Below are 49,121 nucleotides of genomic sequence, written 5' to 3'. Positions count from 1 at the left end.
CCTGGCCGTTCGCGCTGCGCGCGCCGGCAGCGCCCGGCTGCGTCGCATAGACGCCGCCGGCCGGGTACGCCTGCGCGACGGGCGCGTCGGGCCGCGTGTAATGCGGCGCCAGCGTGCAGCCCGTGACGAACAGCGCGAACGCCGCAGCGGCCGCCATGCGAAATCCATTCATGTTGCCCTCGTTGCGTCCCGTCGCGGCACGCGTTTCAGATTGCACTTTCATACGGTCTCCAGCACGCGGGCGCGCTCGCTTTCCGCCGCCTCGCGATGGCGCTTCGCGATCAGCGTGTACACGGTCGGCAGCACGAACAGCGTGAACAGCGTACCGACCAGCATGCCGGTCGAGACCGTGATCCCGATCGCGAAGCGGCTGGCCGCGCCCGCGCCGCGCGCGAAAATCAGCGGGACGAGGCCGGCAACCATCGCGGCCGTCGTCATGAGAATAGGCCGCAGCCGTACCGAGGCCGCGTGCTCGATCGCCGCGCGCCGGTCGAGATGCTGCGTGCGTTGCAGCTCGTTCGCGAAGCTCACCATCAGGATCCCATGCTTGGAAATCAGGCCGATCAGCGTCACGAGCCCGATCTGCGTATAGATGTTCAGCGTCGCGAAGCCGAGGTACAGAGGCACCAACGCGCCGCACACCGACAGCGGCACCGACACGAGGATCACGAGCGGATCCCGCAGGCTCTCGAACTGCGCGGCGAGCACCAGAAAGATCACGACGAGCGCGAACACGAACGTGACCGTCAGCCGATTGCCTTCCTGCACGTATTGCCGCGATTCGCCGAGCCAGTCGATCTCGTAGCCGGCCGGCAGCGGCTGTTTCTGCAGAAACTCGACCGCTTGCCCCATCGTCACGCCCGGCGCGGCCACCGCCGACAGGGTCGCCGAGTTCAACTGGTTGAACTGCGTGAGCGCGTTCGCCTGGCTGCCGTTCGACACGCGCACGACGGTAGACAGCGCCACCATCTTGCCGCCGCGCGTCTTCACGTAGTAGCGGTTCAGCATGTCCGACGACAGGCGCTCCGCGCGCGCGACCTGAGGAATCACGTCGTACGAGCGGCCGTTGTGATCGAAGCGGTTCACGTAGTTCTCGCCCACGAGCACCGCGAGCGTATCTGCGATGTCCTTCATCGTCACGCCGAGCGCGTTCGCCTGGTTACGGTCGATCGTTATGCCGACCGCGCGGCTGTCGAAGGTCAGATCGCTGTCGACCACCGCGAACAGTCCGCTCTTCGATGCGGCGGCCTTCAATTTTTCCATCGTCGCGAAGATGCCGTTGAAATCGGCGGGCGCGCGCAGCACCATCTGGATCGGCAGGCCGCCGCTCGACGCGGGCAGCGACGGCAGCAGGAACGTGAACACCTGGTCGCCGCCGATCGCGTTCGCGCCCGCCTGCACCCGCGCCTGCAGGTCGGCCGCACTGCGCGTGCGCTTCGACCAGTCGACGAGGTTCACGCCGGCGAAACCGAGGTTCGCCCCGCCGACACCGTTCAACACGAAGCTGGTATCCGCTTCCGGCAGCGAGCGGAACACCTTCTCGATCTGCGGCGCGTAGCGTTCGAGGTAGTCCAGATTCGCGTACTGCGGCGCCTTCACCTGCAGCATGATCGAGCCCTGGTCCTCCTGCGGCGCCAGTTCGCGCTTCACGCCGCTGAACAGCAGGCCGATGCCCAGCAGAACGCCCGCTCCGAACACCAGCACCGCCGGCCGCGCGCCGAGGCTCGCGTGCAGCAGGCGCCGGTACCCGTGCGTGACGCGCGAGAGCGTGTGTTCGATGGCCCGCGCGACCCGGCCCTCCGACATCCGGCTGTCGAGCAGCAGCGAGCTCAGCATGGGCGACAGCGTCAAAGCGATGACGGCTGACACGCACACCGCCCCTGCGAGCGTGAACGCGAACTCGCGGAACAGCGAGCCGGTCAGCCCGCCCATCAGCCCGATCGGCGCATACACCGCAACGAGCGTGATGGTCATCACGATCACCGGCGACGCGATCTCGCGCGCGCCGAGCAGCGCCGCACGCGCGGGCGGCTCGCCGGATTCGATGTGCCGGTGAATGTTCTCGACGACGACGATCGCGTCGTCCACGACGAGCCCGATCGCCAGCACCATCGCGAGCAACGTGAGCAGGTTCAGCGAAAAGCCCGCGGCCAGCATCAGCGCGGCGGAACCGACGAGTGCGAGCGGAATCGTCACGACCGGGATCACGACCGCGCGGAACGAGCCGAGGAACAGGAAGATGACGACCACGACAATGGCGATCGCCTCGATGATCGTCTCGCGCACCTCGTCGATCGACGCATTGACGAAGCGCGCGACGTCGAACACGTCGCCGATCGTGATGCTGGCCGGTTTGCTGCGCTCCATCGTCGGCAGCAGCGCCTGTACGCCGCGCACGATGTCGAGCGGGTTGCCCGACGGCGTCGCGTTGATCGCGATGTTGACCGCGCGGCGCCCGTTCATCAGCGCGCTCGCGTTGTATTGCTGGCCGCCCAGCTCGATCGTCGCGACGTCGCGCAAGCGCACGAAACTGCCGTTCGCGTCCGATTTCACGACGAGGTTGCCGAACGCGCCGACATCGGTCAGGTCGGTGTTCGCGGAAATGTCGGCGACAGTCAGCGCGCCCTTCAACTGGCCCGGCGCAGCCTGTACGTTGTTCGCCTTCAGCGCGGCCGCGACATCGCCGGCCGACAGCCCGTGCGCGGCGAGCCGGGACGCATCGAGCCAGACGCGCATCGCGAGATTCTGCCCGCCGACGATCTCAGCGGACGCGACGCCCGGCACCGTGGTGACCAGCGGCTGCGCCACGCGCACCACGTAATCGGTGATCTCGGGGATCGACAACGTATCGCTCGAGAAGCCCAGATACATCACGGCCGTCGGCGCGTCGGTCAGCTTGGTGATCACGGAGTCGTACGCGCCTTCGGGCATCTTGTACTTGACCTCCTGCACCTTCGCCATGATTTCCGTCATCGCGCGATCGGCGTTCGCATTCAGGCGCAGCCGCGCCTTCACGACGCTCTTGCCCTGCGTGGACGTGGAGGTCAAATACTCGATGCCGTCCGCGGTCGCGATCGACTGTGCGATCGGCGTCGTCACGAAGCCCTGCATCAACGCCTGCGACGCACCGGGATAGGCCGTCTCGACGCTGATCGTCGCGCTCTCCAGCATCGGGTACTGGCGCACCGGCAGCGCACCGAGCGAGCGCAGGCCCACCAGCAGGATCAGCAGGCTGCAGACGATCGACAGCACCGGCCGCCGCACGAAGATGTCGGTGAAACGCGCGCCTTGCGTCGTCTGGCTCATCGTACCGTCTCCCGTTGTGTGCCTGCATCGGCCAGCGCCTGCACTTTCGCGCCAGGCGCGACGCGCAACTGGCCGGTCGTCACGACCACGTCGCCGGCGCGCAGCCCGTCTTCGATGACGATGCGGCCACGCTCGCGCGCGCCGGCACGCACCTGGCGCACGCGTGCAACGCCGACGCCGCGCCCGTCGCGCTGCTCGACCACCACCACGGTATCGCCCGCCTGGGAGGTCTGCACGGCGGTATCCGGCACGCTGATCACCGCGTCGCGGCCAGGCAGCGCCAGATGCGCGTCGATATACATGCCGGGGCGCAGCAACTGGCCGGTATTGGTCACCGTGGCCTGCACGGTGATGTTGCGGGTGTCGTCGCCAACCTGCGGCTCGATCGCCGTTACGTGGCCTTCGAAGGTCTGCCCCGGATACGCATCCGTCGTCACGCGCACCGTCTGGCCGAGCGATACGCGGCTCAACTCCTTCTGCGGCACCGTGAAGTTCGCGTACAACACACCGAGATCGGTCAGCGTCGCGATCGGGTCGCCCGGATTCAGGTACTGCCCGAGGTTCACGCGGCGCAAGCCGATCACGCCGGAAAACGGCGCGCGGATCAGCTTTTGCGTGATGACCGCTTGCGTCTCGCGGATGTCGGCGCGCGCGGCGTCGAATTCGTAGCGGCGTGCGTCGAATGTCGCCTTCGGCTCGGCGCCGTTCGGCACGAGCTGCACGGCGCGGTCGAACTGCCGGCGCGTATAGTCGGCCTTCGCCTGCAAGCCCGCGAGCTTCGCCTGCTCGGGTGCATCGTACAGTTGCACGAGCGTTTGCCCGGCGCTCACGCGCGAGCCCGCGACGAACCGGATGTCGACGACGCGGCCCGCGACCTCCGGCGCGATGGTCACCTGCCGTACCGCTTCGAGCGAGCCGACCGCCTCGAGCGTCGGCGCCTCGGCCTGCGCCTTCACGACGATGGTTTCGACCGGCAACGGCGCCGGTGGCGACGCGGGCCGATCGGCGGCCGATACACGTTCCGTGCGCCACAGGAACAATGTGCCGGACAGGACGACCAACGCGCCTGCGGCAAGGAACACAGAGCGTCTCACCGATATCTCCTCAATGAATCAGTCATGACATCAGTTTGGGTGGAACCGCCGCCCCCGGGACGTCAACTTTTCGAATCCCTGTTTAAATTTTTCGCATGCCCGACACAAAAAAAGCCGCTTGCCCCGACGAACGAGACAAGCGGCAAAGCAACGCCCGCCACCAGTTCAGATGGTGGTGGCAGGCGCTCGCGGCGCATGAAGGGTCCATGCGCGCGCATACGGGTGTGACACGGCCAACAGGACGGCGCCGAACAGCAACAACGGATTGGTGCCGACCGCCCCGCACATGAGGAACAGCACCGACATCGCCGCCGCGCCTGCAATACCCCACGCGATCGCGATGCCGAGCAGGATCGACAGCCCCGCAGCCAGTTCGAGCCAGGGCACGAACAGGTTCACCGCGACGACGTGCGGAAGCGCGACGTGCACGATCGCGCTGGTCAGCGCGAGCCGCACGGCTTCGGGCGCTGCCGCGGATCGCGAGACAGCAGCCGTCAGAAAGGGGCCTGCGTCGAAGTGCCCGACGATCTTCGTCAAGCCCGCCCAGCTCCAGAACGCGCCGAGTACGAGCCGCAGCGCGAGCGCGACGGCGGCCTTCATCGCGCCACCTGCGGATGCCGGCGATGCAGGTGCCGGAAGCCGATCATGGTCACGCCCAGCAGACATGCGAACATGATCGCAATCGTCGCGTTCGTCTCCATGGGCAGCGCGCTGACGACCCCCGACACGATGGAGCCGAGCGCCAGCATCAGGCACCCTTGCAGACTGGCTGCGGCACCGGCGCGGCCCGGGAACAGCGCCATCGAGCGCGCCATCGCGTTGGAGAAGATGAAGCCCTGCGCAAACGCGATCAGCATGATTCCGCCGAGGGCGGTCACCAGGTTCAGCTCGACGCCGCTCGACGCCACGCAGGCCACCCCGAGCGCAAAGGTCGCGATGCCGCCGCGCATGAGCTGCTCGCCGCTGTAGCGGCGGATCAGGCTCCGGTTCAGCGTCGTGCCGCCGAGGTAGCACAAGCCGACGCCGAGCGCGGTCGAGCCGAAGTAGGCCGCGGAATGCCCGAGGCGGATTTGCACGATGTACGGCCCGATCACGTTCCACATCAGGAACGCCGAGAAGCTCATCCCGAGCATCGCGACAGCCGACTGGAAGTGCGGATCAGACAGGATCTCGCGATAGCCCGCAATGGTTTGCCGCGGCGTGCGGCGCAACTCCGGCCGCAGCGTCTCGCGCAGGCCCGCGAACGCAAACGACAGCACGACGAGCCCGTAGCCGCAATACACGACGAAGTTCCAGCGCCAGCCGGCCCACTCCTGCACGTGTCCGCCCACATACGGCGCGATCACGGGGCCCAGCCCGAACGCCAGGCTGAGGTAGACGATCGCGACGCGGAAGCGGTCGCCCTTCAGCCGGTCGACCAGCACGGCGCGCGCGACGACCTGGCATGAGCCGATCGCGAAGCCCTGAATCGCGCGTCCCGCCATCAGCACCTCGAACGAAGGCGCGACGACCGCCAGCGCACTGCCGGCGATGAACAGCACGAGGCCGAAGAGTATCGACGGGCGTCTGCCCCACCAATCGGCCAGTATGCCGAACCCGAGCTGGCCGATCGCATAGAACACGAGCGTGATCGTGATCGTGTTCTGCATCATGCTCGGCATGACGTCGAGTTCGCGACCGATGGCCGGGATGCTCGGCGCATAGAGATCGATCGCGATCCCGCCGACGCTATTGATCAGCGGCGCCAGGAACACGAGGAAGTTTTCATATCTGTTTGAGTTGGACATGGGGACGTTCCTGAAATGACGGGACAGGCCGACGCGAGTGCGTGCGGCCTGTCGGGATCAATGACCGTTGGCGGTGCATTCGACCTGCCTCGGCGGCATGCGGGCCGAGGGCGGATCGGCGAGCGGGCTCCACATCGGCAAATCGTTGCGTCTAGCCATGTCGTCGATCCTCACCATGATGACGCGCGGCGAGTTGTCGTAGTACGTGCCCCAGTCGACATGCCGGTCACGCACCCGGCTCACGCACGCGCGGCCCAGATCGTCATAGGCGATTTGCAACGACTGCACGATGTAGCGCACCCGCTCCGTCGCGGTCATCAGCACGTACCGATAGTGGTGCTGCGCCAGTGTGCGGAACACGCTCGCCATCAGGTAGCGCCCGGCGCCCTTCTGGCCGAACGACGAGAACTGCCCGAGCTCGATCAGCTCCGCACGCGACAGCCCATACAGGCTCGTCAGCGATTCGTCGAGGTAATGCTCCGAGAACAGCCGCGCGCTGTCGCCCCAGCTGAGCCCCAGGCACGCGTATCCGGGCAAGGTTCTGTTGCGGTCGGTCAGACACCAGAACTGGTCCGGGCGAGGCTCCGGACGCGCGCCGTGCGCCTGATAGTAGTGCTGCGAGACCGCGAGCTGAATCTCGCGATAGGCGTCCTGGCCCGGGTGAAAGGTCCGTACGATCTGCACGTTCGGCTCCCCGGTCAGTAAAGCGACGCCGCGTGGTCACGCTCGATCAGCTGGCGGCGCGGCCGCCCGGTGACCGTGTAGTAATCCGTACGGAAGCGCTCGATGTCGGTCACGACCCGGACGCGCCGCACCCGCGCGAAATCCGCGAGCCGCGGTTCGAGCCGCGCCATCTCGTCGCGCACCGCCGCTTCGTCGTGCGTGGACAGCACGATCGCCGCCGGCTCTTCGCGCCCTTCGCCGAACACCACGATGTCGTCGATCAGCGCGCTTTCCTTGTAAACCGTCTCCACCCACTCCGGCGAGATGTTGCGCGCCGTCGACAGGATGATCACGTGCTTCTTGCGGCCGGTGATGTACAGGAAGCCATCGACGATCTCGGCGAGGTCGCCGGTATGCAGGTAGCCGTCGGTGAGCTCGCACGACGTATCGTCCGAGTTGTAGTAGCCCGCGCAGAGCGTCGGTGTGCGCACGCGCAGCTCGCCGTCGACGATCACCGGCTCGATCCCGTCGAGGAACGTCCCGGCGGAACCGATGCGGCGCTGCCCCGGATAGTTCAGCGAGATGATCGAGCTGTTCTCGCTGAGACCGTACGCTTCGTACACCTGCACGCCGCGCTTGTCCAACGATTCGAGCACGGTGGCCGGAATCTTCGCGCCGCCCGTGATGATATGCGGATTGCGGCGGCCGAACAGTTGCGTCGTACCGATCGACCCCAGCAGGGTATCGGCCTCCTCGAGCAGCTTCGGCGGCAAGTACAGGAAGTTCGGATCGACGCGGGCGATCAGGTCCAGGTATTCGCGCGCATTGCCGCTGCGTGCGCCGTACTCCGCGTAGTGCGCGGGCATCAGCGTCAGCGAGCCGCCCGACAGCACCGGCAGGAACACGCCGAGGACCTGTTCGATCAGCAGGCTCATCGGCACGATCGACAGGTAATCGAGCGGGCCGGCCGGCACGCGCTTCAGCACGTTCGTCACGAGCAGCCCGACCGCCTCGTCGCGGATCTTCACGCCCTTCGGCTTCGACGTCGTACCGGACGTATGGATGATCCCGCAGATGCCCGGCTCGATCCGCTCCCCGGTGGGCCCGCCCGCTGCGGGCCATTCGTCGCTCGCGGCGTTGATGCACGAGATGCCCGGCAGGATCGAACCGATACGTGCGGCCGTTTGCGCATCCTGCGCGAAGATCGCGGTGGCCTTGTGCAGCAGGCTGCCGATCTGCTCGTCGGAAAACTCGATCGGCACCGGCAGCAGCACCGCCTTCACGCGCAAGATCGCGAGCATCGTCGCCACCCACGTGTAGCTGGAGCGTGCGGCAATACCGAACACGAGACCGCTGCAATCGCCGTACACCTCCTCCAGCTTGCCGCCGATCCGCGCGACGTCGGCGCGCAGTTGGTCGAGCGAGTATTCACGGCCGTCCATCTCCCGCACGACGATGCGGTTCGGCGCTTCGGCGAAATGACGTTCGACAAGTGCGCTGATCATGCGATGGCTCCCTTGCGATAGCTTTGCGCACCGAAGATGCGGCGTCCCGTGTCCGCGAGGCGGCGGCGGCCGTGCATCACGCGACTGTTGTCGATCACGACGATGTCGCCCTTGTTCCAGAACAGGTCGTACGTATAGCGGGCGGTCACGTCCTTGATCTCGTCCCACACCTCGAAATCGATGTCGCTACCGTCGGCCCACGTGATCAGCGGCGGCTCGTAGTTCACGCTCGGCCCGAGCAGCGAGTTGCAGAACGCGCGACGGCCGGAGAAGCAGCTGACGGTGATCGCATCGGTCACACGTTCGGACGACACGAGAAACTCGTCGAGCCGGCGATAGTGCTGGCCGCGAACGCGCTGGTTGACGACCTCGAGATGCGAGTCGTTCACTTCGTGCAACGGCAGCTGGAGTTCGACGCTCAGGAAGCGTTGCACGTTCGGCCAGGGAATGCGGCGCGAATACTTGATCTGGCGTTGCTCGAACAGACGGCGCACGGCCGGCGTCAGTTCCTGCAGCACGCGCTGCCCGTCGCAGATCGTCGTTTCGGAGCCGACGCGAGCCGGCTCGAGGCAGTAGAACCATTGCAGGTCAGGCGTGAACGGCAGGTTGCCGTTTTCACGGTGCAGGCCCATTTCGAGCTCGCCGGCATCGATTTCGGCGGTGTTTTCCGTCGAGGTCTTGCGCGCCGGATCGAACGTGACGCGCGCCGAATGCTGGCTGACGAAGCGGTTGAAATCGTCGAGCGTATCGGCGAAATTGCGAAAGATCACGACACCCGAATGGGCGAGTTGCTGGTACAACTGATCGGTATCGACCAGGTCGATCGCCTTTTGACCGGCCTCGAGGCTTTCGATCAACTCGAAGCCGAAACGCGGTAACGGTTTGTGTTGAACCCTCGCAGCGACTACATCAACAACATCCATCATGGTTGCCTCTCAGTATGGTTAGTTTTGTGTTCGAATCACGGCCTCGTCGAACACTGACTAATCTACCGACACGGCAGGGCGCACCGTTTTAAAAATTAAATGGTGGATGTGAATTTGTTCAGGCGACTGAAAGGAAGCCCGGCTTTGGTTCCGCACTGGCAATAAACCGCACCGATCGCCGGACGGTGCGGCTCGATCGCGGCTACGCGCGCGGCAATTCCGCCGGCTCGAACGCGTTGGCGCTCGCGAGATCCTTGAAGAGGCTGCGCATGGTGCGGATGTCGGGATTCTTTTCCATCGGCGTCGACCAGATCACGTCCAGCGTGAAGGTCGGGAAGCCGAGCGGCACTTCGCAGATCTGTACGTTCGCCGGAATCGACAGATGCTGGATCAGGCGCCGCGGCAGCGTCAGCGCGACCGGCAGCCGCGCGACGATGTTCAGGCAGGCCTGATACGTGTTGGCGCGCGCGACGATACTGCGCGAGCGGCCGAGCTTTTCGAGCCAGCCGTCGATCATGTTGCGCTCGGATACCCACGGCGTCGGGAACACGTGCTCCATGTCGCAGAATTCGTCGAGCGAGACGCGCGTCGACTGTGCGAGCTTGCGCGACGCGGTCAGACACACGAAGGTGTCGGAGAGCACCGACTCCCATTGCAGGTCGGGATGCAGCCGATGGTAGCCGGGCCCGAAGCCGATCGCGAAATCGAGTTCTCCGGCAAGCAGCCGTTCTACCGGCAGCTCGCGGCCGAGGCGATCGACGATCAGCGAGGTTTCACGGCCGCGCTTCATGAACGACTCGAGCACTCCCGGCAACAGCAGCAGCTCGAAGTACTCCGGCGCGCATACGCGCATCACGCGGCGCGACGTGGCGGCCACCTGGTCGTCATCCATGTCGGCGCAGTGGTTCACCGCGTCGATCACGTTTCGCAAATACGGCTCGATAGCCTCGGCCTTGGCCGTCGCGACGAGGCTGCCGCGATCGACGTCGAAGAGCACGTCGTGAAAGCAATTGCGCAAGCGTTTCAGGCAATAGCTGACTGTCGGCTGGCTGATGCTCAGGACTTCGGCGGTGCGGCGCGCACTTTTATGTTCGTACAGACACAGAAATACCATCACGTCCTGAAGATCGAGTTGGCGCAATACATTACTGTTAAGCACGATATTTCCTTATCGTTATTGTTGTCGCCGGCATCATTTTTTCGGTCTTTATCTTAAACTCATCGACCTTCGGTATGTCACACCCGCTCCCCGCGCTCCCTCCCTGCGCCGTCAGGCACGAGCGCTTCGCCCGGTAGCGCGAGAAGCGCACGCTTCAGGAGCGACGCAAGTGTCGTGCGGTCGTCCCGATTCAGCCCGCCGAGCAACAGATTCAGCGTGTCGACGTGTACATTCACCGCCCTGTCGATCAGCGCGAGCCCCTCGCGAGTCAATCGCACGGCCATTCCCCTTCCGTCTTGCGGATTTGGAATTCGCTCGACGAGGCCGGCCTGCTCGAGCCGCATCAGACGGTTGGTGATCGCGCCCGACGAAAGCATCAGGGATCGGTATAGCTGCGTGGGCGACAGTTCGTACGGTGCGCCCGCCCGGCGAAGCGTGGCCAGAACGTCGAATTCGCCCTCCTTGAAACCAAACGGCGCCAACGCTTCGGTCCGCGCCCGCTCGCAATGCTTTGCCAGTCGCGCCAAACGTCCGAACACCTCCATCGATGCCACATCGAGTTCAGGTCGCTCGTCGCGCCACTGCGCGACGACGAGGTCAACGTGATCTTCCGGGCCAGGAACCATCATGAATATCCTCGCATTCGATGGGGGCTTGGTTGCTCAACTTGCAGCCAATATATCTCAATATTAAGATAGTTCGGAAGCACACGTCGGGGCAGCAGTGGAGCAGGCAGATGGCAAAACTATCATTCAGTGATCACGATCTTTATTATGCGGACGTCGGCAGCGGCCAACCGATCATATTGATTCACGATCTGGGTAGCTGCGGTCTCGCATGGGCACGGCAAATGCCGTTTCTCCGTCAAGCGGGTTATCGCGTGATCGTTCCGGATCTGCCGGGGCACGGTGCGTCGTCGTATCCGCAGCGCACGCTTGACGTGAGGGAACTTGCCGGCGGCGTGCAGTTTCTCCTGGATCATCTTGGCCTCGAAAGTGCCGCCCTCGTCGGCATCTCGCTCGGTAGCGCGATCGCCTTGACGATCGCTCTCGATGCACCCGCCCGCGTCGGCAAGCTGGTCGTCTGCAACGGCTTCTCGAACCTCGTCGACGACGATTTCGTCCGCCGCTTCGAGTTGTGGAAATGCGGTTTCGCGCGCGACGATGACGCAACCCGGTGGTTCGAGGAAATGTGGCCCCAGATGGTGAGCGCCGAATTCGCTCAATCGGAAGACGGTGAAATCGCGTATCAAATCGGCCATGCTCGTGCGGCAACGACCGATTCCGCGCAGCTCGCCCGCCTTTGCATCGGGATCGCGAACTACGACGTCAGGAGACGACTGAATCTCATACGCAGCGAAACGCTCGTGTTGCAAAGCGAAGATGGCAGCATTTTTCCGGCAACCGAAGGGCAACGGCTCGCGGCCATGATTCCGGGCGCCCGCTTCGAAACACTTCCCGAAGGCGGACATCATGCAAATCTCGACCGTGCCGGCGCGTTCAACTGGGCGGTATTGCGCTTTCTGAGCGGGTCGAGCGCTGTGTAGGTGTGCTTAGATATCTCGTTTGAATGGGCGAGATGCGAGGACCGTCATTGACGCTCGATCACGACGCAGGACTCCTGCCGGACGCCTCCATCTTCGAGAGCGTTACACCGGCCAGCAATTGCTCGAGGCGTTCGATCCGATGCCGATGCGGCGTGGTAATCGCGTAGAAGTGCTCCTGAAGTTCCGGCGTTTGTCCTACGCTGACGAGCACACCCTGCCGCAACTCGTCTTGCACAACCACTTCCGGCAGCACTGTCAGCCACCCACTGTCCCGCGCGATAAGTCGCAGCATCGCCATGTCGTCGACCTCGGCCCTGACCCGCGGCTTCACACCTGCCGACGCGCACAACGCATCGAAGCGGGCCCGCAGCGCGTGCCGCGCTCCCGGCAATGCAACGTCGACGCCGCCCAGGTCGTCCGGCACGCGCAAGCTGCGGCCGCGCCAGACGCTCGCAGGCCCCACCAGCGAGATGGCCTGACTGCCAAGAAAGCTGCAATGGAGCGGTCGGTCGGGGTCGGAAGGCAGCGGCTCGTTCGCCAGCACGATGTCCAGCTGATGCTGCAGCAGTCGCTCGATGAGGCCGTCGAGCATGCCCGTCTCAAGCGTGAGCGTCACGCCGGGATCGCTCAGAAGCGGACGGATCCAGTTTTCCTGATAGTTGCGCGAGACCGTTGCGACGCTGCCGACGCGCAATCGCAGCATGCCTTCCGAGCGTCCCTGCAGCCTGCCGAGCATTTCCTGCCCCAGGCCGAAAATGTTTTCCGCATACGTGAAGACCATGCGGCCCGTGTCCGTCAGGATCAACCGCCGCTTTTCGCGCTCGAACAGCGCCTCGCCCAGCCGGTCCTCCAGCTGCCTGATCTGCGCGGAAAGAGCCGACTGAGAGATATGAAGCTCGCCTGCCGCCTGCGTCAGATGGCCGGTTCGGGCCACTCGCCAGAAGTAGAAGAGGTGATGAAAGTTCAGATGTTCGATCTGCATCGTTCTCTTTTATCTATGCTTTCGTTCTAAAGAATATATTTTACAGAATAATCGGCATCGAACATCATTCCGCGCATTGTTTCGCGAGATGTTTGCCATGCCCGTCACCCACGTCGTTTTATTCGTCTGCGCATTGGCGCCCGCGGCGCTGATGTCGACAGCCGCCGCGCTGCTCGGGTCTCGCCCCGATGACAGCCGCGCCGTGTGGAAACCGTTCCATCGGCTCGCGGCGATCGCGTTGCTGGTTGCGCTGATCCAGCCGGTCGTGCTGGCGACGGCCCCGCCGCTCGCAGCCAACGCGCATGACGGCGCGTGGACGGCGTGGATCGAAGTAACCCCGCTCGCCGCGTGGATGGCCGCGCTGGTGCAGCTGCTCGGGACCGTGATTGCCGTGTTCTCCGGGCGCTATCTGCACGGCGAACCGGGGCAGCCGCGTTATGCCGCCGCATTCGCCGGCGTGCTCGCGTCGGTGCACGTGCTTCTGCTGTCCGGGCACTGGCTGCTGCTGATCGCGGCATGGGCCGGCGTCGGCGTGTCGCTGCGCGATCTGCTGTGCTTTTACCGGGACCGTCCGTTTGCGCGACTGGCAGCCCACAAGAAGCAGATCGTCGACCGCTTGGCCGATTTGTTGCTGCTCTCGGCCGCTGGCCTGGCATGGGCGGAGGTCGGCGGCGGCACGTTCGCCGCGCTTCGGGAACACATTGCGGCCCACGGCGCGTCGACACCGTTGCAGGCCAGTGCTGTCTGCCTGGTGCTCGCGATCGTCCTGCGCACCGCGCTGTTCCCGGTCCATGGCTGGTTGATTCAGGTGATGGAAGCGCCGACCCCGGTCTCTGCGCTGCTGCATGCCGGCGTCGTCAATCTTGCCGGCTACCTGCTGATGCGCTTCGCACCGCTGCTTGCAGTGGCGCCGGCCGCGCGCTGGCTGCTCGTCGGATTCGGCCTCGGCACCACGTTCCTGGCCGGCTTCGTCATGCTCACGCGCATCAGCATCAAGGTGCGTCTGGCATGGTCCACCGTTGCGCAGATGGGCTTCATGGTGCTCGAGTGCGGCCTCGGTCTGTATCAGCTGGCTGCGCTGCATCTGATCGGCCATTCGCTCTACAAGGCGCACACGTTTCTTTCCGCGTCGTCGGCGGTGCAGAACACGCGACTGCAGATCATGCGCGGCCGCCATAATGCAGCGCTCCCGAGCCTGGTGCTCGCGCCGGCCGCGAGCCTGATCGTCGTCATGCTCGTGCAGACACTGGTGCCGGCTGGAAGCTGGCCGTGGTGGTGGAGCGGCGTGCTCGCGCTTGCATGGGCGCCGCTGCTATGGATTCCGGTTGCCGAAAATGGTGAGCCCGCCCGCGTGTGGACGCACCTATGCTTCGGCACCGCGCTGATCGCAGGCTATACGGCGGTGGCGACGCTGGCGCACCATCTCCCGCTCGGCGTCGCTGATGCGCCGTTCCACGTTGCGGGCCCGGTCGCGCTCGCGGGCATGGCACTGCTCTATGTCGGCCTGGCGGCGCTGCAAGGCTGCCCGCACCGCTTCGCGACGTGGCGGCGATGGAGCTACGCGGGATTCTATGTGGACGAGTTCTACACGCGCTTCGCGTTGCGCGTCTGGCCGGCCCGCTGGGCGCCGCACGATGCGGCCCACGCGCCGCGACCGGGTGCGGTCACGTCGCCCGGCCTCACCGAACGATGAGCCGCTGATCCGGAGAATCACATGCGCACTGCAACACTCGAACAACGCGCGAAGCGCGATGCAGCGCCCCGGGCGAACGATGCCGCCCGTCCCGCGCACCCCGCTGCCGACGCCCGCTGCAGGTATCCGCGCGAGCGGATCGACGCGGCATGCGACGCGGCATGCCGCTCGATTGCGCCGGCCTGGCCGCTCGATCGCGCCATCGCCGTCAATCCACACTGGGAGCGCATCGGCCGTCCCGTCCGGGAAATTGCCGCGCGGATGGCCGTGCTGGCCGACATCAAGGTGTTCCCCTCGCGGGATCAGATCCGTTCGGCATGGGAATCCGCGCGCATCGCGCCGGCGGATCTGCGATATGCGTTGCAGGCCCTGCCAGCTGCACGAGCGGCCGGCCTGACCGAGCGCGTCTGCATTGACGCATTGACGCGCCCGCTCAACCTGCCCCGCCTGCCGTTGCTGATCGATGTGCTCGACGACGACCCATTGCGCCACGAACGCCTTTCGTGGCGCCAGGCGATCACGCACCAGGTCAGCCAGACCTGCGCGGCCTACTTCGACGAGCATCAGGCCGACTGGCGGCCGCATCATGACCGGAGCCTCTATGCCTTCTGGCGCGACACGATCGCACACGATCACGGCATCGGCGTGCTGATGGGCCTGCCGCGCCTCGGTCAGTCGCTCAGGGCGCTACCCGCCACGCGTCAGGATGCCGAATCGTGGGTACTCGAGCGACTCGGTCTGCCCGAAGCCGTGTGGCCCGACTATCTGGAGGCCGTGCTGCTGACCGTCAACGGCTGGGCGTCGTGGTGCGCGTACCTGGGCTGGCAGGCTCGGTTGGCTGGCGAGTCCGACGAGCACCTGCGCGATCTGCTCGCGATCCGGCTGGCGTGGGGCGCGCTGTTGCTCGACTGCAAGGACGATGCGGCGGCACGCCGCGCGTTCGCGGCCGTGCAGGGCCACTGGCGCGATTCGGCCGCACTGCTGGCCGACGCACACGCGCGGCTGCTGGTCGACGAGGTGTGGCAGCTGGCCTTCGAGGCCGGCTACCAGCGCGAACTGGCAGGCAAGCTCGGCTCGATCGGTCAACCGCGAACGGCTCCGGATGCCGCACCGCGGGTCGAGGAGATCGAAGTCCAGGCCGCGTTCTGCATCGACGTTCGCAGCGAACCGTTGCGGCGTGCCGTTGAGTCGATTTGGCCAGCGGTCCAGACGATCGGCTTCGCCGGATTCTTCGGCCTGCCGGTCGCTTATACGCCGCTCGCCACGTCGGCGCGCCGCCCGCAACTTCCCGGCCTGCTCGCACCGTCGCTCGAAGTCACCGATGCCGTATCGGCCACTTCCAGCGAAGGCGGCGGAGCAATCAGCGCGGCTGCGAGCTCGGCGCGCCGCTTGCGCTTCGCATTGTCGAACCAGGCGTCTGCCGCGACCCGGCTGCCGGGCACATCTTTCTCGTTCGTCGAGGCCGCCGGGCTCGGCTATCTGGGCAAGCTGCAACAGTGGCTGAAGCCCTCGCGCAACCCGCGCGTTCGCGATGACCTCGCCGACCTGCCGCCCCGCTACAAGGCCATTTGCCGTCCGGCACTCGTCGGCATCGACGATCAGGCCAAGATCGACCTGGCCGCGCGCATCCTGCATGGCATGGGCATCGCGCAATCGCTCGCCCCGCTGGTCGTCCTGGTCGGACATGCCAGCCAGAGCGCAAACAACGCGCATGCGGCGGCGCTCGACTGCGGCGCCTGCTGCGGCCAAAGCGGGGAAGTCAACGTACGCGTGCTTGCGCAGGTGCTGAACGATCGCGTGGTGCGCGCGGGTCTCGTGCAGCGGGGCATCCATGTGCCCGACGACACGACGTTCGTCGCGGCGCTGCACAACACCACGACCGACGAAATCGAAGGCTTCGACCTCGACCTCCTGGGCCCCGTCGCCGCCGCGCGCTGGGAGCGGATGCTGGCCGTCTTCGGCCACGCGAGCGACCAGGTGCGCCGCGAGCGAGCGGTGCGCGTCGGCCTCGACCCGCGGATGGACGCCGTTCGCTTGCTGGACTGCCTTCGCGAGCGAGCCAACGACGGCGCTCAGACGCGCCCCGAGTGGGGGCTGGCCGGCAATGCTGCGTTCATCATCGCGCCACGCACGCGCAGCCGCGGCGCCGTGCTCGACGGTCGCTGCTTCCTGCACGACTACGATTTCACGCAAGACGCGGACGGCAGCCTGCTCGAACTATTGATGACCGCACCGATGCTGGTCGCGCACTGGATCAATTGGCAGTACCACGCGTCGACATGCGATCCCGCGCACATGGGCTGTGGCAACAAGGTCCTTCACAACGTCGTAGGCGGGCATATCGGCGTCTTTGAAGGCAACAGTGGCGACTTGCGCATCGGTCTTTCGAAACAGTCCCTGCATGATGGCCAGCGCTGGATACACGAGCCATTGCGCCTGACCGTGATCATCGACGCACCTCGCGCATCGATCGAACGCGTGATCGACAAGCATTCGACGGTTCGGCAATTGGTCGACCACGGCTGGCTTCATCTGTGGCGATTTGGTGAGACCGGGCTGCTGCGTTTCGGCGCGGGGACCTGGCACGAACTGAAATTGGCAGCCACTCCCTGAACGCACGTTACGAAGCCCCGTCGGATCGCGATGGCAACCCGACACGGCACGGAAGCGGCTCCGCGCTCCGCTGATAGTCGTTCCGTCTTGACCGGCGCGTCACCGTCATTCCGATGCGGATTGCCGGAAGGACGCGCCATGCGCGGTCTCCGGCAGGCGGTCGCGGCCGCTAAGCCGAGAGCGGAAGGTGCCGGCCGGTGCCGTCGTGCGGTACAGGCCGCGTTTTTTCAGTTCCGGCACGATGAGCTCCGCGAAATCGTCGAGCGTGCCCGGGCTGATCAGCGGATTGAGCATGTAGCCGCTCGTCGTCGACTGGCGCGCGTGCTCGGCGAGCTGATCGGCGACCTCGCTGGGCGAGCCGACGAGGATCAGGTCGGTGCCGCGCGTGACGCTCGCGAACTTGCGCCGCACGTCGCCGCCAGTGAGCGGCTTGCCGCTGCCGTCGGGCCGCACCACATAGGACGTGAGCCCTTCCGTGTGCGTGGTCAGCGGTTCGTCGTCCGCATAGCGGTCGATGTCGATGCCGGTGTCGCCCGCATAGCTGACGAGTTGCGCGTGCTGATGGTAGTGCTGCTGCAGCGTATGGTACTTCTCCTTCGCATCGCTCGACGAGCGCGCGGTCACGATCCGCAGCACGGTCAGCGACTTCACGTCATCCGCCGCGCGGCCGCGCTCCGTCGCAAGCCGGCGAATCTCGTCGAGGCCCGCACGAATCTCGTGCGGATTCGACTTCGCGACGAACACCACCTCCGCGTGCTTCGCCGCGAATTCGCGCCCGCGTCCGGACCAGCCGGCCTGGATCAGCACGGGCGAGCGCTGCGGCGAGGGCGCGCAGACGTGCGGCCCCTCCACGCGATAGTGCGTGCCTTCGTGCGCGATCGGCCGCACGCGGTCGCCGCGCGCATAGCGCGGCGCTTGCTTGTCGGCGACCACTGCATCGTCCGCCCAGCTCCCTTCCCACAGCTTGTACACGACGTCGAGGAATTCCTCCGCGCGCGCGTAGCGTTCATCGTGGCCGATCATCCGGTCGAGCCCGAAGTTGCGCGCCGCGCTCGTCAGGTAGGACGTCACGATGTTCCAGCCGATCCGGCCGTTGCTCAGGTGATCGAGCGTGCTGAAGCGGCGCGCGAGCGCGAACGGATGCTCGTAGGTCGTGCTCGCGGTCACGCCGAATGCGAGCCGCTCGGTCTGCGCGACGAGTGCCGGAATCAGCATCATCGGATCGTTCGCGGGCGACTCGACCGCCCATCGCAGTGCCGCGTCCGCCGACCCGCCATAGACGTCGTACAGGCCGAGCACGTCCGCGAAGAACAGCATGTCGAGATCGGCTTGCTCGGCCGTGCGTGCGAGGTCCGACCAGAACGCGAGCGTATTCGCGCGCAGCCGTTCGTCGGCGGGATGGGTCCACAGGCTCGGCGCGCCGCCGCAGCCGACGCTGGCTTGTTCGTACAGGGAAAACAGCAAGGGGCGAGGATCGGACATCGTCAGATTCGTTACCAGGACAGGAATCAGTTGGGGGCTGCCCACGCGTCCGGCGACGCGCGGCGGCGGCGTACGGCGACGCGAGCGTCGGGGGTGCGCGTCAGATGGCGATTGACATGCTTCTCGAGACGAGCGGCCGGAATGGTGAGCAGCGCGACGAGCACGACATAGACAACAGCCGCGCCGACCAGCGGCTCGTACACGCGCAATGTCTCGAAGCGCAGCGTATTGGCCGTTCCCATCACGTCGAACACCGTCACTGTCGACGCGAGGACGGTCGATTTCAGCAGCAGGATCGCCTCGCCGGTGAGCGCGGGCAGCGCGAGCCGCCACGCGCGCGGGCCGACGATGCGGCGCAGCACCTGCACGCGCGTCATGCCGTAAGCGTGCCCGGCTTCGATCTCGCCGGCCGGCACGCCGGCGATCGCACCGCGCAGGATCGTCGCGACGTACGCGCTCTCGTTCACGCTCAACGCGACGATCGCGTACCAGAACGCGTCGCGCAGCAGCGGCGACGCCCAGCTGTCGCGCATCCATTCGCGCGGTACGATCTGCCCGAATCCGTAGTAGAGCAAATAGAGCTGAACGAGCAGCGGCGTGCCGCGAATCAGCATGAGCCAGCCGCGCGACGACCAGCGCAGCGGCGCATGGCGCGCGCCGGCGGCGAGCGCGAGCGGCACGCCCAGCAGCACGCTGGCCGCGCCCGACACAAGCGTCAGCGCGAGCGTCGTCGGCACCGCGGCGAGCAGCTTCGGCATCACCGTGTCGAGCAGGAATGGCAGCGAGAAGATCATGCGGTTGCGCGCCTCGTGCCACGATTCGCGTGGCGCTCGAGCGCCGCGAAGAGGCCCGTCGACGCGATGCTCAGCAGCAGGAACAGCGCGGCCGTGACGAGATAGAAGAATACGTAGTGGCGCGTCGCGCCGGCCGCGAGCTGGCTCGCTTTCAGCAAATCCGTGAACGAGCCGAGCACGCTGATGAACGATGCATCCTTGGTCGCGTTCAGCCACACGTTGCCCGTGCCCGGCAACGCGAGCCGTGCGGCGGCCGGAAGCCGGATGCGCATGAACGTCTGCCACGGCGTCATCCCGAACGCGTGCGCGGCTTCGATCTGGCCGGTCGGCACGTTGACGAGCGCCGCGCGGAAGATGTCGGTCAGATACGCACCCTGGATGAACCCGAGCGACAGCGCCGCGACGAGGAACGGCGGGAACGCGAAGCCGTCGGGCACCAGGCCGCCGCGCTGCAGCGCCGCCTCGACGGCAGGCGCGAGCGCATAGAACGCGAGCAGCAGGCACAACAGCTCGGGCAGCGCGCGCACCAGCGTCGTGTAAAGCCGCGCGAGCCATGCGAGCGGCGCGTGGCGCGACAGCTTGCCGAGCGCGCCGGCGATGCCGAGCAGCACGCCGGCGCCGAACGACGCTGCCGCGACGCCGAACGTCAGTGCGAACGCGCCCGCGAACACGCGGCCATAGCCGCCGTCGCCGAATGCGAGCAACGCGAGCAGCGAATCGTCCGCGGCCATCGGGTCAGCGGCCCTTCTCGATCGTGCCCTTCAGGTTCGGATAGCGCGCGGTGATCGCATCCCACGTGCCGTCCTGCTGCAGTTGCGCGATCGCGGTCGACAGCTTGCCGCGCAGCGCATCGCCCTGGCGCACGCCCGCGCCGATGCCGAGGCCCAGCACCGGATTGTCCGCGCACGTCGCCTTGACCTCGAAGTCCTTGCCGTCGCGCGACGCGAGGAATGCCGTAAACAGCCCCTTGCCTTCCTGCACGTAGTCGACCCGGCCGGACACCAGATCCGCGAGCGCGTTGTCGAACTTGTCGAAGGCCTTGATCTGCGCGTCCGCCTTGAAGCGGGAATCGAGGAACGCCGAGAAGTTCGTGCCGGCCTCGACGCCGATCACGCGGCCCTTGAAGCTCGCGGGCACCGCGCAATCGACGCGGCGCCGGTCGCTTTTCGCGCCGACGAACACCGTCGGCGACTCGTAATATGCACGGCTGAAATCGATCGCCTTCTGCCGTTCGCCCGTAATCGTCATCGACGACCAGATCACGTCGATCTTGCGGTTCTGCAACGCCGGGATCAGGCCGTCCCACGCGATGTCGGTGAGTTCGCAGCGCACGTTCAGTTTGCCGCACGCGGCATCGAGCAGGTCGATTTCCCAGCCCTTCCACTTGCCGGCCGCGTCCTTCGAGAAGAACGGCGGATAAGACTCGGCATCGATGCCGACGCGCAACGTCGGCTGGGCTGCATGGGAAGCCGACACGAGGCCGAACACGAACAGCGCGGCCGCGGCACGGCGGACCCTGGAACGCATCAAACGATTCATGTGGCGAATTTCTGAAATAACGTCGAAACGACCGGCGGCGCAGCCGGCAGGAGGCCAGACTGTAATGCGCGCACATGCGTGTACCAAATGGTTATTTTTTCGATGGATATCTGATCACGCGATATGGCGCAACGGCGCACCGCTGAACGCTGAGCGCGGTGCACCGTTCGGCCGTTCACGCCGGCGCCGTTTCGCGCTGCAAAGCCGGTGGCGCCAGGTTCGCGCGGAAATCGCCGCCTGCGTGGTCGGTATCGGGCAGATGGCGACGCCGCAATTCAGGCAGCAAGCCGTTGAGCGGCTGTTCTCCCTGTTCCGGCTGGCCCCAGCATCGGCACCGCGAGATGGAAGCGGCCCTCGCGGCAACGATCCGCGCTGATGCCGATCAGCACCAGCGCGACGATCGCGCACGCATACCGAATCTCGGCGAACAGGCCGGCCCACAGCTGGTCGGCCACGCCGGCCTTCCGAATGATCGTCGGCAGCCAGAACGTGAGACCGTACTGCCCGAGCACGACGCAGAAGCAGATCGCTGCCATTTGCCAAAGGCGCCGGTCCACGACGAATGTGCGAATCGACAGGTGGGCCGTGGTGTGCTCGGCATCGGCCGGCACGTTGCGCGCCAGCAAGGCCTTTTCGGGACCGATTAGCCATTTCGCGCCGGCAATGCCGTCGTCGAGATACAGCAGGATCGCGAAGCCCAGCACGGAAGAAGACAGTGCCTCGAGCAGGAACAGCCACTTCCATCCCGCCATCGACATCGCGCCATGCAGCGAATGCATGATCGCCCCCGACAGCGGTCCGCCGATGATCCCGGCGAGCGGAATCGCCACGAAGAACAGCGACAGCGCCTTCGCGCGCCGCGCCGCCGGAACCAGTACGTGAGATACAGGATCACGCCCGGCGCGAAACCTGCTTCGGCGACGCCGAGCAGAAATCGCAGCGCATAGAGCGCGGTTGGCGACTTGACGAACCCGAAACTCGCCGAGATCACCGCCCACGTCAGCATAATCCGCGCGAGCCAGCGGCGCTCCGACACGATGCAGGATCAGGTTGCTCGGCACCTCGAACAGGAAATAGCCGAGGAAGAAGATGCCTGCGCCCATCCCGTAGACCGTCTCGCTGAAGCGCAGGTCGTTGAGCATCTGCAGTTTCGCGAAGCCGACGTTGACGCGATCCAGATACGCGCCGAGGTAACACAACATCAGGAACGGGGTCAGCCGGCGCGCGACCTGTGCGTGGGTTCCGCCATCTTGCGGGCACCTTCTTCCCGGCGTCAGCAGTGGTACGCGACCGCGAATGGCGGTTCTGGGGTGACGCGAACGACTTCAAACGACCCGAAGCGGTCATCTGGCAGCCTCCAAAACGACCTTCCCGCCATTCGCGCACGTCATGCGATTGTCGACAAAGACTCGCAACGACAGCTAAACCAGCATGTCAGCGTCCTCCGATGGCCTGCTACCCAGACCAGGGGTGGCGGAGCGGAGTCCGGGTTCTGGAGTGATTCGCGGCCGTTGGTCAGCAGCAGGATGCGTTGATCGCCAGCGACGAGGCGCGCACGGTGATCTCCAGTTGCACTGGCGAAATTGCTCGGCACCGTTGCCAGAACAAGCGCAGCGCAGGCTGTCAGAGGGCGCGGCCAGCCATGGCCGCAAGCGCGCATCGCCCTTGGCGGACGAGCACGCCGTGCGCGATGGCGAACAGCAAGGCAGCCAGCTCGCCTCCTTTAGTCTGTTTGCTGTTCCTGCTGTTTTCTGTATTTATCTAGCACAAGCAGCATGTATTCATACTCCGCGTAAAAATCCATCAACGGAGTCATGACGCGTCGTGTTCGTTGGAGTTCTTGGGAAAAACTCTCGTTGTCATGCGTGTGTTCGAGCAACAGGAGAAGATGAAAGACAGATAGGCTCCATGATGTCGAGAACGGATGGACGTCAAAAATGGATTCTCCGGCACGAGCTGCCGCTGCCTTGAGCTTGCGGAACCACTCGTGCAACGACTTGAACTCGGCCTGCCGCGTCGGATCTACGGTAGCAAATTCAGAGACGCATCCGGTCTGTAGGAACCGGGGAAGGAAGGCGCGGTCATGAAGACTTCCAAGGTCGCCGCGCGTGATAGAGAGTTTCAGAACTTCACGCTGACCCAATATAATGGTCTTTGTCGAATGATCTTCTTTCACCAGCGTCATCGCCCCATGTTCCCGAAGAAAGGCGTGCCGCTCGAAGGCTTGCGCCTGGGGGCGTACAACTGCCTGCGCAAGATCGGCCAACGCGGCCACATCATCGCCGGCACGGGATTGACGCCGCAGCATCTTGCTCTTTAACTCAAAGAAGATGACTTCTTTTTCAGCTTCGATGACAGCATCACATTCTCCATTCGATTGGCCTTCCTTGTAGTCGCCGTGCAGTACGTTAACGCCATGCTGGGCGAGCTTTTCCCTAACGAATATCTCGAACAGCGGACCGAGAACCTTGTCGTCGAAGTTGCCTTTCTTCGGTGAGTTTTCTCGACACCATTGCAGTGCGGCGTTCACGGTAGCGCGAGCCGCCATCGGCGCGGGCTGCATGAAGAACATGCCGTTGTGCATGAGCAGCGGGCGAAATGCTGCATCTATCGCGTTATCATCCGGGGGAAACGTCAGTGCTTGATTGGCACCTGTCTGATGAGCGAATACTTCGCGCAACAAGTCTGCGGCGAGGTTGGGGTCCAGATTCGCCATAATGGCGGCATCTTTAACGGGAATCCGAATGAAATCGTGCGGGTAAGGCTGAACGTAAGCCGGGGCGCACGCCCGCTGACCAACCCGGAGCAACATCTTGGCCGCAGCAAGAATCTGCGATGACGCTCTTCCTTGTTTGTCTTTAAGGTTGGCGAGCTGATCGCGAGACATCATCCACTCAAGGTACTCACGCGCATGAGCGGGTTTAGCCTGAGTCAAGAGGAATACGGAGTCGTATATGAGCGACTTTTGCATGACCCGAATAACGCCCTCGTTCCTCGCGAACATCAGCTCAAAGGTTCCTACCGACAGATCCAAGAGTGCCGTTGCCCAGGTAACGAGATCGACCAGCTGGGTAAAAGTTGCGGCGGGAATAGGGGCCGATGGAGGCAACTCGAAGTAGCGCAGCCCGAGCTGGTAGAGATATGAGAACGGCCGGTCGGGCTTCGCATCAAGTCGGACCGTTTGCCCTTGTCTGCCCACTTTGAATCGCCCAGAAAAGGCGCTGTATTCGTTTTTTATACACTCGGCCGCACTTTGGGCCAGCGCATGACCCAGCGAAGCCGCTTGGCGTTCGATGTCCGCAGCCAATCGCTTCGTTTCGAGCTCTGGCACGTCCACACCGCCGGTGGCCGGAAGACCGATGTTATATCCAAGTTTCCGCAAAGCGTTGATCGCCACTGACAGGCAGTTCACGCGCACGTTGGATCGCCAGACTTGTTCAGGAGGCATGTGTGCCGTGCCGGAGGAGTACATCGCTGCAAGTTCGATAGCACGTTCCCAATTGCTGGTCTCGCCGGCCGAGATTCCCCGCTCACGAAGCGCCTGGGATAACGCTTCTGCGACACCAAGGTACGGATCGGCTGGCGTCTGTTCGCAAAGATACCGTAGCCCCAAGTCGTCGATGATATTTTTGACGTCGGCGCGCGCCATATCGCTTTCCTTCGGGGTGAAACAAGCACGGATTTGTCCGAGCAATGCCTCACAGTGTTTGCTTGCCCCGGAGGTCGGCGCAGTGATACTTGCATCGACGAATTTCTTGAACGAACTGAGATCCATGGATTTTCCTTGTTATGGTGACGCGGCCGGCGCTCCAATCATGACCGCAACGGAAGAGAGACAGCGTAGACTGACACCTCACTAAGACCATGAGGGGCCGGCGAGCTTCCCCGCAAGCAGACATCCAATCGTTGGTGATCGGGTAAGGGTCCCCCTCGTGCCATTCCGAAAATTGCGAGCACTTGAATATCAACACGCTCATTCGATCTCTCGTGCCTTGTACGTTGTGGTCGCCATTGTCGCCAATCTGCGGACAGACGTCGAACGTCCCTTCATGGCCGAACTCGGCCGGGCCGCCGCTCTGTGACGCGCGACCGGTGCAGATTGACCCATTGCCGCCGGTCACGCCTTGATAGTGCCAACAACGTCGGATGACCGGGTGAAGCGTTCGCCAGCGACGACTGCCCAAAGACGGGCCCGGCCAACCGGGGCGGCCGGCTAGCGCAGAACGAATGGCAGATAGACGACGAAACCTTGAGGCCGTCTTGACGTCACCGGTTCCCGCGCGTCGTCGGGTGGCGGCAGCAACGTAGCTGCCAACTCACGGCTCGACCAATTGTGTTGAACCAGCCACGTCAGGCGAAGCTGGGCTGGGAGCATTTTCGATATTCGATAAGGGGGCGTCCGTCACGACTCCCGCTTTTCGTCGAGCCGAGCACGTGCCGCGGCAATCGATTGGTGCAGCTTCGCCTGCAGCGTCTCGCGTGGCGGGAGCACCGTGAGGTACTCTGCGACGTGAATCCCACTTTTGCCGAGTTCAAGCAATTCGATCTGCTCTTGCTTTTTGCCCGCACACAGGATAATGCCGATCGGCGGCGCTTCATCTGGCTCCTGCTCGTGCTTCGCGAGCCAGCGCAAGTACAGCTCCATCTGACTCTTGTACTCGGCCTTGAAGGAACCGAGCTTCAATTCGATGGCGACCAGACGTTTGAGTTTGCGGTTGTAAAACAGCAGGTCAAGATAGAAGTCGTCGTCGTCGATCAGCAGCCGCTTCTGGCGCGCGACGAATGTAAAGCCGGCGCCGAGTTCCAGAAGAAACTGTTCCATCTCGCGCAGGATCGCATCCTCGAGATCGCGCTCGAGGTAGTGATCATTGAGGCCGAGAAAGTCGAGGATGTACGGATCTTTCAGCACGAGATCGGGCGACATCTGCTGCGCGTCGCGGAGGTGTGCCACTTCGCGCCGAATCACTTCGTCGGGTTGCCGCGACAGCGCGCTTCGCTCGAACAACATCGACTGCATCCGCTCCTGCAACTGCCGCGACGACCAGCGCTCCAGGCGACAGAGTTCAATGTAGAAGTCGCGCTTGAGCGGGTCGTCGACGTACATCAGCATCTTCAGATGGGTCCAGCTCAATTCTCTCCGCAGTGCGGAGAGAATTGACTCGTCCGGAAACACCTCGGCCGCGCGGATGCAGTGGCGCAATTGCTGCTCGCTCCAACCCCGGCCGTATTCGACTCTCAGCTGCCGAGCGAGCGCGGGGAGGATCTGTTGTCCGTAGCCCGCGCGCTCACCGCCAAGCACATCATCCCGAATGCGACAACCAACCTGCCAATAAAGTAGGGTCAGTTCAGCGTTGACTGCGGCCGCCGCGCGGGCGCGCGCCGAATCAATCATGCGGCGGATGTCGGTCAAGAGGGATGCAGGGACGAGTTCGGTCATCTTGTTGGGAATGGAGGAATCGGCGGGCCGGTGCGCGCCAGCAGTGGCCACGTTACCGGAATCTCAGCATCGGCGGAACCCTGCCGGGCACTCCCCCAATTCTCTCCGCACCGCGGAGAGAATCCAGCCATCTTCCCGCCGAAGCCCTCGCCCCCACCCCGCGCTCAATGTGGGTGCTCGCAATTGAGATTCGGCGTCGCCAGAGAAGAAGCCACCCTCCAGTCGCCCGGCCGGAACGAGAACCTCCATGCCCGCAAGTGATGCAATGACCAATGAACCCGCCCACCGCACGTCGCCGCCCGCACCAGAAACGGGGGCGCCGAGAGGGCGGCGGCAGCGTTTTTCGATCGCCATGGCGGGGGCGCTCCATGTCCCTCGGACACGGTACCTCCACACTGAGACTTCGCTTAGTCCCGAAATCAAGGGGAACATAGCCCTTACCATGTTCCCCTTCATTCCGCCTGGTGCGGCCGACGGCTGCACATTTCGGTGAAGAGCATCGGGGGCGCTTCCGCAGCGCAACTACGGACGTCCAGACACGCTTCCTGAGTTTCTACGTAGAAACTGTCGATTTCGACGTCCACGCGCGCACCATGCATTGGCTACCGCAACCTGCCGATTCAGCCGTGCGTACCAGACGCTCGCCGCACTCGTCCTCACAGGCAGGCAGCGCTCGAGCAGCAGTCCGATTCGATCGGCATGTCAAAGGACGATGTGCCGACACGCTGCACCTGCTGCAGCGCTCCAGATAGCGATGGACCGCCACTACAGCAAGTTGCTCATCGTGAACAAAAGGCAACGCTTCGAGCGCAGCCCACCCCGCGTCTGTCCAACGCTCATCCGAATCCCGTCACACCCCGACGCACCACCCGGCCAATCATCACAATTCATTTAACTTTCCGTGAGGACTTCGACACCGGCCGCTGTCTACGATGGGCGCATGTTTTCAGGACCTGCCCGGAGCCCATCATGCCCACCCGCAGACATCTGCTGCTGTTCGCCGGCACCACCGGCCTCGCCGCGCTTGCGACGCTATCGTCCGCCGGTCGGCGCGCGCTGATCGGCCGCGCGTTCGCCGCATCGTCGGCCACGCCGCAAACGGCCGCCCCTTTCGAGGTCACCCTGAGCGACGCCGAATGGCATCGCCGGCTCACGCCCGCCCAATACGCGATCCTGCGCGACGCCGGCACCGAGCGGCCGTACAGCAGCGCGCTGAACGACGAACATCGCCCCGGCACGTTCGCGTGCGCGGGCTGCGGCCTCGCGCTGTTCTCGTCGGCCACCAAGTTCGACAGCCACACCGGCTGGCCGAGCTTCTGGAAACCGCTCGACCATGCGGTCGCGACCGATGCCGACACGTCGTTCGGGATGGTCCGCACCGAAGTCCACTGCCGCCGCTGCGGCGGCCATCTCGGGCACGTGTTCGACGACGGCCCGCCGCCCACCGGGCTGCGCTACTGCATGAACGGCCTCGCGCTCGTCTTCCACCCGGCCGCCGCCTGATCCGGCCCTACCTCCGACCGACTGGAGAACGCACCATGCTGCTCATCGTCCTTGCCTATCTCGGCGGCGTGCTCACGATCCTGAGCCCGTGCATCCTGCCCGTGCTGCCGTTCGTGTTCGCGCGCGCCGACCAGCCGTTCGTGCGCACCGGCCTGCCGCTGCTGGCCGGGATGGCGCTCACGTTCGCCGTCGTCGCGACGCTCGCCGCCGTCGGCGGCGGTTGGGTCGCGCAGGCCAACCAGGCCGGCCGCTGGGCCGCCATCGTGCTGCTCGCGCTGTTCGGGCTGACGCTGCTGATGCCGCGCGTCGCCGAACACCTGACGCGCCCGCTCGTCGCCGCAGGCAACCGGCTCACCGGCCTCGCGCAGCGCGACGGCCGCCCGGCCGGGCCGCTGTCGTCGCTGCTGCTCGGCGTCGCCACCGGCCTGCTGTGGGCGCCTTGCGCGGGCCCGATCCTCGGGCTCGTGCTGACCGGCGCCGCACTGCGCGGCGCGAGCGTCGGCACGACGCTGCTGCTGGTCGCGTATGCGGCCGGCGCGGCAACGTCGCTCGGCGTCGCGCTCGTGATCGGCGGCAAGGTGTTCGCCGCGATGAAGCGCTCGCTCGGCGCGGGCGAATGGATCAAGCGCGGGATCGGCGCCGCGCTGCTGGCCGGCGTCGGCGCGATCGCGCTCGGCCTCGATACGGGGGCGCTTGCGCAGTTGTCGACCGTCACGACGGGCGGACTCGAGACGAAGCTCGTCGCGCGACTCGGCGGGCACTCGGGCGGCGCGCCGGCCGCGATGTCCGCGACGGGCACCCCGGCGGACGGCCCGGCAGACCGCACCGCGGCCGGTTCGGGCGGCGCGATGATGTCCGCGACGGCCGATGCCGCGCAATCCGGCGGCGCGATGATGCGCGCGGCGGATGTCTCGCCCGCGACGCCGGCACCGGCCGCGCTGCCCGTCGAAGGCACGCTGCCGTCGCTCGACGGCGCCGTGCAGTGGCTGAATTCCCCGCCGCTTACCGCGGCCGGGCTGCGCGGCAAGGTCGTGCTCGTCGACTTCTGGACGTATTCGTGCATCAACTGCCTGCGCACGCTGCCGTACACGACTGCCTGGGCACGCAAGTACGCGCCGTACGGCCTCGTCGTGATCGGCGTGCATGCCCCCGAGTTCGCATTCGAGCGCGACATCGGCAACGTGAAGAAGGCCGTGCACGACCTCGGCATCGATTTTCCGGTCGCGATCGACAATCACTACACGATCTGGCGCGCGTTCAGCAACGAATACTGGCCGGCACACTACTTCGTCGACGCGCAGGGACGCGTGCGCCGCCATCATTTCGGCGAAGGCGAATATGCGGAATCGGAACGCGCGATCCAGTCGCTGCTCGCCGAGGCCGGCCACCCGGAAGCGCTGAAGGTGCCGCTCGGGCTCGCCGGCGCGCCCGCGAAAGGCGCGCTCGCGGCGGCCGACAGCGCGGACGTCCGTTCGCCTGAAACCTATGTCGGCTATGCGCGCGCGGACGGCTTCACGTCGCCGGGCGGCGTCGTACGCGACACGGCACACCGCTACGACGCGCCCGCGCACGCCGGCCTGAACGACTGGGGCCTCGCCGGCACCTGGCAGGTCGGCGCCGAACGCGCGTCGCTCGCCGCGCCGTCCGGCCGCATCGTCTACCGCTTCCATGCACGTGACCTGCACCTTGTGCTCGGCCCCGGTGAAAACGGCAAGCCGGTGCGCTTTCGCGTGACGCTCGACGGCACCGCGCCCGGTGCCGCACACGGCGCCGACGTCGATGCGCGGGGCTACGGGACGGTCACCGGGCAGCGCCTGTACCAGCTCGTCCGTCAGCCCGGCGCAATCGCCGATCGCACGTTCGCGATCGAGTTTCTCGATCCGGGTGTCGATGCGTACGCGTTCACGTTCGGTTGAACGAGTGCGATGCCGACACCCGATCGCCGTCTTCCCCAACGCATCTCAAAGGAGCCAATGATGAACCCGACACCGACCCGCGCTTCCACGCCGCGACGGCGCGCGGCAATGCTGCGCCGCATCGGCGCGCTCGCCGTCGCGGCCGCCGCCGTGTTCGGCTACCAGCGCGTCGTCAACTCCGCCGAGCCGATGCGCACCGTGCCCGCGCCGACGGTCGACGAAACGCCCGGCGCATCGCACGACGAGACGGCCGTGTTTGCCGGCGGTTGCTTCTGGGGCGTGCAGGGCGTGTTCGAGCACGTGAAGGGCGTGAAGCAGGTCACGGCCGGTTATGCGGGCGGCGCGTCCGAAACCGCGCACTATGCGCTCGTCGGCTCCGGGCTGACGGGGCATGCGGAATCGGTACGCATCGTCTACGACCCGACGCAGATCACCTACGGCCGGCTGCTGCAAGTGTTCTTCTCGGTCGCCCACGATCCGACCCAGCTCAACCGGCAAGGCCCCGACGAAGGGTCGCAATACCGGTCCGCAATCTTCCCGACCACCGCGCGGCAACGCGCGGTCGCGACCGCGTACATCGCGCAGCTCGGCACCGCGCATGCGTTCCCGGCGCCGGTCGTCACGCGCGTCGAGGACTACAAGGGGTTCTATCCGGCCGAGGCGTATCACCAGAACTATCTCGAACTGCATCCCGACGCGCCGTACATCGCGTTCAACGACCTGCCGAAGGTCGCCGGGCTGAAACACTATTTCCCGGCGCTGTACCGTGCCGACCCGGTGCTGTGGCGCGATGCGCGCTCGTGATCGGCAACCGGCCGCGTGACGGCGTGCGGCCCGTCGCGCGGCCGTAGCCGTAGCCACGGCCCGGCAGCGTCGTATAGCTCACGTGCCGGCCACGCCCCCGGTTTGCGCCGCATCAAGCAGCCCGCACTCGCCGTGCCGGTGCAAACCCGCATCGCATCTGCCATGCGATGCAACTTCGCGTAGACTTCTCCCAAGCCACGCCGCTTGTTGCGGCGTCCGGACCACCGTCCAGCCAGGAGGCGTCACGCATGCGCGCAGTGCCTTTGTCTGACAGCGGCACCTTCGAAGAACCGTCCACCGGCGCGGTCGTGCGCGACCTGCGCCGCGTGCCCATCCATCCCGATCACTGGTATCCGCTTGCCTGGTCGCGCGAACTGAAGCGCGGCAAGACGCTCGGCGTGCGCTTCGCCGGCGATCCGATCGTGCTCGTGCGCACCGAATCCGGCGCCGTGCATGCACTCGAAGATCGTTGCGCGCACCGCCAGGTGCCGTTGCATGCGGGCGTCGTCAGCGGTGAAACGCTGCGCTGCTGCTATCACGGCTGGACCTACGCGTGCGACACCGGCCGCTGCGTCGACGTGCCCTATCTCGGCCGCGAGCGCTTGCCCAACGGCGTGCGCGCCTATCCGTGCCGCGAGGCGCACGGGCTGATCTTCGTGTTCCCCGGCGACGCGACGCTCGCCGACGAACGCCCGTTCCCCGCGCTCGCATCCGCGGACGACCCGGCATTCAAGACGCGCCGCTTCGGCCGCGAGGTCAAGTGCCACTACTCGTTCATGCACGAGAACCTGATGGACATGAACCATCAGTTCCTGCATCGCAAGCAGATGGGGCAGATGCGGGCACGCTCGATCGGCCGGCGGCGCGGCGACGACTGGGTCGAGGTCGATTACACGTTCGCGCGCATGGAAGGCAAGCAGCCGGTCGGCGAGGCGCTCGTGTTCGGCTCGAGCAAGAAGCCCGGCGACCAGGCCAACAAGAGCGTGATGACGGTGCGCACCGGCTACCCGTACCAGACGCTGCAGATCCGTTCGAGCGAAGGCACGCTGGTGATGGATCTGTGGATCGTCTATGTGCCGCTCGACGAGCAACAACGCACCAACCGCACGTTCGGGCTGCTGTCGATCCACAAGCCGCGCATTCCGTTCGCGCTCGATCTCGCGTGGCCGCTGCTCGTCTGGTTCACCGAGCGGATCTTCCGCGAGGATCGCTGGATCGTCGAGCGCGAGCAGGAAGCGCACGACCGGCAGGGCGCCGACTGGAACCACGAGGTGTTTCCGGTCATCAACGAACTGCGCGACCTGCTGCGCCAGTGCGGCGCGCGAACGGTGATCCCGATCCGCGACGCGCGCGACGGCGCGTGATACGCGCGGCGTGATACGCGCGGCGTGATACGTGCGGCGTGCGGCGCGCCGAGGCGAGTGCGTTACAGGCTGAATGCGCCCGGCAGCAACGCGCGGGCCGTCGTGACCTCGACGGCCCCTTTCAGGTTGGCCAGGATCACTTCGATGTCGGGCATGCCGATCTCGATGATCACCTGACGGCACGCGCCGCACGGCGCGATCGGGCCGTCCGTGTCGCCGATCACCGCGAGCCGCGCGAAGTCGCCCGGACGATAGCCGGCGGCAATCGCCGCGAACATCGCCGTGCGTTCCGCGCAATTGCACAGTCCGTACGACGCGTTCTCGACGTTGCAGCCGTGAAAAACCGTTCCGTCGCGCGCCTCCAGCGCAGCGCCGACCTTGAAGCGCGAATACGGCGCATATGCGCGCTCGCGCGCCGCCCTGGCCTGTTCGATCAGCTCGTCTCGTTCCATCTCGATGGTGCCTCCAGTGGTGGGCCGGGATGCATCGACGCGACGCACCTCGGTCCGCACGATACTCCCGTCATGTGAAGCAGGCGTCGATACCCGCACGCTCCGCCGCGCCGGCATCGGCGCCTGTCAGCCGATCTGCTCGTAGATGGTCGGCGGCGCATCGCCCGTCTCGCCCAGCACGTAGCTTTGCCGTACTTCCTCCACCGCACGGGCGGCGGCCGCGTCGTCGCGGGCATGTACGTAGCCGAGCGGCTGGCCGGCTTCGACACGCTGGCCGATCTCCGCGAGCGCCGTCAGGCCGACACGGTGGTCGATCGCATCCTCGGCGCGCGTGCGGCCGCCGCCGAGCGCGACGACCGCGAGCCCGAGCGCGCGGCAATCGACCCGCTTCACCACGCCGCTCGCGGGCGACGGAACCGGCACGATCGCATTCGCCCGCGCAAGATGACGCGCGGGCGCTTCGATCAGGTCCGCCGGGCCGCCGAGCGCCGCCACCATTCTCGCGAAGCGTTCCGCCGCGGCGCCCGAATCGAGCACCTGCAGCAACATCGTGCGCGCGTCGGCGACATCGCGCGCCAGCCCGGCGGTCACGAGCAACTGCGCCGACAGCGCCATCGTGACGTCGTGCAGGCGCGCCGGTCGCGACTTGCCCGTCAGGTAGTCGATCGCACAGGCCACCTCGAGCGCATTGCCCGCGCACGGCGCGAGCGACTGGTTCATGTCGGTCAGGATCGCGGTCGTCTTCATGCCCGCGCCGTTGCCGACGTCGACGATGCTGCGTGCCAGCTCCGCCGATTTCGCGGCAGTCGGCATAAACGCGCCCGAGCCGACCTTGACGTCCATCACGAGCCCGTCGAGCCCCGCCGCGAGCTTCTTCGACAGGATCGACGCGGTGATCATCGCGACCGACTCGACGGTCGCCGTCACATCGCGAATCGCATAGATGCGCTTGTCGGCCGGCGCGAGCCGCGCGGTTTGCCCGATGATCGCGACACCGACGTCACGCACGGTGCGGCGAAACGTGTCCGGGTCCGGTGTCACGTCGTAGCCGGCGATCGCACCGAGCTTGTCGAGCGTGCCGCCGGTATGGCCGAGCCCGCGCCCCGAGATCATCGGCACATAGCCGCCGCATGCGGCCACCATCGGCCCGAGCATCAGCGACACGACATCGCCGACGCCGCCCGTCGAATGCTTGTCGATGACCGGTCCGCCGAGATCGAGCGCGCGCCAGTCCAGCACGTCGCCGGAATCGCGCTGCGCGAGCGTCAACGCGACGCGCTCGTCGGTGCTCAGGTCGTTGAAGTACACGGCCATCGCGAACGCCGCCACCTGGCCCTCGGTCACGCTGCCGTCGGTCACGCCGCGCACGAACGCGGCAATCTCGTCGCGATCGAGCGGCTGCCGGTCGCGCTTGCGGCGAATGAATTCCTGCGGCAGAAACATCGTTGCGTCTCCTCGATCGCTCAGTGCAGCGAAAAGAACAGGCCGGCGATCGCCGCGCTCATCAGGTTCGACAAGGTCGCGGCCGTCAGCGCACGCAAGCCGTGCCGCGCGACTTCCGAGCGGCGCTCGGGCGCGACCGCGCTGAAGCCGCCCGCGAGAATGGCGATCGACGAGAAGTTCGCGAAGCCGCACAGCGCGAACGACACGATCGCGAGCGTCTTCGGGTCGAGCACTTGAAGGCCGGCCGCCGCGACGTGCTCGCCGCCCTTCAGATACGGCGACAAGTCACCGTACGCGACGAACTCGTTGAAGATCAATTTCTCGCCGATGAAGTTGCCGGCCAGCGCGGCGTCGTGCCACGGCACGCCGATGATCCACGCAAGCGGTGCGAACAGGTGACCGATGATGCCCAGCAGCGTCACCTGCGGAAAGCCCGCGAACGCGGCCACGCCGCCGACGATGAGGTTCATCAGCGCGATGAGTCCGACGAACGCGATCAGCATCGCGCCGACGTTGATCGCGATCCGCAGCCCCACCGACGCGCCGGACGCCGCCGCCTCGATCACGTTGGCCGCGCGCTTGTCGTCGAAATCGAGCCCGTCGACCACGACGCGGCTCGGCTCCACGGTCGGAAACAGCAGCTTGCCGAACAGCAGCCCGCCCGGCACTGCCATGAACGACGCGGCAAGCAGGTACTCCATCTTCACGCCGAGGCCGGCGTAGCCGACCAGCACCGAGCCCGCGACCGATGCCATGCCGCTCGCCATCACCGTGAAGATCTCGGCGCCCGTCATGTGCCGCACGAACGGCTTCACGAGCGCGGGCATTTCGCTCTGCCCGAGAAAGATCGTTGCGACGGCCGAGCACGCCTCGATGCGGCTCACGCCGAGCACTTTCGCGAGCCCCGCGCCGAGGATCGCGACGATCCACTTCATCACGCCGATGTAGTAGAGCACCGAGATCAGCGCGGTGACGAAGATGATCATCGGCAGCACGCGCAGGCCGAACACGAACCCGCCGTCGCCGAACAACTGGAACATCCGGGCGTCGACGAGCCCGCCGAACACGAACGCGATGCCGTGATTGCCCATGTCGAGCACGCGGTTGACACCGTTCGCCGCAGCCGCCAGCGCCGCGCGGCCGGACGGCACGAACAGCACCAGCGCGCCGATCGCGAACTGTGTGAGCAGCGCGGCGATCAGGGTTCGGCCGCTCACCGCGCGCCGATTGTTCGACAGCAGATAGGCCACCATCAGCAGGAACAGCATACCCAGGAGACTGCGCAGAATATCCACCTCGTACTCCTTGCTCTCTATGTTTATTGGATTGCTCGGCAGGGCGGCCCGGCTCGCCCTTGTCACGCCGTCGGTGGATATTACTCGCCGTCATGCACGACGACAACGCAAACAAAATGGCAAGCGCCATGCGGTTTCGCTGGCGCCGTGAATTTACCAAGTTCTCCTATGTACATGAAGATTGCACGGACGCGACGAGGCTCGACCCGTCCCACATATTGAGCGAATTGACCGGGAGGCCGAGAAGAGGCAGTGACGGTGATGCATGAACGCGCGCGGGGCGATCCGAACGGGCACGCCCCGCGCAACCGACGAAATGCGCGGCTCAGCCCGCGCGTTCGACCGGATGCGGCTCGCGCAGCCGGTTCGCGATGCGCGCGGCTTCGTAGTAGCCGGCCGCGGGCGGCCGCTTCAGATAGCGACCCGCGCCGCGCACCGCACGCAGCTCACCGTCGGCCCAGGCAAGCGCACCGCGCGTCAGCGTATGCGTCGCGACGCCCTGCACCGTCATCCCTTCGAACACGTTGAAGTCGACCTGCTGGTGATGGGTCTTCACCGAGATCGTCTTCGTCGCTGCGGGATCCCACACGACCAGATCGGCATCGGCGCCCACTTGCACGGCCCCCTTGCGCGGATACAGGTTGAAGATCTGCGCGGCGTTGGTCGACGTGATCCGCACGAACTCGTTCGGCGTGATGCGGCCATGATTCACGCCGTGATGCCACAGCACCGACATCCGATCCTCGACACCGCCGCAGCCGTTCGGAATCTTCGTGAAGTCCTCGCGGCCCATCGCCTTCTGCGACGCGCAGAACACGCAGTGATCGGTCGCCGTCGTATGCAGCTGCCCCGCCTGCAGCCCGCGCCACAGCGCCTCGCGATGCTCGGCCGAGCGGAACGGCGGGCTCATCACATGTGCGGCCGCGCGCGTCCAGTCCGGATCGCGATACACCGACTCGTCGATCACCAGGTGTCCCGGCAGCACTTCGCCGAATACGCGCAACCCTTCGCTGCGCGCGCGCGTGATCGCATCGACCGCGTCCTTCGCGGATACGTGCACGATATACACGGGCACGCCGAGCACCTGCGCGATGCGGATGGCGCGGTTCGCGGCCTCGCCCTCCACCTCGGGCGGTCGCGACAACGGATGCGCCTCCGGGCCCGTCATCCCGCGCGCGAGCAGCGCCTGCTGAAGCCGGAACACGAGTTCGCCGTTCTCCGCGTGCACCGTGGGCAGCGCGCCGAGTTCGAGCGAACGCGAGAAGCTGTTCACGAGCACCTCGTCGTCGGCCATGATCGCGTTCTTGTACGCCATGAAGTGCTTGAAACTCGACACGCCGTGCTCGCGCACGAGCGTGCCCATGTCGCGGTGCACCGATTCGTCCCACCACGTGACGGCCACGTGGAAACCGTAGTCGGCCGCGGCCTTCTCTGCCCAGCCGCGCCATTCGTGAAATGCGTCCATCAGCGGCTGCTTCGGGCTGGGAATCACGAAATCGATGATGCTGGTCGTGCCGCCCGACAGCCCGGCGGCCGTGCCCGAATAGAAGTCGTCGCTCGCCGTCGTGCCCATGAACGGCAGTTCCATGTGCGTATGCGGATCGATGCCGCCCGGCATCACGTACTGGTCGTGCGCGTCGACCACCGTCGCGCCGGCCGGCGCGTCGATCGTCTCCGCGATCTGCAGGATCGTGCCGCCGTCCTGCGGGTCGGCACACAGTACGTCCGCGCGATAGGTGCGGTCCGCATCGACCACGGTGCCGCCGCGAATCAGGATTGCCATTTGCTTGCCTCCTCGTTGACTGTCGAGTGCCGCATGCGCTCGCGCATCACGCGCTCGCGATCTGCGCGCGCTGTCCGGCGCGCCACTTCATCCAGGTACCGTACACGCCGGACGCCAGCACGAGCCCGACGAACCACGCATACGTGTAGAGCGTATTGAAGAACGCCGGCACGTTCGGGAACGACGCCGGAAACGCGGTATGCAGGAAGCCGGGCAGGTTCGGCAGCACGCCGATCGCGAGCGCGGCCAGCGCGGCCGGGTTCCAGCCGCGTGCGTAGCTGAAGTCGCCGCGCTCGTCGAACAACGCGCGCGTGTCGAGCCGCGTGCCGCGAATCAGGAAGTAGTCGACCATCAGGATGCCCGCGACCGGCCCGAGCAGCGCCGAGTAGCCGACGAGCCAGGTGAAGATGTAGCCGTCCGTCGTCGCAAGGATCTTCCACGGCATCATCACGATCGCGAGCGTCGCGGTGATCAGCCCGCCCGTGCGGTACGAGATTGCCTTCGGCCACAGGCTCGAGAAATCGTAAGCAGGACCGACCAGGTTCGCCGCAAGATTGCAGCACATCGTGTCGAGCGTGAGAATCACGAGCGCGATGCCGACGCCGATGCCGGTCATCCGGCTCGTCAGATCGATCGGATCCCAGATCGCGTTGCCGTAGATCACGACGGTGGCCGACGTCACCACGACCGACACCACCGACAGCAGTGCCATCGGCAGCGGCAGCCCGATCGATTGCCCGATCACCTGGTCGCGCTGCGAATGCGCGAAGCGCGTGAAGTCGGGAATGTTCAGCGCGAGCGTTGCCCAGAAGCCGACCATCGCGGTCAGGCCCGGCCAGAACGTCGCCCAGAAGAGCCCGGCCTTCTTGCCGCCCGCAACGAACTGCGACGGCGCCGACAGCATCGTGCCGAAGCCGCCCGCCTGCGACGTCGCCCACCACACGAGCGCGATGCACATCACGACCTTGATCGGCGCGGACCAGCTCTCGAGCCAGCGGATCGAATCGGTGCCATGCCAGATGAAGTACAGCTGCAGCGCCCAGAACACGAGGAAGCACGCGAGCTGCCCGAACGAAATGCCGATGAGCGGCAGCGCGGCGCCGTGCAGCGCGTTACCGGTCAGGATGTTCAGCAACGTGTAGATCGCGCTGCCGCCGAGCCAGCTCTGGATGCCGTACCAGCCGCACGCGACGATCGCGCGCAGCATCGCGGGCAGCTTCGCGCCCTGTGTGCCGAACGACGCGCGCACGAGCACTGCATACGGAATTCCATGCTTCGCGCCCGCATGACCGATCAGCAGCATCGGCACGAGCACGATCAGGTTGCCGAGCAACACCGTCAGCACCGCCTGCCAGGGCGACATGCCTTCCTGGATCAACCCGGCCGCGAGCATGTACGACGCGATGTTCATCACCATCCCGACCCACAGCGCCGCGAAGTGATACCAGCGCCATGTGCGCTGCGCCATCGTCGTCGGGGCGAGGTCGTCGTTGTACAGGCTGCCGCCCGGCGCCGCGGCGCTGTCGGGATCGGCGGGAATCGCTGCTGGTTTCATCGGACGCGCTCCACGTAAACGTCAGTGCCGGCATCGCGAGATGCCGGCAGGACAGGACACAAGCAGCAGCGCGAGCGATCCCGCGCCGCCGGCCGTCGGTCAGGCAGCCTTCGCGTGCTTCGCGGGTTCCGCCGGGCTCGCGCCGGCGTCGGCACGCGCCGGGTTGTTCGGATGCGTGGTCCAGTTCGCATAGTCGCCCGCGTCGACCCGCTCCATCGTGATGCATTGCTCGACCGGACACACATGCATGCAAAGATTGCACCCGACGCACTCCGCATCCACCACCTCGAAGTGCCGCACGCCGTCCTTCTCGGCCGTGATCGCCTGGTGCGCCGTGTCCTCGCACGCGATATGGCACAACCCGCACTGGATGCAGCGGTCCTGGTCGATGCGCGCCTTGATGTCGTACTTCAGGTTCAGGTATTTCCAGTCGGTCACGTTCGGCACCGCGCGCCCGCGCACGTCGTCGAGCGTCGCGTAGCCCTTCTCGTCCATCCAGTTCGACAGCCCGTCGGCGAGATCCGATACGATCCGGAATCCGTAATGCATCGCGGCGGTGCACACCTGCACGCTTCCGGCGCCGAGCACGATGAACTCGGCCGCGTCGCGCCACGACGAAATTCCGCCGATGCCGGAGATCGGCAGGTTCGGCGTTTCCGGGTCACGCGCAATCTCCGCGACCATGTTCAGCGCGATCGGCTTGACTGCCGGCCCGCAGTATCCGCCGTGCGTGCCCTTGCCGTCGACGGTCGGCATCGGCGCCATCTGGTCGAGATCCACCGCGACGATCGAGTTGATCGTGTTGATCAGCGACACGCCGTCCGCGCCGCCCTTGTAGGCGGCGCGCGAGCCCATCCGGATGTCGCTGATGTTCGGCGTGAGCTTCACGAGACACGGCAGCTTCGTGCCTTCCTTGACCCAGCGCGTGACCATCTCGACGTATTCCGGCACCTGCCCGACGGCCGCGCCCATTCCGCGTTCGCTCATCCCGTGCGGGCAACCGAAGTTCAGCTCGACCGCATCGGCGCCCGTATCCTCGACCAGCGGCAGGATCCATTTCCAGTCGCGCTCGTTGCACGGCACCATCAGCGACACGATCAGCGCGCGGTCGGGCCAGTCGCGCTTCACCTGCGTGATCTCTTTCAGGTTCACGTCGAGCGGGCGGTCGGTGATCAGCTCGATGTTGTTCAACCCGGCGATCCGCTGGCCGTTCCACTGCACCGCGCCGTAGCGCGAGCTGACGTTGACGACGTGCGGATCGAGCCCGAGCGTCTTCCAGACGACGCCGCCCCAGCCCGCCTCGAACGCGCGATTGACGTTGTACGCCTTGTCGGTCGGCGGCGCGGAGGCGAGCCAGAACGGATTCGGCGAGGTGATGCCTGCGATGGTGCAGCGAAGGTCGGCCATGTTCGGCTCCGTGAAAAGGGGGGCGTTTATCGTGATCCGCGTGGCGCGCGCCATGCATGCGCCGTGCGCGATGCCGTTGCGTATGCCGTGCTCACGCGGCCTTGGCGGCACGCTGCGCGAGCGCCGCGTCGATCGCCGCCGCCGCACGCTTGCCGTCCTGTACGGCCTGCACCGTGAGGTCGATGCCGTCCGTCGCCGCGCAATCGCCGCCGGCCCATACGTCGGGCAATGCCGTGCGTCCGTCCGCGTCGACCGCGATGCGCGAACCGTCCGCGGTCAGCAGCGCGGCGGCGACACCGTCCGGCGCCAGCGTCTGGCCGATCGCCTTCAGCACCATGTCGGCGTCGACGGTGAAACGCTCGCCCGACGCGGCCTCGAATTCGACGCCCGTCACGTGCCCGTCCGCACCCGCGATGCGCACCGGCTTCGCGTGCGTGATGAGCGTGACGCCGCTCTTTTGCGCGAATTCGCGTTCGGCCCAGGTCGCGCTCATCGCGTCCACGCCACGGCGATACAGCATCGTCACGCGCTCCGCGCCGAGCTTGCGGCTTTGCACCGATGCGTCGATCGCCGTGTTGCCGCCGCCGATCACGACCACCCGCCGCCCGACCGGCACGTTCTCCAGCGCGTCGGCCTGCCGCACCTGCTCGATGAAGTCGACCGCGTCCATCACGCCGGTCAATTGCTCGCCGTCGATCGCGAGCGTGCGCACGCCGCTGAGGCCGATCGCGAGAAACACCGCGTCATGCCGTTCGCGCAGCGCATCGAGCGTCACGTCGCGGCCGAGCGCGACGCCCGTTTCCAGCGCGATGCCGCCGACCGACAACAGCCACGCCACTTCGCGCTGCGCGAAATCGTCGACCGTCTTGTACGCAGCGATCCCGTATTCGTTCAGGCCGCCCGCCTTCGGCCGGGCATCGAACAGCGTGACGCGATGCCCGGCGAGCGCGAGCCGGTGTGCGCAGGCCAGCCCGGCCGGCCCTGCGCCGACCACCGCGACATGCCGCCCCGTGTCGAGTGCGCGCGTGAATCGCACAGCGCCGCTCGCCATCGCCCAGTCGGTCGCATGCCGCTGCAGCGCGCCGATCGCAACCGGCTGCGCGTCCTGATGATTGCGCACGCACGCGCCTTCGCAGAGGATCTCGGTCGGACACACGCGTGCGCACATCCCGCCGAGCGGATTCGCGGACAGGATGTCGGTCGCGGCACCTTTCAGATTGCCGTTGCCGATCTTGCGGATGAAGCCCGGAATGTCGATCTGCGTCGGGCAGGCCTGCACGCACGGTGCGTCGTAGCAGTAGTGGCAGCGGCTGGCGGCGGCCGCGGCGGCAGTCGGATCGAGCAGCGGCGCGATATCGGCGAATTCGCACGAGAGTTGCGTGGACGACAGGCGATGCGCGGCGATATCGCCGGTTGGCTTGGTGGTCATACGCGTTCCTTCGACTGAGTGGAGACAAAGCCGTCCCCGCCGCCTGCGAATGCGCAGTCGGGGCGGTCATGCATCAGGAGTGCTACGGTTACGTGATGCGCAGCCTGCCCGCCGCGCTATACCCGATCCATCATGAAGCCGGCTCGCATGCGCGCGACAGCATCGCGTGCAGCAGCACGTTCGCGCCGGCCTCGATCCATGCAGGCGTCGCGTCCTCGATCTCGTTGTGACTGATGCCGTCGACGCAGGGCACGAACACCATCGACGTCGGCGCGACCTGCGCCAGGTAACACGCGTCATGACCCGCGCCCGACACGATGTCGCGATGCGAGTAACCGAAGCGATCGGCCGCGTCGCGCACGGCCGCGACGCAGGCCGGATCGAACGCGACGGGCTTGTAGTAGAAAATCTGCTCGAGCGCGGTTTCGAGCCCGATCTCGCCCGCGATGCGCGCGACGCCATCGCGCAGCGCGGCGTCCATCTTCGCGAGCACGGCGTCGTCCGGGTGACGGAAATCGACGGTGAAGAACACACGCCCCGGAATCACGTTGCGCGAGTTCGGGTGAACCTGCATCATCCCGACCGTCGCGCAGCCGAACGGCGCGTGATCGAGGCCGATCCGGTTCACGAGATCGACCACGCGCGATGCGCCGAGCAGCGCGTCGCGGCGTCGCGGCATCGGCGTCGGCCCCGCATGTGCTTCCTGCCCCGTGAACGTGATCTCGTACCAGCGCTGCCCCTGCGCGTCGGTCACGACGCCGATCGTCTTGCACTCCGCCTCGAGAATCGGCCCCTGCTCGATATGCAGTTCGAACGCCGCATGCAGCTTGCGACCACCGCACGGCACGTCGCCCGCGTAGCCGATACGCGCGAGTTCCTCGCCGATCGTCTTGCCGTCGACGTCCTTGCGCGACAGCCCGTACTCGAGCGGGAACACGCCCGCGAACACACCCGACGCGACCATCGCCGGCGCGAAACGCGAACCTTCCTCGTTGGTCCAGATCACGACCTCGACCGGATGTTCGGTCTCGATGCCGTGATCGTTCAGACTCCGAATCACTTCGAGGCCGCCCAGCACGCCGTAGATGCCGTCGAAGCGGCCGCCCGTCGGCTGCGAATCGGCGTGCGATCCGGTGACGACCGGCGCCGCGTCGGCCACGCGCCCCGCGCGACGCATGAACACGTTGCCCATCGTATCGACCGTGACCGTGCAGCCGGCGGCTTTCGCCCAGCCGACGATCAAGTCGCGTCCGGCCTTGTCGAGATCGGTCAGCGCGAGGCGGCAGACGCCGCCCTTCGGCGTCGCGCCGATCTTCGCGACCTCCATCAGGCTGTCCCACAACCGCCTGCCGTCGACCTTGATCGACGTGTCGAATGCTGCCCGCTTCACTGTTTCCGATACCGCGTCCATTCGTATCGCTCCTGTGGGTCGGTCATGCCGTCGTTCCGGTCGCCGCCGGTGCGCGCATTGCCGCTGTCGGGGCAAATCCGCACCGGCGAGGTGCGGATGCGCATCGTTCTCGTGATTCGTCCGGTCGCTCGGCGGATTGCCGGCACTGCATTCCGTCGATCGTCAAATCCTGTCCGATTGGACAGGTTTTAGACGATCAAAATGCACAGCGCAATGCCTTTCTTGCGTAAATCGAAGGAGCGAGAAACGTGCCACCGCATCGCAGCATCGCGCGCGACGATTTGTGGGGGCATGTGCGATCGACGCGAACCAGCGGCTAGAATGAAGCGCAACGCGGCATGCGAGCCGCGCGAGGGTGACGATGAGACATGACGAAGCGGCCGCCGAAGCCACCAGCGACGACGAAACCAACACGCCTTTGCGGCGACGCAAGGCGCACATCCGCGAGTCCAACGAGGCGCATCTGCTGGCCTGTGCGGAAGCCGTATTCGCGGAGCGCGGGCTCGACGGCGCGAGCACCGCAATGATCGCCGAACGTGCGGGCCTACCGAAAGCGAACCTGCATTACTACTTCCCGACGAAGCTTGCGCTGTACCGTCGCGTGCTCGACGACCTGTTCGAAGACTGGCACCGCGCGGCCGGCTCGTTCGAGGCCGGCGACGATCCGGTCGAGGCGATCGGTGGCTACGTGCGCGCGAAGATGGATCTGTCGCGGCGGCGCCCGCTCGGCTCGAAGGTCTGGGCCAACGAGATCATCCACGGTGCCGCGCACATGCAGGACATCCTGTCGGAGCGCGTGAAGCCCTGGTTCGACACGCGCGTGACGGTAATCGAAGGCTGGATCGCGCGCGGGCTGCTCGCGCCGATCGATGCGCACGCGTTGATGTACCTGATCTGGGCGACCACCCAGCACTACGCGGATTTCGATGCGCAGATCCGCGCGCTGAGCGGCAAGCGTGCGTTCACGCAGAAGGCGTTCGCGGAGAAGACCGAGCAGGTCGTGCAGCTCGTGATCCGCGCGTGCGGGGCGGTGTCGCCGGGAGGGAGCGCGTAACGCGATCGTACGCCCCGGGAAAGTGAAACGGGCGACGTGCACGAGGGCCGCCGCCCGCATCGCGATACGGCATGCGTGCCGTATCGCGCGTGATGCGTCGATACGCTAGCGTTACGCGACGCGCTCGATCGCGATCGCCGTCGCCTCGCCGCCGCCGATGCACAGCGACGCGACGCCGCGCTTCAGCCCGTATGCTTCGAGCGCGGCCAGCAGCGTCACCATCACGCGTGCGCCCGATGCACCGATCGGATGGCCCAGCGCGCATGCGCCGCCGTGCACGTTGACCTTGTCGTGCGACAGGTCGAGATCGCGCATCGCGGCCATCGCCACCACCGCGAAGGCCTCGTTGATCTCGAACAGGTCGACATCGCGCAGGTTCCAGCCGGTTTTCTCCGACAGCTTGCGGATCGCGCCGATCGGCGCCGTCGCGAACAGGCCGGGCTTGTTCGCGTAGGTCGAGTGCCCGACGATCACCGCCTTCGGCGCGAGGCCAAGCCGGTCCGCTTCCGAGCGACGCATCATCACGAGCGCGGCAGCGCCGTCCGAAATCGACGACGAATTGGCCGCCGTCACCGTACCGCCTTCGCGGAAAGCCGGCTTGAGCGTCGGAATCTTGTCGAGCTTCGCCTTGCCCGGCTGCTCGTCGATCGACACGACGGCTTCCGTCTTGCCGGCCTTCACGGTCACCGGTGCGATCTCCGACACGAAGCGCCCTTCCGCGATCGCGCGTTGCGCGCGCGTCAGCGATGCGATCGCGAACGCATCCTGCTCGTCACGCGTGAACTGGTAAGCCTGCGCGCAATCCTCCGCGAACGTGCCCATCAGCCGGCCCTTGTCATATGCGTCCTCGAGCCCGTCGAGGAACATGTGGTCGAGCACCTGGCCATGCCCCATGCGCATCCCGGCACGCGCTTTCGGCAGCAGATACGGCGCATTCGTCATGCTCTCCATCCCGCCCGCGACCGCCACGTCGGCCGATCCGGCCAGCAGCAGGTCGTGCGCGAACATCGCGGCCTTCATCCCCGAGCCGCACATCTTGTTGACCGTGGTCGCGCCCGTCGCCAGCGGCAAGCCGGCCTTCAGCGCAGCCTGCCGCGCCGGCGCCTGTCCCTGGCCGGCCGGCAGCACACAGCCGAACACGATTTCATCGATGCGCTCGGCCGGCACCCGCGCGCGTTCGAGCGCCGCGCGAATCGCCACCGCGCCGAGCTCGCTCGCATTGGCCGCGGCCAGGTCGCCCTGAAAACCACCCATCGGCGTGCGCGCAGCGCCGACGATTACGATCGGATCCTGTGTCGTCATGATTGCATTCCTCCAGTGTCAGCGCGGTGCCATGCGCAGCGCGCCATCGAGACGGATGACTTCGCCGTTCAGCATCGTATTCTCGGCGATGTGGCGCACCAGCGCCGCGAATTCCTCCGGGCGGCCGAGCCGCGGCGGAAACGGTACGCTCTTGCCGAGCGCGTCCTGCACGTCCTGCGGCATGCCGGCCATCATCGGCGTCGCGAAGATGCCCGGCGCGATCGTCACCACGCGAATGCCGAATCGCGCGAGCTCGCGCGCGATCGGCAGCGTCATACCGACCACGCCGCTCTTCGATGCCGCATACGCGGCCTGCCCGATCTGGCCGTCGAACGCCGCGACCGATGCGGTATTGACGATCACACCACGCTCGCCTTCCGCGTCGGCGTCCTGCTTCGACATCGCTTCCGCAGCCAGCCGGATCATGTTGAACGTGCCGACCAGATTGATCGACACCGCCCGCGCGAAGCGATCGAGCGAATGCGGGCCTTCGCGGCCGACGACCTTCTCGCCCGGTGCGACGCCCGCGCAATTCACGAGCGCGTCGATGCGGCCGAACGCGTCGCGCGCGGCGGCAACGGCGGCCTGCCCGTCGGCTTCGCTCGTCACGTCGGTCTTCACGAAGCGCGCAGCCGCGCCGAGCTCGTGCGCGAGGTTCGCACCGGCGTCTTGATTCACGTCCAGCAGCACGGCCTTGCCGCCTTCCGCGACCACCATGCGCGCCACCGCCGCACCGAGGCCCGAACCGGCGCCCGTAATCAGAAAAACGCGATCGTTGATTTTCATTTGCAGTCCGTATTCAGTATTCAGGATTGAGCGGTCTTCTCGGCTTCCAGCTTGCGCAGCACGAAGCGTTGGATCTTGCCGCTCGGGGTTTTCGGCAGCGCGTCGACGAAGTCGATCGCGCGAGGATAGGCGTGTGCCGACAGCCGCCGCTTCACATGCTGGCTCAGTTCGTCGGCCAGCGCCGGTGTGCCGTCGAAGCCTTTGGACAGCACGACGAACGCCTTGACGATTTCCGTGCGCTCGGGGTCGGGCACGCCGATCACCGCGGCCTCGCTGACGGCCGGATGCTCGATCAGCGCGCTTTCCACGTCGAACGGTCCGATCCGGTAGCCGGACGACGTGATCACGTCGTCCGCGCGGCCGATAAAGCTCACGGTGCCGTCCGGCTCGAGCTCGACGTTGTCGCCCGTCCGGTAATAGCCGCCCGCGATCGCCGGCGTGTCTTGCTGCCAGTAACCGTGGAACCACAGCAACGGCGAGCGCGCGATGTCGATCGCGAGGATCCCGGGCTCGCCGGGGCCAAGCTCGCGGCCGGCTTCGTCAAGCACCGCGACGCGATAGCCGGGCATCGCCAAGCCCGCCGAACCGGCATGGACGACGTGCGTGAGCCCGTGATGATTGTTCACGACCATCCCGAGTTCGGTCTGGCCGTAGTGATCGTAGATCGGCGCGCCGAGTGCCGCGTGGAACCAGCGCACGACTTCCGGATTCAGCGGTTCGCCCGCGCTGCTGACGACCCGCAGTTGCCCTTTCAGGTGCGCGGCCGCTTCGGTGCCGGCCGCCATCAGCATCCGGTACGCGGTCGGCGAGCCCGCCAGGCTCGTGATGCCGAGCCGTTCGATCATGTCGTAGGTGCTGTCGACCGTGAAGCTGCCCTCGTATAACGTCGTCGCATGGCCGAGCAACAGCGGGCCCGTAATCGCGTAATAAAGGCCGTATGCCCAGCCCGGATCGGCGATGTTCCAGAAGCGATCGCTGGCGCGCAGGTCCACCGCGTCGCGCATGTACGCGCCGAACGCGAGCAGTGCGCGCAGCGGCACCGGCACGCCCTTCGGCAAACCGGTCGTGCCCGACGTCGACATCATCATGAACAGGTCGGTGCCCTTGCGCGGGACCGGTTCGAATACGTCGGACTGCGCGTCGAGTGCCGCGCGGAAATCGATGTCACCTGACGGCAGCGCGTCGCCCGACTCGCGAACCGTCGCGACACGCGGGCATTCGACGACATCGTCGAGCTTCGCGCGGTTTGCAGTGTTCGTGACGACCAGCCGCGCATCGCTCATGCGCAACCGGTGCTCGATCGCCTTCGGGCCGAACGCAGTGAAGAGCGGCTGATAGATGGCGCCCGCGCGCCACGTGCCGAGAATCGTCGCGACAAGTTCTGGCGTGCGGGGCAACAGGCCAGCCACCACGTCGCCCGGCTTCACGCCCTGCTCGGCCAGCAGATTCGCGACCCGCGCGGAGAGCGCCTGCATCTGCGCGAACGTAAAGCTGCGATGCTGGCCGCCCGCGTCGATCCAGTCCAGCGCGATCGCGTCCGGGTTCGCCGCCGCATGCCGGTCGCAGCATTCGACGCAGGCATTCAGGCCCTGCTCCAGATCGCCGTAAAGCGTTGCGGCGGCGGTCTCGATACGAAATCCGGCCACCGCGTCGGCGTAGGCCGGCACCACCCGGGCGGTTGCTCCATCACGCATGCGTGTCTCCTGTTCGTTATGCCCGCCGGCGAACCGGGGTATATCGATGATGGTAGACAGCCGTCACATTGCAATCAATGACAAACAGAATCTAGAATCGTGATCGCTTTTGCCATGTCTGGAGGACATGAAAAAATGGGGCCGCAGATGATTTCACCGGATTTCGTCGAGGATGCGCTCGAGAGTTTGCGCAGGCGGCGGATTCCGACGGAGCCCGTCCTGCGCATTGCCGGCCTGCCGGCTGCCGTGCGCGAGCCCGTCACGCCGCAGCAGTACGGGCGCCTGTGGCTGGCGATCGCCAACGCGATCGACGATGAATTCTTCGGACTCGCGGCGCGGCCGATGCGGCGCGGCAGCTTCACGCTGCTGTGTCATGCGGTCCTGCACGCGGGCACGCTCGAGAAGGCGCTGCGGCGAGCGCTGCAGTTTCTGCGCGTGGTGCTCGACGAACCGCGCGGCGAGCTCGTGGTCGCCGACGGTCAAGCACAGATCGTCCTCACGCAGACAGGCGCACCGTATTCGGCATTCGCTTACCGGACGTTCTGGTTGATCCTGCTCGGCGTCGCCTGCTGGCTGATCGGTCGACGCATTCCGTTGCAGCGCATCGATTTCGCGTGCCCAAGCCCGGACCAGCGCAGCGACTACCATCAGTTCTTCGGTGTGCCCGTCCATTTCGACCGCCCGGACAGCCGGCTCGCATTCAACGCCGCATACCTCGCGCTGCCGACGATCCGCTCCACGCAGGCCCTGAAAACCTTCCTGCGCGGCGCGCCCGGCAACCTGCTCGTGCGCTATCGGCACGACACAGGCTGGGTCGCAAAGACGCGCGCGCATCTGAAGGCGCAGCCGGCCGCCGAATGGCCGGACTTCGACACGCTGGCCACGCGCCTCGGCACGACGCCCGCGACGCTGCGGCGACGCCTGCGCAGCGAGGGGCAGAGCTTCGCTTCGATCAAGGACGAGCTACGAGGCGCGCTGGCCCAGTCGCTGCTGCGCGGAGATACGCTCAGCGTCGCGGAAATCGCGGTAGAACTCGGTTTTACCGAGCCCAGCGCATTTCATCGCGCGTTCCGGAAATGGACAGGAACGAGCCCGGGCGCGTTTCGGCGGGATGTCAATGCGGCGCAGGCGGAGCATTGAATTGCAGTGCGGGGCACTGCGCGGACGAAACCGGAGTAGCCTCGATCGAATAGCCGTGGTGCCGAAATGCGAGGGCCGCCGTAGTCGGCGTGCCGATTTTGACGCTCCAAATGCAAAAACCCCCGCCTGTTTGGGCGGGGGTTTCTGGCTTGAGGGGAGCCTGACGATTACCTACTTTCACACGGGAATCCGCACTATCATCGGCGTAGAGTCGTTTCACGGTCCTGTTCGGGATGGGAAGGGGTGGGACCGACTCG

At 66.1% G+C, this 49,121-nt stretch carries 36 protein-coding genes, 1 rRNA gene and 2 pseudogenes; 9 read left to right on the top strand and 30 right to left on the bottom strand.

Annotated elements, in window-relative coordinates; genetic code table 11:
- From HW466_RS29335 to HW466_RS29290, 10 genes and pseudogenes are all read right to left on the bottom strand, one after another.
- A pseudogene (locus HW466_RS29335) lies at positions 1-172 on the bottom strand (multidrug transporter); the annotation flags it as partial.
- 47 nt (positions 173-219) lie between these two features.
- Positions 220-3,306: an efflux RND transporter permease subunit gene (locus HW466_RS29330; protein ID WP_151006515.1), complete on the bottom strand. Its 3,087-nt coding sequence runs from the start codon at positions 3,304-3,306 to the stop codon at positions 220-222.
- Complete coding sequence (locus tag HW466_RS29325; protein ID WP_174906000.1) at positions 3,303-4,406, bottom strand: efflux RND transporter periplasmic adaptor subunit; 1,104 nt, start codon at positions 4,404-4,406, stop codon at positions 3,303-3,305. The genes HW466_RS29330 and HW466_RS29325 overlap by 4 nt, the downstream gene beginning before the upstream one ends.
- Before the next feature lie 159 nt (positions 4,407-4,565).
- A complete protein-coding gene (locus tag HW466_RS29320) occupies positions 4,566-5,000 on the bottom strand; it encodes a DoxX family protein (protein ID WP_151004398.1) in 435 nt (144 codons plus the stop codon).
- Positions 4,997-6,187 (bottom strand): multidrug effflux MFS transporter, encoded by a 1,191-nt coding sequence (locus HW466_RS29315; RefSeq protein ID WP_059506221.1) that lies wholly within the window; start codon positions 6,185-6,187, stop codon positions 4,997-4,999. The genes HW466_RS29320 and HW466_RS29315 overlap by 4 nt, the downstream gene beginning before the upstream one ends.
- Positions 6,188-6,244: 57 nt before the next feature.
- Positions 6,245-6,871 (bottom strand): thermostable hemolysin, encoded by a 627-nt coding sequence (locus HW466_RS29310; protein ID WP_059450097.1) that lies wholly within the window; start codon positions 6,869-6,871, stop codon positions 6,245-6,247.
- Between the two features lie 14 nt (positions 6,872-6,885).
- The gene (locus HW466_RS29305; RefSeq protein WP_151004400.1) at positions 6,886-8,355 is read right to left on the bottom strand and encodes an AMP-binding protein; all 1,470 of its coding nucleotides are present in this window, start codon (positions 8,353-8,355) and stop codon (positions 6,886-6,888) included.
- Complete coding sequence (locus HW466_RS29300; RefSeq protein ID WP_330745877.1) at positions 8,352-9,278, bottom strand: TauD/TfdA family dioxygenase; 927 nt, start codon at positions 9,276-9,278, stop codon at positions 8,352-8,354. The genes HW466_RS29305 and HW466_RS29300 overlap by 4 nt, the downstream gene beginning before the upstream one ends.
- A 205-nt stretch (positions 9,279-9,483) precedes the next feature.
- A complete protein-coding gene (locus HW466_RS29295; protein ID WP_059450100.1) occupies positions 9,484-10,440 on the bottom strand; it encodes a LysR family transcriptional regulator in 957 nt (318 codons plus the stop codon).
- A 77-nt stretch (positions 10,441-10,517) separates the two neighbouring features.
- Positions 10,518-11,069 carry a MarR family winged helix-turn-helix transcriptional regulator gene (locus tag HW466_RS29290; protein WP_151004402.1) on the bottom strand — a complete coding sequence of 184 codons (552 nt, stop codon included), beginning with the start codon at positions 11,067-11,069 and terminating at the stop codon, positions 10,518-10,520.
- Between the two features lie 107 nt (positions 11,070-11,176).
- Between HW466_RS29290 and HW466_RS29285 the strand changes: the two genes are divergently transcribed.
- On the top strand, positions 11,177-11,986 hold the full coding sequence (locus tag HW466_RS29285; RefSeq protein WP_059771917.1) for an alpha/beta fold hydrolase: 810 nt from the start codon (positions 11,177-11,179) through the stop codon (positions 11,984-11,986).
- A 58-nt stretch (positions 11,987-12,044) separates the two neighbouring features.
- Here the strand turns inward: HW466_RS29285 and HW466_RS29280 are convergent, their stop codons facing one another.
- Positions 12,045-12,968: a LysR family transcriptional regulator gene (locus HW466_RS29280; protein ID WP_059540549.1), complete on the bottom strand. Its 924-nt coding sequence runs from the start codon at positions 12,966-12,968 to the stop codon at positions 12,045-12,047.
- Between the two features lie 88 nt (positions 12,969-13,056).
- On the opposite strand from HW466_RS29280, the gene HW466_RS29275 reads away from it, so the two are divergent.
- Both HW466_RS29275 and HW466_RS29270 read left to right on the top strand, forming a co-directional pair.
- A complete protein-coding gene (locus HW466_RS29275) occupies positions 13,057-14,661 on the top strand; it encodes an NADH-quinone oxidoreductase subunit L (RefSeq protein ID WP_420908230.1) in 1,605 nt (534 codons plus the stop codon).
- A 21-nt stretch (positions 14,662-14,682) separates the two neighbouring features.
- Entirely contained in the window at positions 14,683-17,274 is a 2,592-nt protein-coding gene (locus tag HW466_RS29270; RefSeq protein WP_151004406.1) for a YbcC family protein, read from the top strand.
- A gap of 105 nt (positions 17,275-17,379) precedes the next feature.
- On the opposite strand, the gene HW466_RS29265 is transcribed toward HW466_RS29270, so the two are convergent.
- The 7 genes and pseudogenes from HW466_RS29265 to HW466_RS29235 all read right to left on the bottom strand — a co-directional run bounded on the left by HW466_RS29265 (position 17,380) and on the right by HW466_RS29235 (position 26,526).
- Complete coding sequence (locus tag HW466_RS29265; protein ID WP_151004408.1) at positions 17,380-18,756, bottom strand: LLM class flavin-dependent oxidoreductase; 1,377 nt, start codon at positions 18,754-18,756, stop codon at positions 17,380-17,382.
- A gap of 26 nt (positions 18,757-18,782) precedes the next feature.
- Positions 18,783-19,550, bottom strand: a complete 768-nt coding sequence (locus HW466_RS29260) for an ABC transporter permease subunit (protein WP_059771911.1) — start codon at positions 19,548-19,550, stop codon at positions 18,783-18,785.
- Positions 19,547-20,281 (bottom strand): ABC transporter permease, encoded by a 735-nt coding sequence (locus HW466_RS29255; RefSeq protein ID WP_059807924.1) that lies wholly within the window; start codon positions 20,279-20,281, stop codon positions 19,547-19,549. Before HW466_RS29255 ends, HW466_RS29260 begins: the two co-directional genes overlap by 4 nt.
- A 4-nt stretch (positions 20,282-20,285) precedes the next feature.
- Positions 20,286-21,089: a transporter substrate-binding domain-containing protein gene (locus tag HW466_RS29250; protein WP_151005476.1), complete on the bottom strand. Its 804-nt coding sequence runs from the start codon at positions 21,087-21,089 to the stop codon at positions 20,286-20,288.
- A 323-nt stretch (positions 21,090-21,412) separates the two neighbouring features.
- Positions 21,413-22,387: pseudogene (locus HW466_RS29245) on the bottom strand (MFS transporter); the annotation flags it as partial.
- A gap of 425 nt (positions 22,388-22,812) precedes the next feature.
- On the bottom strand, positions 22,813-24,864 hold the full coding sequence (locus HW466_RS29240) for a hypothetical protein (protein WP_151005474.1): 2,052 nt from the start codon (positions 24,862-24,864) through the stop codon (positions 22,813-22,815).
- A 627-nt stretch (positions 24,865-25,491) separates the two neighbouring features.
- The gene (locus tag HW466_RS29235) at positions 25,492-26,526 is read right to left on the bottom strand and encodes a PDDEXK nuclease domain-containing protein (RefSeq protein ID WP_059506248.1); all 1,035 of its coding nucleotides are present in this window, start codon (positions 26,524-26,526) and stop codon (positions 25,492-25,494) included.
- Positions 26,527-27,495: 969 nt separating this feature from the next.
- Here HW466_RS29235 and msrB point away from each other — a divergent pair.
- The 4 genes from msrB to HW466_RS29215 all read left to right on the top strand — a co-directional run bounded on the left by msrB (position 27,496) and on the right by HW466_RS29215 (position 32,113).
- Complete coding sequence (gene msrB / locus HW466_RS29230) at positions 27,496-28,029, top strand: peptide-methionine (R)-S-oxide reductase MsrB (RefSeq protein ID WP_059506250.1); 534 nt, start codon at positions 27,496-27,498, stop codon at positions 28,027-28,029.
- A 35-nt stretch (positions 28,030-28,064) separates the two neighbouring features.
- Positions 28,065-29,945 (top strand): cytochrome c biogenesis protein DipZ, encoded by a 1,881-nt coding sequence (locus HW466_RS29225; protein ID WP_174905998.1) that lies wholly within the window; start codon positions 28,065-28,067, stop codon positions 29,943-29,945.
- Positions 29,946-30,005: 60 nt separating this feature from the next.
- Complete coding sequence (gene msrA / locus HW466_RS29220) at positions 30,006-30,749, top strand: peptide-methionine (S)-S-oxide reductase MsrA (RefSeq protein ID WP_059506278.1); 744 nt, start codon at positions 30,006-30,008, stop codon at positions 30,747-30,749.
- 248 nt (positions 30,750-30,997) lie between these two features.
- The gene (locus tag HW466_RS29215; RefSeq protein ID WP_059506254.1) at positions 30,998-32,113 is read left to right on the top strand and encodes an aromatic ring-hydroxylating oxygenase subunit alpha; all 1,116 of its coding nucleotides are present in this window, start codon (positions 30,998-31,000) and stop codon (positions 32,111-32,113) included.
- Positions 32,114-32,175: 62 nt separating this feature from the next.
- Here the strand turns inward: HW466_RS29215 and HW466_RS29210 are convergent, their stop codons facing one another.
- The 8 genes from HW466_RS29210 to HW466_RS29175 form a co-directional block, all read right to left on the bottom strand.
- On the bottom strand, positions 32,176-32,565 hold the full coding sequence (locus tag HW466_RS29210; protein ID WP_059450114.1) for a cytidine deaminase: 390 nt from the start codon (positions 32,563-32,565) through the stop codon (positions 32,176-32,178).
- Between the two features lie 126 nt (positions 32,566-32,691).
- On the bottom strand, positions 32,692-34,008 hold the full coding sequence (gene deoA / locus HW466_RS29205) for a thymidine phosphorylase (RefSeq protein ID WP_174905999.1): 1,317 nt from the start codon (positions 34,006-34,008) through the stop codon (positions 32,692-32,694).
- Between the two features lie 20 nt (positions 34,009-34,028).
- Positions 34,029-35,303: a NupC/NupG family nucleoside CNT transporter gene (locus HW466_RS29200; protein WP_059450116.1), complete on the bottom strand. Its 1,275-nt coding sequence runs from the start codon at positions 35,301-35,303 to the stop codon at positions 34,029-34,031.
- Positions 35,304-35,628: 325 nt separating this feature from the next.
- Positions 35,629-37,086, bottom strand: a complete 1,458-nt coding sequence (gene hydA, locus HW466_RS29195; protein WP_059450117.1) for a dihydropyrimidinase — start codon at positions 37,084-37,086, stop codon at positions 35,629-35,631.
- 46 nt (positions 37,087-37,132) lie between these two features.
- Positions 37,133-38,641, bottom strand: a complete 1,509-nt coding sequence (locus HW466_RS29190) for an NCS1 family nucleobase:cation symporter-1 (RefSeq protein WP_059943172.1) — start codon at positions 38,639-38,641, stop codon at positions 37,133-37,135.
- Between the two features lie 99 nt (positions 38,642-38,740).
- Positions 38,741-40,048 carry an NAD-dependent dihydropyrimidine dehydrogenase subunit PreA gene (gene preA, locus HW466_RS29185; RefSeq protein WP_151004476.1) on the bottom strand — a complete coding sequence of 436 codons (1,308 nt, stop codon included), beginning with the start codon at positions 40,046-40,048 and terminating at the stop codon, positions 38,741-38,743.
- Between the two features lie 91 nt (positions 40,049-40,139).
- Complete coding sequence (locus tag HW466_RS29180) at positions 40,140-41,477, bottom strand: NAD(P)-dependent oxidoreductase (protein ID WP_151004478.1); 1,338 nt, start codon at positions 41,475-41,477, stop codon at positions 40,140-40,142.
- Positions 41,478-41,607: 130 nt separating this feature from the next.
- Complete coding sequence (locus tag HW466_RS29175; protein ID WP_059506264.1) at positions 41,608-42,888, bottom strand: Zn-dependent hydrolase; 1,281 nt, start codon at positions 42,886-42,888, stop codon at positions 41,608-41,610.
- A gap of 361 nt (positions 42,889-43,249) precedes the next feature.
- Here HW466_RS29175 and HW466_RS29170 point away from each other — a divergent pair, with 361 nt between their 5' ends.
- A complete protein-coding gene (locus HW466_RS29170) occupies positions 43,250-43,942 on the top strand; it encodes a TetR/AcrR family transcriptional regulator (protein ID WP_059797886.1) in 693 nt (230 codons plus the stop codon).
- A 111-nt stretch (positions 43,943-44,053) separates the two neighbouring features.
- Here the strand turns inward: HW466_RS29170 and HW466_RS29165 are convergent, their stop codons facing one another.
- The 3 genes from HW466_RS29165 to HW466_RS29155 are packed head-to-tail and all read right to left on the bottom strand — an operon-like array spanning position 44,054 to position 47,724.
- Positions 44,054-45,244: an acetyl-CoA C-acetyltransferase gene (locus HW466_RS29165; RefSeq protein ID WP_060345949.1), complete on the bottom strand. Its 1,191-nt coding sequence runs from the start codon at positions 45,242-45,244 to the stop codon at positions 44,054-44,056.
- 18 nt (positions 45,245-45,262) lie between these two features.
- The gene (locus tag HW466_RS29160; RefSeq protein WP_151004480.1) at positions 45,263-46,030 is read right to left on the bottom strand and encodes a 3-hydroxyacyl-CoA dehydrogenase; all 768 of its coding nucleotides are present in this window, start codon (positions 46,028-46,030) and stop codon (positions 45,263-45,265) included.
- 20 nt (positions 46,031-46,050) lie between these two features.
- Entirely contained in the window at positions 46,051-47,724 is a 1,674-nt protein-coding gene (locus HW466_RS29155; protein ID WP_151004482.1) for an acyl-CoA synthetase, read from the bottom strand.
- Positions 47,725-47,859: 135 nt separating this feature from the next.
- Between HW466_RS29155 and HW466_RS29150 the strand changes: the two genes are divergently transcribed.
- On the top strand, positions 47,860-48,864 hold the full coding sequence (locus HW466_RS29150; RefSeq protein ID WP_151004484.1) for an AraC family transcriptional regulator: 1,005 nt from the start codon (positions 47,860-47,862) through the stop codon (positions 48,862-48,864).
- A gap of 158 nt (positions 48,865-49,022) precedes the next feature.
- On the opposite strand, the gene rrf is transcribed toward HW466_RS29150, so the two are convergent.
- Positions 49,023-49,121: ribosomal RNA gene (gene rrf, locus HW466_RS32360) — 5S ribosomal RNA — on the bottom strand; the annotation flags it as partial.

Source organism: Burkholderia territorii, assembly GCF_902833055.1.
GTDB lineage: Bacteria > Pseudomonadota > Gammaproteobacteria > Burkholderiales > Burkholderiaceae > Burkholderia > Burkholderia territorii.
The sequence above is the reverse complement of the archived record's forward strand: the minus strand, read 5'-3'. Positions and strand labels throughout refer to the sequence as shown.

Coding starts and splice junctions, on each gene's coding strand:
- HW466_RS29240 (WP_151005474.1), bottom strand. CDS start 24,864: ATGGATCTCAGTTCGTTCAAGAAATTCGTCGATGCAAGTATCACTGCG.
- HW466_RS29155 (WP_151004482.1), bottom strand. CDS start 47,724: ATGCGTGATGGAGCAACCGCCCGGGTGGTGCCGGCCTACGCCGACGCG.
- msrA (WP_059506278.1), top strand. CDS start 30,006: ATGAACCCGACACCGACCCGCGCTTCCACGCCGCGACGGCGCGCGGCA.
- HW466_RS29215 (WP_059506254.1), top strand. CDS start 30,998: ATGCGCGCAGTGCCTTTGTCTGACAGCGGCACCTTCGAAGAACCGTCC.
- HW466_RS29250 (WP_151005476.1), bottom strand. CDS start 21,089: ATGAATCGTTTGATGCGTTCCAGGGTCCGCCGTGCCGCGGCCGCGCTG.
- HW466_RS29150 (WP_151004484.1), top strand. CDS start 47,860: ATGGGGCCGCAGATGATTTCACCGGATTTCGTCGAGGATGCGCTCGAG.
- HW466_RS29265 (WP_151004408.1), bottom strand. CDS start 18,756: ATGTCCGATCCTCGCCCCTTGCTGTTTTCCCTGTACGAACAAGCCAGC.
- HW466_RS29290 (WP_151004402.1), bottom strand. CDS start 11,069: ATGATGGTTCCTGGCCCGGAAGATCACGTTGACCTCGTCGTCGCGCAG.
- hydA (WP_059450117.1), bottom strand. CDS start 37,086: ATGGCAATCCTGATTCGCGGCGGCACCGTGGTCGATGCGGACCGCACC.
- HW466_RS29285 (WP_059771917.1), top strand. CDS start 11,177: ATGGCAAAACTATCATTCAGTGATCACGATCTTTATTATGCGGACGTC.
- HW466_RS29170 (WP_059797886.1), top strand. CDS start 43,250: ATGAGACATGACGAAGCGGCCGCCGAAGCCACCAGCGACGACGAAACC.
- HW466_RS29235 (WP_059506248.1), bottom strand. CDS start 26,526: ATGACCGAACTCGTCCCTGCATCCCTCTTGACCGACATCCGCCGCATG.
- HW466_RS29175 (WP_059506264.1), bottom strand. CDS start 42,888: ATGGACGCGGTATCGGAAACAGTGAAGCGGGCAGCATTCGACACGTCG.
- HW466_RS29180 (WP_151004478.1), bottom strand. CDS start 41,477: ATGACCACCAAGCCAACCGGCGATATCGCCGCGCATCGCCTGTCGTCC.
- preA (WP_151004476.1), bottom strand. CDS start 40,048: ATGGCCGACCTTCGCTGCACCATCGCAGGCATCACCTCGCCGAATCCG.
- HW466_RS29270 (WP_151004406.1), top strand. CDS start 14,683: ATGCGCACTGCAACACTCGAACAACGCGCGAAGCGCGATGCAGCGCCC.
- HW466_RS29280 (WP_059540549.1), bottom strand. CDS start 12,968: ATGCAGATCGAACATCTGAACTTTCATCACCTCTTCTACTTCTGGCGA.
- HW466_RS29275 (WP_420908230.1), top strand. CDS start 13,057: ATGTTTGCCATGCCCGTCACCCACGTCGTTTTATTCGTCTGCGCATTG.
- HW466_RS29255 (WP_059807924.1), bottom strand. CDS start 20,281: ATGGCCGCGGACGATTCGCTGCTCGCGTTGCTCGCATTCGGCGACGGC.
- HW466_RS29320 (WP_151004398.1), bottom strand. CDS start 5,000: ATGAAGGCCGCCGTCGCGCTCGCGCTGCGGCTCGTACTCGGCGCGTTC.
- HW466_RS29210 (WP_059450114.1), bottom strand. CDS start 32,565: ATGGAACGAGACGAGCTGATCGAACAGGCCAGGGCGGCGCGCGAGCGC.
- deoA (WP_174905999.1), bottom strand. CDS start 34,008: ATGTTTCTGCCGCAGGAATTCATTCGCCGCAAGCGCGACCGGCAGCCG.
- msrB (WP_059506250.1), top strand. CDS start 27,496: ATGCCCACCCGCAGACATCTGCTGCTGTTCGCCGGCACCACCGGCCTC.
- HW466_RS29305 (WP_151004400.1), bottom strand. CDS start 8,355: ATGATCAGCGCACTTGTCGAACGTCATTTCGCCGAAGCGCCGAACCGC.
- HW466_RS29300 (WP_330745877.1), bottom strand. CDS start 9,278: ATGGATGTTGTTGATGTAGTCGCTGCGAGGGTTCAACACAAACCGTTA.
- HW466_RS29165 (WP_060345949.1), bottom strand. CDS start 45,244: ATGACGACACAGGATCCGATCGTAATCGTCGGCGCTGCGCGCACGCCG.
- HW466_RS29315 (WP_059506221.1), bottom strand. CDS start 6,187: ATGTCCAACTCAAACAGATATGAAAACTTCCTCGTGTTCCTGGCGCCG.
- HW466_RS29190 (WP_059943172.1), bottom strand. CDS start 38,641: ATGAAACCAGCAGCGATTCCCGCCGATCCCGACAGCGCCGCGGCGCCG.
- HW466_RS29160 (WP_151004480.1), bottom strand. CDS start 46,030: ATGAAAATCAACGATCGCGTTTTTCTGATTACGGGCGCCGGTTCGGGC.
- HW466_RS29225 (WP_174905998.1), top strand. CDS start 28,065: ATGCTGCTCATCGTCCTTGCCTATCTCGGCGGCGTGCTCACGATCCTG.
- HW466_RS29330 (WP_151006515.1), bottom strand. CDS start 3,306: ATGAGCCAGACGACGCAAGGCGCGCGTTTCACCGACATCTTCGTGCGG.
- HW466_RS29260 (WP_059771911.1), bottom strand. CDS start 19,550: ATGATCTTCTCGCTGCCATTCCTGCTCGACACGGTGATGCCGAAGCTG.